The sequence below is a fragment of the Dendronalium sp. ChiSLP03b genome, from assembly GCF_034531165.2.
In the GTDB taxonomy this organism is placed as follows: domain Bacteria; phylum Cyanobacteriota; class Cyanobacteriia; order Cyanobacteriales; family Nostocaceae; genus Dendronalium; species Dendronalium minutum.
The window spans coordinates 1-57,671 of the sequence record NZ_JAVRBR020000092.1 but is presented as its reverse complement, the minus strand read 5'-3'; the positions used below and the strand labels follow the sequence as shown (position 1 = coordinate 57,671).

At 41.0% G+C, this 57,671-nt stretch carries 45 protein-coding genes (1 of these 45 running past the window's edge); 30 read left to right on the top strand and 15 right to left on the bottom strand.

The window, feature by feature from the left end; translation table 11 throughout:
• The 5 genes from RMY31_RS21620 to RMY31_RS21600 form a co-directional block, all read left to right on the top strand.
• On the top strand, nucleotides 1-1,091 hold the 3' end of the coding sequence (locus RMY31_RS21620) for an ATP-binding protein (RefSeq protein WP_322658718.1). The gene continues 1,192 nt to the left of window position 1, outside the view; 1,091 of the gene's 2,283 nt are visible here — the last part of the coding sequence; its start codon lies beyond the left edge, outside the window; its stop codon occupies nucleotides 1,089-1,091.
• Complete coding sequence (locus RMY31_RS21615; RefSeq protein WP_322658719.1) at nucleotides 1,088-2,923, top strand: EAL domain-containing protein; 1,836 nt, start codon at nucleotides 1,088-1,090, stop codon at nucleotides 2,921-2,923. The genes RMY31_RS21620 and RMY31_RS21615 overlap by 4 nt, the downstream gene beginning before the upstream one ends.
• Nucleotides 2,924-3,226: 303 nt before the next feature.
• On the top strand, nucleotides 3,227-4,675 hold the full coding sequence (locus RMY31_RS21610; RefSeq protein ID WP_322658720.1) for a response regulator: 1,449 nt from the start codon (nucleotides 3,227-3,229) through the stop codon (nucleotides 4,673-4,675).
• Nucleotides 4,676-4,969: 294 nt separating this feature from the next.
• Nucleotides 4,970-6,283 carry a circadian clock protein LdpA gene (gene ldpA, locus RMY31_RS21605; protein ID WP_322658721.1) on the top strand — a complete coding sequence of 438 codons (1,314 nt, stop codon included), beginning with the start codon at nucleotides 4,970-4,972 and terminating at the stop codon, nucleotides 6,281-6,283.
• A gap of 40 nt (nucleotides 6,284-6,323) precedes the next feature.
• Nucleotides 6,324-8,060, top strand: coding sequence for a R3H domain-containing nucleic acid-binding protein (locus RMY31_RS21600; protein ID WP_322658722.1), 1,737 nt, complete (start codon nucleotides 6,324-6,326; stop codon nucleotides 8,058-8,060).
• A gap of 58 nt (nucleotides 8,061-8,118) precedes the next feature.
• On the opposite strand, the gene RMY31_RS21595 is transcribed toward RMY31_RS21600, so the two are convergent.
• Complete coding sequence (locus tag RMY31_RS21595) at nucleotides 8,119-9,201, bottom strand: toll/interleukin-1 receptor domain-containing protein (protein ID WP_322658723.1); 1,083 nt, start codon at nucleotides 9,199-9,201, stop codon at nucleotides 8,119-8,121.
• 1,170 nt (nucleotides 9,202-10,371) lie between these two features.
• A complete protein-coding gene (locus RMY31_RS21590) occupies nucleotides 10,372-12,930 on the bottom strand; it encodes a type II CAAX prenyl endopeptidase Rce1 family protein (RefSeq protein WP_322658724.1) in 2,559 nt (852 codons plus the stop codon).
• Between the two features lie 309 nt (nucleotides 12,931-13,239).
• On the opposite strand from RMY31_RS21590, the gene RMY31_RS21585 reads away from it, so the two are divergent.
• A complete protein-coding gene (locus tag RMY31_RS21585) occupies nucleotides 13,240-14,583 on the top strand; it encodes a cytochrome P450 (RefSeq protein ID WP_322658725.1) in 1,344 nt (447 codons plus the stop codon).
• A 236-nt stretch (nucleotides 14,584-14,819) separates the two neighbouring features.
• Here RMY31_RS21585 and RMY31_RS21580 read toward each other — a convergent pair whose 3' ends face one another.
• Together RMY31_RS21580 and RMY31_RS21575 are read right to left on the bottom strand one after the other, a co-directional pair.
• Nucleotides 14,820-15,263, bottom strand: a complete 444-nt coding sequence (locus RMY31_RS21580; RefSeq protein WP_322658726.1) for a hypothetical protein — start codon at nucleotides 15,261-15,263, stop codon at nucleotides 14,820-14,822.
• 260 nt (nucleotides 15,264-15,523) lie between these two features.
• Nucleotides 15,524-15,700 (bottom strand): hypothetical protein, encoded by a 177-nt coding sequence (locus RMY31_RS21575; RefSeq protein WP_322658727.1) that lies wholly within the window; start codon nucleotides 15,698-15,700, stop codon nucleotides 15,524-15,526.
• Nucleotides 15,701-16,162: 462 nt separating this feature from the next.
• On the opposite strand from RMY31_RS21575, the gene RMY31_RS21570 reads away from it, so the two are divergent.
• Together RMY31_RS21570 and RMY31_RS21565 are read left to right on the top strand one after the other, a co-directional pair.
• Nucleotides 16,163-22,150 carry an AAA family ATPase gene (locus RMY31_RS21570; protein WP_322658728.1) on the top strand — a complete coding sequence of 1,996 codons (5,988 nt, stop codon included), beginning with the start codon at nucleotides 16,163-16,165 and terminating at the stop codon, nucleotides 22,148-22,150.
• A gap of 3 nt (nucleotides 22,151-22,153) precedes the next feature.
• Nucleotides 22,154-23,695, top strand: coding sequence for a response regulator (locus tag RMY31_RS21565; RefSeq protein WP_322658729.1), 1,542 nt, complete (start codon nucleotides 22,154-22,156; stop codon nucleotides 23,693-23,695).
• 125 nt (nucleotides 23,696-23,820) lie between these two features.
• On the opposite strand, the gene moeB is transcribed toward RMY31_RS21565, so the two are convergent.
• The 4 genes from moeB to RMY31_RS21545 form a co-directional block, all read right to left on the bottom strand.
• Entirely contained in the window at nucleotides 23,821-24,993 is a 1,173-nt protein-coding gene (gene moeB / locus RMY31_RS21560; protein ID WP_322658730.1) for a molybdopterin-synthase adenylyltransferase MoeB, read from the bottom strand.
• 77 nt (nucleotides 24,994-25,070) lie between these two features.
• Nucleotides 25,071-25,538: a M67 family metallopeptidase gene (locus tag RMY31_RS21555; RefSeq protein ID WP_322658731.1), complete on the bottom strand. Its 468-nt coding sequence runs from the start codon at nucleotides 25,536-25,538 to the stop codon at nucleotides 25,071-25,073.
• Nucleotides 25,539-25,561: 23 nt separating this feature from the next.
• Complete coding sequence (locus tag RMY31_RS21550; RefSeq protein ID WP_322658732.1) at nucleotides 25,562-26,068, bottom strand: PIN domain-containing protein; 507 nt, start codon at nucleotides 26,066-26,068, stop codon at nucleotides 25,562-25,564.
• Nucleotides 26,065-26,367, bottom strand: coding sequence for a hypothetical protein (locus RMY31_RS21545; RefSeq protein ID WP_322658733.1), 303 nt, complete (start codon nucleotides 26,365-26,367; stop codon nucleotides 26,065-26,067). The genes RMY31_RS21550 and RMY31_RS21545 overlap by 4 nt, the downstream gene beginning before the upstream one ends.
• Before the next feature lie 116 nt (nucleotides 26,368-26,483).
• Between RMY31_RS21545 and RMY31_RS21540 the strand changes: the two genes are divergently transcribed.
• The 6 genes from RMY31_RS21540 (at nucleotide 26,484) to RMY31_RS21515 (ending at nucleotide 33,779) form a co-directional block, all read left to right on the top strand.
• A complete protein-coding gene (locus RMY31_RS21540; protein WP_409878170.1) occupies nucleotides 26,484-26,609 on the top strand; it encodes a hypothetical protein in 126 nt (41 codons plus the stop codon).
• A 56-nt stretch (nucleotides 26,610-26,665) separates the two neighbouring features.
• Nucleotides 26,666-28,936, top strand: coding sequence for a GAF domain-containing protein (locus RMY31_RS21535; RefSeq protein WP_322658760.1), 2,271 nt, complete (start codon nucleotides 26,666-26,668; stop codon nucleotides 28,934-28,936).
• 155 nt (nucleotides 28,937-29,091) lie between these two features.
• Nucleotides 29,092-30,987, top strand: a complete 1,896-nt coding sequence (locus RMY31_RS21530; protein WP_322658761.1) for an ATP-binding protein — start codon at nucleotides 29,092-29,094, stop codon at nucleotides 30,985-30,987.
• 333 nt (nucleotides 30,988-31,320) lie between these two features.
• Nucleotides 31,321-32,259: a ferritin-like domain-containing protein gene (locus RMY31_RS21525; RefSeq protein ID WP_322658735.1), complete on the top strand. Its 939-nt coding sequence runs from the start codon at nucleotides 31,321-31,323 to the stop codon at nucleotides 32,257-32,259.
• A gap of 62 nt (nucleotides 32,260-32,321) precedes the next feature.
• Nucleotides 32,322-33,083: an isoprenyl transferase gene (locus RMY31_RS21520; protein WP_322658736.1), complete on the top strand. Its 762-nt coding sequence runs from the start codon at nucleotides 32,322-32,324 to the stop codon at nucleotides 33,081-33,083.
• Between the two features lie 54 nt (nucleotides 33,084-33,137).
• Nucleotides 33,138-33,779 (top strand): Uma2 family endonuclease, encoded by a 642-nt coding sequence (locus RMY31_RS21515; protein ID WP_322658737.1) that lies wholly within the window; start codon nucleotides 33,138-33,140, stop codon nucleotides 33,777-33,779.
• Here the strand turns inward: RMY31_RS21515 and RMY31_RS21510 are convergent, their stop codons facing one another.
• The gene (locus RMY31_RS21510; protein WP_409878169.1) at nucleotides 33,780-35,030 is read right to left on the bottom strand and encodes an ABC transporter substrate-binding protein; all 1,251 of its coding nucleotides are present in this window, start codon (nucleotides 35,028-35,030) and stop codon (nucleotides 33,780-33,782) included.
• 280 nt (nucleotides 35,031-35,310) lie between these two features.
• On the opposite strand from RMY31_RS21510, the gene RMY31_RS21505 reads away from it, so the two are divergent.
• From RMY31_RS21505 to RMY31_RS21485, 5 genes are all read left to right on the top strand, one after another.
• On the top strand, nucleotides 35,311-36,066 hold the full coding sequence (locus RMY31_RS21505) for a YebC/PmpR family DNA-binding transcriptional regulator (protein WP_322658738.1): 756 nt from the start codon (nucleotides 35,311-35,313) through the stop codon (nucleotides 36,064-36,066).
• Between the two features lie 176 nt (nucleotides 36,067-36,242).
• On the top strand, nucleotides 36,243-37,400 hold the full coding sequence (locus tag RMY31_RS21500; protein ID WP_322658739.1) for an FIST signal transduction protein: 1,158 nt from the start codon (nucleotides 36,243-36,245) through the stop codon (nucleotides 37,398-37,400).
• Nucleotides 37,401-37,627: 227 nt separating this feature from the next.
• Entirely contained in the window at nucleotides 37,628-37,774 is a 147-nt protein-coding gene (locus RMY31_RS21495) for a hypothetical protein (protein ID WP_409878168.1), read from the top strand.
• A gap of 12 nt (nucleotides 37,775-37,786) precedes the next feature.
• Nucleotides 37,787-38,863 (top strand): sensor histidine kinase, encoded by a 1,077-nt coding sequence (locus tag RMY31_RS21490; protein ID WP_322658741.1) that lies wholly within the window; start codon nucleotides 37,787-37,789, stop codon nucleotides 38,861-38,863.
• 150 nt (nucleotides 38,864-39,013) lie between these two features.
• On the top strand, nucleotides 39,014-40,270 hold the full coding sequence (locus tag RMY31_RS21485) for an FAD-dependent hydroxylase (protein ID WP_322658742.1): 1,257 nt from the start codon (nucleotides 39,014-39,016) through the stop codon (nucleotides 40,268-40,270).
• On the opposite strand, the gene RMY31_RS21480 is transcribed toward RMY31_RS21485, so the two are convergent.
• Entirely contained in the window at nucleotides 40,256-40,459 is a 204-nt protein-coding gene (locus RMY31_RS21480) for a hypothetical protein (protein ID WP_322658743.1), read from the bottom strand. The genes RMY31_RS21485 and RMY31_RS21480 overlap by 15 nt on opposite strands.
• Before the next feature lie 275 nt (nucleotides 40,460-40,734).
• Between RMY31_RS21480 and RMY31_RS21475 the strand changes: the two genes are divergently transcribed.
• Nucleotides 40,735-42,927 carry a transglycosylase SLT domain-containing protein gene (locus RMY31_RS21475; protein ID WP_322658744.1) on the top strand — a complete coding sequence of 731 codons (2,193 nt, stop codon included), beginning with the start codon at nucleotides 40,735-40,737 and terminating at the stop codon, nucleotides 42,925-42,927.
• A gap of 320 nt (nucleotides 42,928-43,247) precedes the next feature.
• Here the strand turns inward: RMY31_RS21475 and RMY31_RS21470 are convergent, their stop codons facing one another.
• Together RMY31_RS21470 and RMY31_RS21465 are read right to left on the bottom strand one after the other, a co-directional pair.
• Complete coding sequence (locus tag RMY31_RS21470; protein ID WP_322658745.1) at nucleotides 43,248-43,373, bottom strand: hypothetical protein; 126 nt, start codon at nucleotides 43,371-43,373, stop codon at nucleotides 43,248-43,250.
• Nucleotides 43,354-43,746, bottom strand: a complete 393-nt coding sequence (locus RMY31_RS21465; protein ID WP_322658746.1) for a hypothetical protein — start codon at nucleotides 43,744-43,746, stop codon at nucleotides 43,354-43,356. Before RMY31_RS21465 ends, RMY31_RS21470 begins: the two co-directional genes overlap by 20 nt.
• A 775-nt stretch (nucleotides 43,747-44,521) precedes the next feature.
• On the opposite strand from RMY31_RS21465, the gene RMY31_RS21460 reads away from it, so the two are divergent.
• Nucleotides 44,522-44,761 (top strand): hypothetical protein, encoded by a 240-nt coding sequence (locus tag RMY31_RS21460; RefSeq protein WP_322658747.1) that lies wholly within the window; start codon nucleotides 44,522-44,524, stop codon nucleotides 44,759-44,761.
• A 982-nt stretch (nucleotides 44,762-45,743) separates the two neighbouring features.
• Here the strand turns inward: RMY31_RS21460 and RMY31_RS21455 are convergent.
• A complete protein-coding gene (locus RMY31_RS21455; RefSeq protein ID WP_322658748.1) occupies nucleotides 45,744-46,295 on the bottom strand; it encodes a ferritin-like domain-containing protein in 552 nt (183 codons plus the stop codon).
• A 274-nt stretch (nucleotides 46,296-46,569) separates the two neighbouring features.
• Between RMY31_RS21455 and RMY31_RS21450 the strand changes: the two genes are divergently transcribed.
• Nucleotides 46,570-47,250: a HEAT repeat domain-containing protein gene (locus RMY31_RS21450; RefSeq protein WP_322658749.1), complete on the top strand. Its 681-nt coding sequence runs from the start codon at nucleotides 46,570-46,572 to the stop codon at nucleotides 47,248-47,250.
• A 75-nt stretch (nucleotides 47,251-47,325) separates the two neighbouring features.
• The gene (locus tag RMY31_RS21445; protein ID WP_322658750.1) at nucleotides 47,326-47,892 is read left to right on the top strand and encodes a phycobiliprotein lyase; all 567 of its coding nucleotides are present in this window, start codon (nucleotides 47,326-47,328) and stop codon (nucleotides 47,890-47,892) included.
• 97 nt (nucleotides 47,893-47,989) lie between these two features.
• Here RMY31_RS21445 and RMY31_RS21440 read toward each other — a convergent pair whose 3' ends face one another.
• On the bottom strand, nucleotides 47,990-49,468 hold the full coding sequence (locus RMY31_RS21440) for a site-2 protease family protein (protein WP_322658751.1): 1,479 nt from the start codon (nucleotides 49,466-49,468) through the stop codon (nucleotides 47,990-47,992).
• A 189-nt stretch (nucleotides 49,469-49,657) separates the two neighbouring features.
• Between RMY31_RS21440 and RMY31_RS21435 the strand changes: the two genes are divergently transcribed.
• Nucleotides 49,658-50,377 (top strand): MBL fold metallo-hydrolase, encoded by a 720-nt coding sequence (locus tag RMY31_RS21435; RefSeq protein ID WP_322658752.1) that lies wholly within the window; start codon nucleotides 49,658-49,660, stop codon nucleotides 50,375-50,377.
• A 180-nt stretch (nucleotides 50,378-50,557) separates the two neighbouring features.
• On the opposite strand, the gene ctpA is transcribed toward RMY31_RS21435, so the two are convergent.
• Entirely contained in the window at nucleotides 50,558-51,802 is a 1,245-nt protein-coding gene (gene ctpA, locus RMY31_RS21430) for a carboxyl-terminal processing protease CtpA (protein ID WP_322658753.1), read from the bottom strand.
• A 366-nt stretch (nucleotides 51,803-52,168) separates the two neighbouring features.
• On the opposite strand from ctpA, the gene petB reads away from it, so the two are divergent.
• From petB to RMY31_RS21400, 6 genes are all read left to right on the top strand, one after another.
• The gene (gene petB / locus RMY31_RS21425; RefSeq protein WP_322658754.1) at nucleotides 52,169-52,816 is read left to right on the top strand and encodes a cytochrome b6; all 648 of its coding nucleotides are present in this window, start codon (nucleotides 52,169-52,171) and stop codon (nucleotides 52,814-52,816) included.
• A 264-nt stretch (nucleotides 52,817-53,080) separates the two neighbouring features.
• Nucleotides 53,081-53,563, top strand: coding sequence for a cytochrome b6-f complex subunit IV (gene petD, locus RMY31_RS21420; protein WP_096551605.1), 483 nt, complete (start codon nucleotides 53,081-53,083; stop codon nucleotides 53,561-53,563).
• A 357-nt stretch (nucleotides 53,564-53,920) separates the two neighbouring features.
• Nucleotides 53,921-54,364, top strand: a complete 444-nt coding sequence (locus RMY31_RS21415; protein WP_322658755.1) for an ATP-binding protein — start codon at nucleotides 53,921-53,923, stop codon at nucleotides 54,362-54,364.
• 390 nt (nucleotides 54,365-54,754) lie between these two features.
• Nucleotides 54,755-55,756, top strand: a complete 1,002-nt coding sequence (locus tag RMY31_RS21410; protein ID WP_322658756.1) for a GDP-mannose 4,6-dehydratase — start codon at nucleotides 54,755-54,757, stop codon at nucleotides 55,754-55,756.
• Nucleotides 55,757-55,765: 9 nt separating this feature from the next.
• Complete coding sequence (locus RMY31_RS21405) at nucleotides 55,766-56,932, top strand: glycosyltransferase family 4 protein (RefSeq protein ID WP_322658757.1); 1,167 nt, start codon at nucleotides 55,766-55,768, stop codon at nucleotides 56,930-56,932.
• 94 nt (nucleotides 56,933-57,026) lie between these two features.
• Nucleotides 57,027-57,398 (top strand): hypothetical protein, encoded by a 372-nt coding sequence (locus RMY31_RS21400; RefSeq protein ID WP_322658758.1) that lies wholly within the window; start codon nucleotides 57,027-57,029, stop codon nucleotides 57,396-57,398.
• The last annotated feature ends 273 nt before the right edge of the window (nucleotides 57,399-57,671 follow it).

Genomic DNA, 57,671 nt, shown 5'->3' with positions numbered 1-57,671 from the left:
CATCGCCTCTGCCTCTTGTTTCCCAGTCCCTAATCTTCGAGGTACAAGATACTGGTGCTGGTATTTCTCCACAAGAAATTGATCTACTTTTTGAAGCTTTTGGGCAAACTGAAATTGGGAGGAAATCTCAGCAGGGAACCGGATTGGGTTTAGCAATTAGCCGTAAATACGTGCAACTGATGGGGGGAGATATTACCGTTAGCAGTGCTTTGGGTGTGGGCAGTAAATTTACCTTTAATATCGAGATCGATGTGGCTGAGTCTAGCGAAATTCCGTCAAAGCAAACTCAATGCCAAGTTATTTCTTTAGCACCAGAGCAAAAAGAATACCGAATCTTGGTAGTTGATGATGTCGCGGATAATCGTTTATTACTAGTGAAACTACTGACCCCCATTGGTTTTGTAGTGCGAGAAGCCGCAAATGGTCAAGAAGCGATCGCTCAATGGATGGAATGGCAACCACACCTAATTTTCATGGATATGCGGATGCCTGTGATGGATGGCTACGAAGCCACAAGGATAATTAAAGCCCGAGAAATTGAGCATGGGGTTTGGGGTGTGAGTTATCCGCAACAAGTGATAACCAATGACATCAATTATTGCCCTTTCTATGACTACAAGTCAGCACCGCCCAATGTACTGGCTCTCTCATGCCCAATACCCCATACCAATACCGTCATTATTGCTCTGACTGCCAGCGCCTTTGAAGAAGAACGCCAGCAAATCTTATCAACTGGTTGCGATGATTTTATTCGCAAGCCATTTACACAGGAAATATTACTGCAAACAGTCAGCCAATATCTCGGTGTAAAATATATCAGCAAAGTAGAAACTACTAATACAGTAACTGTCAATCAAGAAACACAGATAATAGCTAGCAAAACTGACATTCTGAGGGATTTATCGCAGATGTCGCCTGAGTGGCTGGGAAGAGTACGTCATGCAGCAGCAAGTTGCAGTGACGACTTAATTTTAGAACTAATCCAGCACATTCCGCCAGATAAAAGTCAAATTTTCCGAGTTCTCAAGGATTTAGCAAACAACTATCAGTTTGAGAAAATTATGGAATTGACGAGAACAGACGCAGAATGAATTACAAGCGGTTAGACCCTAATAAACAAGACATTTTAATAATTGACGATATGGCAGACAACTTGCGAGTTTTGTCCTCACTGCTTACTAGAGAAGGATATAACGTTCGCAAGGCTTTGAATTGGCAAATGGCTTTGAGTGCTTGTCAAACAGTATTACCCGATCTCATTTTACTCGACATTATGATGCCGGAAGTAGACGGTTACGAGGTTTGTCAGCGTTTTAAAGCGTGGGATCTCACGGCAGATATTCCGATAATTTTTATTAGTGCTTTAGACGATGTTTTCGACAAAGTAAAAGCCTTTAGAATCGGGGGCGTAGACTATATTACCAAACCATTTGAGTTTGAAGAAGTTTTAGTGCGCGTGCAAAACCAAATGGCCTTAAGGGCAGCACGATTAGAAATATTAACACTAAATGCTGAATTAGAACAAAGGGTAAGACAGCGTACTTGGGAGCTAGAAAAAGCTCTACAAAAACTTCAAGGAGAAATTACTTCCCGTCGGCAACTGCAAAGTAAGTTGCTCGATATAGCGCTGCATGATTCACTTACTGGTTTACCGAATAGAGTTTTATTTATTAGGCGACTAGCAAAAGCTCTACATTGTGCTAAGCAAGAATCCAATTATCAATTTGCTGTCCTATTTTTAGACTGCGATCGCTTCAAAGTTGTCAATGATTCTCTGGGGCATCTGGTAGGAGATGAATTACTCGTTGCCATTGCCCGCCGCCTCCAAACCTGCTTGACACCAGTTGATACTCTAGCACGATTAGGTGGCGATGAATTTGGTATTCTTTTAGAGAAAATCGTCGATATAAATTCGGCAATTCAAATTGCTGATAACATTTTGCAACAACTATCACTCGCTTTTAAATTATCCAGATATGAAGTATTTATGAATGCCAGTATTGGCATTAATTGGGGTCATAAAGACTATGAAAAACCAGAATTTCTACTGCGGGATGCTGATACTGCAATGTATCGTGCTAAAGCTCTAGGGAGAGCTAGATATCATGTTTTTGACCCGGCAATGTATCAAGAAGCTATCCAACTTTTAGAATTAGAAAATGACCTACGAAGAGCTGTCGACCGACAAGAATTTCTCGTTTATTATCAACCAATTATTTCTCTAGCTACAGGTAGAATTTCTGGATTTGAAGCCCTTGTGCGCTGGCAACATCCAATTCGCGGTCTGATTTCTCCTATAGAATTTATTCCTGTAGCAGAAGAAACAGGTTTAATTAATCCAATTAATATGTGGGTATTACAGTCAGCTTGCCATCAACTACACATTTGGCAAAATCATCCAGCAACACCGGAAAACCTAACTATCAGTGTTAATTTGAGTGCGCGATTATTTTCTCAAGCAAATTTAACAACACAAATTGACCAAATTATTGATGAAACTCAAGTAAATCCAGCTTGTTTAGAATTGGAAATTACTGAGAGTGTCATTATGGAAAATACTCATGCAGTTAAAACAATTCTTCAGAAATTAAAAGCCAGGAAAATTAAGTTAGTTATGGATGATTTTGGGACAGGATATTCATCTTTGAGTTATCTGCATAGTTTTCCTTTAAACGCACTGAAAATTGATAAATCATTCGTCAAACGTATGCAGCATAATCAAGAAGATATGGGATTAGTGCCAGCGATGATTGGTATCGCCGAATCAATGGGAATGGCTGTAATTGCGGAAGGAGTCGAAACAAAAGAACAGTTAAAACAACTGAGAAGTTTAAAATGTGATTTTGCTCAAGGATATTTGTTTTCCAAACCCCTAGAACAAAGACTTGTTTTAGACTTGATTGCCTCAGCGCCTCAATGGTGACAGTCAAGTAGCATTTAAGGCAAATAACATGAGTAAATACTTACTTAATAATTTTCAAAAGTAACACTATATTATTCAACTATTAATTAGATAATAGACGTGTTTTATCTATTATACTTACGTAAGAAGGTAACTGAGGTTCACAAAGCCCTCAAAGAGCAAATGCCAAAGATAAATTGTGCAACCCTAGCGCTATATCTAAGCTTTGCTTAATATTAATATGCAAGATTTAAATAGTTAGAGGGATATTTTCAAAAAACAGTTATTCTACTCAATAAGTATAAACGTAACTTTTTGTTTAAAATGCCTTTAAATAAAATTAACAATTGCAAAGGGAATATTTTAGTAGTTGATGATACACCAGACAACTTGCGACTTTTATCAGCAATGTTGACGGCACAGGGTTTTGAAGTTCGCAAAGCTTTAAACGGTAAAATGGCATTGACTGCGTGCCAAATGGTTTTACCTGACTTAATTTTGCTAGATATTAATATGCCAGGGATGAATGGCTATGAAGTGTGTCAAAAATTAAAAGCCGATGACAAAACTTGCGAAGTTCCAGTAATTTTTATTAGCGCCCTAGATGATGTTGTGGATAAGGTAAAAGCTTTTGACGTTGGTGGGGTAGATTATATTACTAAACCTTTTCATGGTGCAGAAGTTCTATTACGAATTGAAAATCAAATAAATTTACGTTCACTGCAAATTACACTTCAAGAAAAAAATTTTTTATTACAAGAAGCTTTGGACAATTTAAAAGCAGCTCAAGTCCAACAGATTCAGAACGAAAAGATGGTGGCGCTAGGACAATTGGTAGCAGGGATTGCCCATGAAGTTAATAACCCAATTAGTTTTATCTATGGAAATCTCCAATATGCCAGTCAATATGTACGGGAATTAATTAATATCATCGAACTTTATCAACAGGAATATTCACAACCAACTCCCAAAATTCAAAAAATAGTTAACGATGTAGACTTGAATTTTGTGATTAATGACCTACAAGATTTGATGGGTGCGATGTATAGAGGAGCCGATCGCATTCGAGAAATCGTATTAGCACTGCAAAACTTCTCAAGGCATGACGAAGCTGAAATGAAAGCGGTAGATATTCATGAAGGCATCGACAATACTCTAGTTATGCTACAACATCGACTTAGGGAAACAGCCAATCGTCCAGCTATTGACATAGTGAAAGAATATCATGATTTGCCTCTAGTTACCTGTTATGCCAGTGAATTGAATCAAGTATTTATGCATATATTAAACAATGCTATTGATTCTTTGGAGAAAAGAGGGAGAGAACAAGACAAATCAGAGGCTCAGATCTCGACCATCGGAACTTTGGGAGAAATAGAGACAAATCAAAGGATTGGCTCCCAACTTAGTCAGAAAGATACCCTACGAGCAAGTTCTCGTAGCTTAGCAGCTTCTTATCAGACATCAGAACATCAAAATAAATGGAAACAGCCAATCCAAAACCTACGGATTCGGATTCGCACAGAGCTGACAGAGTTTAATACTGTGAACATAGCGATCGCTGATAATGGCATTGGCATACATGAGTCATTGCAGTCGCGTCTATTCGATCCATTCTTTACCACAAAACCTGTGGGCAAAGGCAGCGGACTAGGATTGTCCATTAGTCACCAGATTGTGGTGCAAAAACATCGAGGACAAATAACCTACTCTTCATCTTTGGGGCAAGGAGCAGAGTTTGCGATCGCAATTCCGATAAAACCACCTGCGTAGAGATGAGGAAGCAGTGCGTTGCGGTGAGCAGTCCGTTGTAGCAACTGCTATGGGGACAAGGAGGACAAAGAAAATAATTCCTGCCTCCTGCTTTCTAAATAAAATTTACAATTCTTAATATATAAATAACGATACATACCTTTCATCGGCAATGACGGAATCTTTGGCAATATAAGGCTCATAGCCGATCGTACCAGTAGGAGTCCAACTACTTATACAAAAAGATGAAGAAATCAGGACTTTTTTATCTAGTAAAGACTACTATTTTCAGTCGCATAAAAGCATAATAGAGAAGTGACTGATCTGTTCGCCCCTTTACAATCCTTGAAAGAAGGTCACTGGTTCAAGCTAATCTGCGGAGCCAGCTTCCAACATCTAGCTGCGGTCAGAAGTTTAACATTAGCCTACACTTTGGCGGGCGCTGACTGTATAGATGTGGCAGCTGATCCAGCTGTGATAGCAGCAGCCCAAGAAGCGTTGCAAGTGGCCAAGCATCTGGCTAGGGATGCCCAGGAGCGAGGCTTTGGCTGCAAAGGAAACTTGCCCTTTTTGATGGTCAGCTTGAACGATGGAGAAGACCCCCATTTTCGCAAAGCAGAATTTAATTCTACTGAGTGCCCCCCAGACTGCTCTAAACCCTGTGAAAGGATTTGTCCGGCACAAGCAATTGTATTTAGCCGTATAAAAGATGACTTTTCGGGAGTTGAATCCCAAAAGTGCTACGGCTGCGGTCGTTGTATACCAGTTTGCCCATATGATATAATTTATACAAAATCATACATGTCACCGCCAAGAGCGATCGCGCCATTGGTAATGTCAACCGGAGTAGATGCCGTAGAAATACATACAAAGGTAGGGCGTTTGGCAGAATTTCAGCGATTGTGGCAAGTAATTTCACAATGGGCTGAACATCTTAAGGTAGTAGCTATCAGCTGTCCTGATGGCGAGGGAATGATTGACTACCTCCACGCTATTTACGATCTAATTTCTCCACGTCCTACTGCTTTAATTTGGCAAACCGATGGTCGCCCCATGAGCGGTGACATTGGAGATGGCACTACTTTAGCAGCCGTGAAATTAGGACAAAAAGTTTTGGCAGCAAAGTTACCAGGATATGTGCAGTTAGCAGGTGGCACTAATAACTACACCATTGCTAAGTTAAAGGCAATGGGACTACTGAAGAGAGCAGGAAAAGAGGACACCGAGATACGGGGATACGGGGACGCGGGGAATACTTCCTCAAACTCCCTCGCCGCGTCGCCCTACCCTTCGGGAACGCTAAGAGCGAACGGGTTCGGAAGTTTGGATTCGACGGGAAGCGGAGCCACTCCGGTCTTGGGGTCTCCCCAAGTGGAGGAAGTGGCATCCAAGACTCCAACTTCCTCACCGCGTCTCCCAGCCTCTGCGTCATCTATTGCCGGGGTTGCTTACGGTAGCTACGCCCGTGTACTGCTGTCACCAATTCTCGATCGGTTAGAGAACAAGGAGGTGAGTAACACTAGTGTCAAGGCGACAGTCCGCCTAGAAGAAAACGAAGTATTACTTTGGCAAGCTGTAGAGCTCGCCTATTCTCTCGTTTCCCAGCTCAAGTCACAGCAGGAGCGCTAATCGCTCGTTCGTTATCTCTAAAAACGTCACAATAGAAAGCATGACGATTACAGACGATCTCCAAAAATTGTTAGATATTTTGCCCCAAGACCTGCGACAAGTACTAGAGAATCATCCCAAACGAGATAGTTTAGTTGAAGTGGTCTTGGATTTGGGTCGTCGCCCAGAGGCTCGCTTTCCCAATCAAGCTGAGTATCTGAGCGAAATACCCGTGAGTCAAGAACAGATAGATGATTGTATTCAGCGAGTTGGAACCTTTGGTGGAGATAATCGGGCAGGAATTGAGCAAACTTTGCATCGGATCAGTGCCATCCGCAACCGTACTGGCAAGATTATTGGTTTGACTTGCCGCGTTGGTCGCGCAATATTCGGCACAATTGGCATGATCCGTGATTTAGTAGAAACTGGTAAATCGATTCTCATGCTAGGTCGTCCGGGCGTGGGTAAAACAACCGCATTAAGAGAAATTGCCCGTGTTTTAGCTGATGAATTGAATAAACGTGTGGTGATTATCGACACATCTAACGAAATCGCTGGAGATGGTGATGTTGCCCACCCTGCTATTGGTCGTGCTAGGCGGATGCAAGTGGCTCATCCAGAACTTCAGCATCAGGTGATGATTGAAGCAGTAGAAAACCACATGCCAGAAGTCATTGTCATTGATGAAATTGGCACCGAACTGGAAGCTTTAGCTGCTCGTACCATTGCCGAACGGGGTGTGCAATTGGTAGGTACTGCCCACGGGAACCAGATTGAAAACTTGATTAAAAACCCCACGCTTTCTGATTTAGTTGGGGGTATCCAAGCTGTGACTCTGGGAGATGATGAAGCGAGACGGCGTGGCAGTCAAAAGACTGTTTTAGAACGCAAAGCTCCTCCGACCTTCGAGATTGCTGTGGAAATGTTAGAACGGCAACGCTGGGTAGTACACGAAAGTGTTGCTGACACCGTAGATAATCTACTGAGGGGTCGTCAGCCTAGCCCACAAACAAGAATCGTTGATGACCAGGGCAAAGTCTCGATTTCACGGCAGTTATCTGTAGTCAATGGTCGCGGTGGACACCTAGCAGTTGCAGATGAATCTGTGCCACCAGCACGGCAACCCAACGGTTGGCGATCGTCTGGACAAATGGTCGCACTGCCGCCATTGCCTGTAGAGCGGGAAAGAGTGACTGGACGCAGTGAGTTTGACCGCTTACTAGATGAGTCCTTCAATTACTCGGAAAGCATTGATTTTAATGCCACCAGACAAGCAGGACCAAATGGCGAAGATTTGCCCTTGCATATTTACCCCTATGGCGTTAGCCGTCACCAACTGGAACAGGTAATTAATGTACTGACTTTGCCTGTGGTATTGACAAAAGATATTGATAGTGCTGATGCAATTTTGGCATTGCGATCGCACGTCAAAAACCACGCCAAATTAAGACAAATGGCGAAAGCGCGTCATGTGCCCATCCACATGATTAAGTCCAGCACAATTCCGCAGATTACCCGTGGTTTAAGGCGTTTGCTGAACATTGATGACCCAGAGATAGCCGATGACCGAGAACTACAACTGTTTTTGCACAGCGGTAGCGATGATGAGATTGATGCCCTAGAAGAAGCCAGACTTGCTGTAGAGCAAATTGTCATTCCTAAAGGACAGCCAGTTGAGTTATTGCCTCGTTCTCCCCAAGTACGCAAAATGCAACATGAGTTAGTAGAACACTATCGACTCAAGTCGCACAGTTTTGGAGAAGAACCAAATCGGCGTTTGCGGATTTATCCAGCGTAACTTTGCCTCTATCCCCTCTTCTACTGCAAGGAGAGGGGAGTTAACGAGAGACACCCTGCTACCCTTGCTTGATGCCACGGATTAGCTGTTCTAATGGTTCAGGGTTCTGCTTCTGACGAAAATCAACCCACGCTAGGCTTTGAAGAAAAAGCGGAATTTTTGGTTCAACTTTACATGTTCCCAAAATAACAGGAATGACTCTGTAATTTTGCTGTACACACTTTTGAAGAAAGACTTCCTTCTCTCTGCTTTGCCAGGGGCCTATTCCATTTTCACCAATAAACACTGCTGCCGATCTAATCCTGTCACTTTCAATCTCTTCTTCCAAAACTTTTTGCCAGCTATCGCCAGGAATTACCTGTTCTTCATCCAACCAGACGGATATTCCACGTTTTCTCAGCTTTGCCGCAATTTCTTTGACTTCAGGTTTATCTTGACTGTTATGGCACAAAAAAACATCCATTTGGAAGCAAATTTCTTTTTTCTTAAGCTTCTCTTGTAATTTATTTTTCTGATTATTAGTAAACTTGCTCTTAAACTTAGATAATAGTTCAGATAAATCTTTGTATGGTCTATTATTTAGTATTTCATCAATCATGGGTTCTCTAATACGTGTACCCTTAAATGCCTGCTGTATTAAATCTTTTTTAGCTGTATTTATATTGATAGCAGATACGTATCTAGTTGCATTATTATCAATGTTTTTATTTTCTTGAGATAAGTCTAGTAAGTGAGGTTCTTGTAGAGTATCTATAAAAATAATATTATTAATTTCTAACTTCTTACGAAGGATGTCTGAGCATTCTGGAGCAAGAACGAAAGCTAAATCAGGCGGATCACCAGTTGCTTTGCTTATACTAAATTCAACGCTCTTCAATGATTGACATAGGTATTCAAAATGTTTACTTAATACCTCGTAATTTCTAGAGCTAGCATATGCACTAGCAACAACACGATTATCATGTTTTAATTGAAAATAGCAACTAAAATCATGGTCTATACTATTAGCTACATCTTGAAATACCGAGATTCTATATTGTTTTACTGAACTATCTAAATATTCTTTCCATCTTTGCTCACATTTCGATTGTAGTAAATTTAAAAATTGGTCGATGCTACCTTCATAGCATTTTTCTTTCACATCCTTAAAGTACTTTTCATGAATTACAAGAACCTTATAAGCATAATCTTTACAAAAGCCTCTTAAGTAGTTACTATCAGGTTCAATTTTTATATTATGAATTTCTTGCCATGCATCTTCAAAATGAGAATCTCCTCTGTATGCGCCTTCTATGCGTCTTGTAATTTTTGCTTTTATCTTCTCAAATTCCTCAAGACGACCTGCAACTAAGGTAATAAGTCCTTTTGGATGTATATGACTTTTTAAGACAGGATCGCTATTGATAAAGCTTTCTACATCCTCTGATATTCCTAAGAAAGCTTAGTCATAAAATCCTCTCGTATAGTCCTATTGAACTCTCTTGCAAATTTAGTTGTAATTTCGGTTTATTTTTTACCCAAAATGAAAATTATTGGGAGTTATAAACAGCTAATTTTGTATCTTACGGTACTTTATGCCTACACAGCTAAGAGAGCCTCTCTTTTCAAATTAAGATGAACAGAGAACTTGTACTAACAAACAAGCCTGTATTTTATTATACTAACACATTAGCAGGGATTTTTCCTCTTAACGGTAACTAAACTACACTTTTACGAAAGCAACTACGATCTCTGCGTTTAATTATGCGATCGCACGAAGATAATAGGTATAAATAATATGAAACCCTTGTTAGGGAAGGGTGTAGGGGTAGAATGTTGGGTATGGAGAAAAATAAATATAAATAAGTACGAACATTAATAAATTTCTTCCTCACTATACCCGACACCGCGCATCCAGTTATGTCAATGATTTGCGCTTAACGAGAATGCTATTTTTCTATTACTTGAGTTCTTTTTCTCAATTTTTAAGTACTTTTAATCCACGTATTGCCCCTCCTTTCCGATTCTCAGGCGCTCCCACCTTAGGAGGTTTAAAATTGGCTAGTTTTCTAAATAATTCTTTTCGTTGAACCATTTTTACCAGTTTCCTTTTATTTTTTGTGCAGTACAAATTTAATCAATGCCTTCTGTAGAGTTATCACAAGTGTTTCAAGAATTTATGCAAGTTGGCAAATAATTATGGAAAAACAAACTGCGTAGACACGCTAGCGGTAAGACAGCGCAACGTTTTTGGTACGGCAGAAACTGCGTTGCACCGATTTTCAAAGCACTCCGTTCGGTCGCCAGACTTGAAATGCTGTTGGCTTTAATGCTATAGTTTAGTATTCGGAAATTTATGATTTTCAATATCTAATTTTGTTATTCCTCCCAAAACAATTAGCCAAACTACTACTACAACCCAGTGAATTAAAACTACTACCCAAAACGAACCTGTAAGCACATATGCAACTGTACATAAAATTCCCAATAGTGCAGTTAAACCAAGAAAAACAGGATTAAAAAATGTTGGGTATCCAGCTTTAAAAAATGTTTTAGCATTTAATGGATGATAAATCAAAAATAATAATAAACTCAAATTTACCCACAATGACCATTGTAACCAGTTAGTATTTTCGATCGGATGAGGAAGTAAAAAAACTCGAAACAACAACTCTTCAACAATCGCAGGCAAAAATAAACAACGCAATATTAACAAGCATTTATCAATCCAAGTAGCTGACCAAATCTGTATTTGTATAAAGTCAAATTTAAAGCCAAAAGGTAGAGCAATTATACAATAAATTCCCAGCATCAAAATAATAACTAACCAATCTTGTAAGGTGGGAACTGCTAGGGATGCTAAAAAGCGATTGAGAATAATTGTTAGCGGTGAAATATTGGTAAACGGAATCTTGATTTGTCCGAAAAATATTGTTGGTGCAATAGGTGTAATATCAGGCTCCCAACCACCCACTTGATTGGTTCGCAATACTTGCATAGTTGCACCATGTTTTAAAAATATTGCGGCGAGGTCGTCGTGTACTTGTCTTGGCATCATTGTCCGCCATGTCGTCAAACCAGCCCAAATGCTACCATCTTTAAATGGTTGAGTTGTTTTTCCCATTCCTGTACCTGCGAGTATATCTGCTTGACTCTGCCAATCAGCACGAACTATTCCCAAGGGTGCTAATTGTTTTTCCAAAGATTGGCCTAATTTGACTAGCTGCTGAAAGCGCAATGTTTGTAGATGATTTGGGTTTGCGTTTAACCAAGTTTGAATTTGAGGAGTTGTAGCGACTTGGTTTTTAATCGCCAATATCGCAGCATACAGTGCTTGGCTGGAGTCTTGTACGCATGAAGTTGCAGGTGATACCATTGCACCACCAGTACCATCGCCAACGCGATAACGAGCCATTGTCACTTGTAATTGTTGTTGGAATTGGTCTAAAGGCGAAAGTTTAATACCATCAAAATCATAATCCTGTGTCACGGGGTCGAATTTGATGAGAATATCCGATACCGGACGTGTTGCGAGCCAGCCACGTTGTAAACTACCCATATAATCAGCCCATGTATGCGTTCCGGCAATAATTCCATCGGAGTTATGGGCATAAATTTGGTGGTATTTAGTCTCGAAGCGTAATTCGTTAGTAAACTCGTCACGAACAACTTCTGCGATTCCAAAAGCAAAATGTCCGGTGATAGTGTAAGGTACTCCCAGTGGCTCGGCTTTACGTCCCCCAATTCCACCGAACAGGTGCAGTAAGATAGCTCGATCGCCTTCTTGCCATTTTGATATAGATTGATAGGGTGAATTTAGTGTATTTGAATTTTGCGTATCTCTAAGTGTTAACAATACAGTATTGAATTTACCTTTGTTTTTCTCCGTATTTTGCCAATTTTCAGCTTTGATATAATTTAGTCCTAATTCTTTACCTGTAATGATTTGATTGGCTTGAATTTGAAAGAGAGAACGAGGTGCGATCGCGTCAACTACAAATACACCATTTACATCTTTAGCACCGTAAATATACCAACCCTCCTTACCAGCAGGTGATTTCTCGATTTGCTGCAAAGTTGAAGGGGCAAAATTCCGCGTGTCTCTTACTTGTTGGGGGATGCGAATAGTTTCTACAACACCATCAAACTTATTAGAGGTAGGATTATAATGCTGTACCAAAAAATAATCGCTATACTGTTTATGCTTTGTAAATGAAAGACTTTTAGAATCAGATTGAATTGGTTTAACTATTTTTACTAAACCATAAAACCTACCAGCCACTAAAATAGGTTCGCGTTCAATTTGTAAAATAGATTTTTCGCCACTTTTCGCAATGATTGTATGTGAATCTAAAGCAACAATTGTATTATCATCGGGATTTGCACCAGCCAAAGAACGTAATATCCCTACGTGACGAACCCCATTTAGTCGAAAAGGATGAATAATTCCTTGCTTTTGACTTTTAATAACTTCGGAAGTGAAATTTACATCTCGCGTTACAGCTTGAACGTAAGCAAGTAAATCCTTATTCTTCTTCCACTCTACACGCACCATATTTCCTACCAAATTTTCTGCTGTAGGTGGTGCATGTTGCACTTCCATCCACACCCAATCTAAATTATCTTGCAATTGCTGTTTTGTTGGTAAAATTAATCTTCCTACCCAGTCAGCAACAGGTTTATAAAGGTTTACAGGTGGAATTTGTCCAACGGGATAAAAACTAGGTTGATTAAAATCCTGGCGGATATGTATCGCATAATTGCTTTCGTACTGTCCTCGTTGCGGTTGTCTTGGGGAAAGTTGTAACACCGCAACTACTGCTATAAATGCTAGCAGCACAAATATTGTAAATTTTAGTCTTGCTTTTCGACTTAATCCACGCCAAATCAAGGGAGTATACCTTCTATTAAATCTTAAGGTGTGTTGCAAAAACTTAGTTTTTAACAATTCGATGTATAAATTAGAACTTATAATATATCTATTCTGAAGATGCGAACAATGTATTTAAATACTTGACTTACCTTAATTTATACTACTGATGTGCGAACCTAAAGTAACATGACCGCGCAGGATTATGATAACAGTTACAGCATTGCGATCGCTTGACGCAAAATAGAGCATTCCAGCTTTTATTTATAAATGACTTTCCTGATGATGTCGGTAACATTGAATCATAGGAATAGCTAAGTGGGAAATTGTATGTTCAGTCAATTACACAATTCCATTACCAGCCCTTCTTGGTGGCAACTAATAAATTGGATTGCCGATCCAATCGGATTTCAGCACAAATATAGCCAAAAGTATGGAGATATTTTTACCATGCGGCTAAGTGGGTTGGGATCTTATGTAATCATTGGCAACCCGCAAGCAATTCAGGAAATTTTCAGTCAAGATTCTAAATTTGATGTGGGCCGCGCCAATCGGCTTGCAGAGCCTCTCATCGGACAAAATTCTTTGATGTTGATGGACGGAGATCGTCATCGGCGAGAACGAAAATTATTAATGCCTTCTTTTCATGGGGAAAGACTACAAGCTTATGCTAAACAAATCTGCTTAATTACTGAAAATCTCACCAGCCAATGGCAAATTGGTGAAAGTTTTGTGGCTCGATCTGCCATGCAGAAAATTAGCTTAGAAGTAATTTTGCAAATTGTTTTTGGTTTGAGCGAAGGGAAACGCTATCAACAAATTAAACCCCTATTAACGGCTTGGCTGGATATGACAGATTCTCCCCTACGCTCCAGTATATTATTTTTGCAATTCTTACAAAAAGATTGGGGAGCGTGGACTCCTTGGGGAAAGATGAAACGCAGACAAAGGCATATGCACGAGCTGCTGCAAGCAGAAATTGAAGATAAAAGAATAAAAGCAGATGAGAAGCTTGGCAATGTTCTGAGCTTGATGATGGCAGTGCGGGATGAAGATGGGCAAGCAATGAGCAACGAAGAATTAACAGATGAACTGCTAACAATTTTATTTGCTGGACATGAAACGACTGCAACAACACTCGCCTGGGCTTTTTATCAGATTCATCAATATCCAGATGTGCTAGAAAAATTGCAGCAAGAACTAGATAGCTTAGGGGAAAATCCCAACCCAATGGAAATTGCTCAACTTCCCTATTTAACGGCAGTTTGTCAAGAAACTTTGCGGATGTATCCAGTCCTTCCAGTAATATTCCCACGCATCACCAAATCATCCATGAAGATTGCAGGCTACCAGTTTGATGCTGAAACCACCTTAATGCCGAGTATTTACCTAGTACATTATCGGGAAGACTTGTATCCCGATGCTCAGCAATTTAAACCAGAACGTTTTTTTGAGCGGCAGTATTCACCTTCTGAATACCTTCCTTTTGGTGGTGGAAGTCGGCGGTGTTTGGGATATGCCTTAGCTCAGTTAGAAATGAAATTAGTCCTAGCAACGCTTTTATCCAAGTATCAGCTTGCCTTAGTAGAGGAGAAACCTATAAAATTACAACGTCGTGGGTTTACGCTTGCTCCCACGGGTGGGGTGCGGATGGTGGTAACTGGAAAACGGTAAAAAGCTATCTTAATAAATCGATTCACAATCAGCTAGGGGACAATGGACGAAAAGAAAAATACCCCCATCTATTTGTGGGGGTAAGCAAATCGTTAGTGAGTTTTAGATGTAGAATCCGATAATTCAGGTTCGATATAAATCTTTCCGTATATGTGGCTATCCTAGCACTTATAAATTTGAGTGTTAAGAGCGATCGCTAACTCTTGAAAATAGCTTCACAACAACTAAACAAGCTGCTATTTGATTGATTGTTCAACTAAACCTGAAACTGTGACAAAGTAATCTACAGTCCCTAACCAAGGCAGTCCTAGCATTTGGTATGGCTGAAAATGTAAACTTTCTAAACCTGCATATTTAACCAAGTGAGTCAAAAAATGTAAAGAACCAGTCAGCAAATCAGTGCCATTGGGTTTTGTAATGTTCTCCCAGTCTAATTTTGGTTGCAATCTCACTAGGTTCTTCACTGATTGAAATAAATCCGAGGCAGGAGTATATAACCTAATAAAGGTAGATACACGACGAATCTCAGCCTCTATCAAACCTGGATTCTGAAGTTTATTACCTTCAATAATTCCGCCAAAACGTTTTTTGATAAATGTCTTAATATGCTCGGAATACTCAGTAGTATGATATTCAGCGCTCGCAGTTGAAATAGCAGTTTGGGAACTAGAGTTAATCATATTGCCAACTCAGTAAGCAGCAATGTTTGCAGTATAATCAGAGTCACTGGCTAATTTATTCAGTATTTCTTGAAGATTAATTTCAGAAGTTTTCTCAAATTTAGAGCGATAAAAAATAATAGCTGAACCAATATCTCCAGCCTATGAGGTATGGTCACCTGTCCAACTGGTTAAATCAGACTTATTGAATCCTGATTGATTGATTTGGTCTGAAAGTGCAGCTATCAAATGAGCCAAGTCAGTCATTTTACCACTTAAAATTACTTCCCGATCGGCTTTCCCTGGAATTCACCTTCAATATATTTTTGGTTATACTCTGTTGCTAAACTCCATAACCTAGTTGTGTATTCTAACTTAGTAGAACCGCGCAGCTTGTTAGCAATTTCATAGGCAGATTGACCATAATTTTCACTTTCAATTTTTTCAATGAACCGCAATTCTCTTTTAACTCAGACATAAATTTAGCAATTTGAGTTATTCTTGTATACCTTTTACACAATTATTTAAGTATAAAAACGCAAATAAACATAATTATGTAAGTAGATCGGCGCAAATAAATATAATATGTTCTGTCATTGCAAACGAAGTGAAGCAATTGCAAAGACTGAGATTGCTACTCTGCGAGAAGGCTCTGCTACGTCGTTCCTCCTCTCTACGAGACGCTACGCGAACGCAATGACATCTTACATTTAATTATGTCTACCTACTTAAAGAAAAATGAACTAAGTTCAAATCCTCTTCCTTCCTGCTTTATGCCAATGATTGAGTTTTATTTAGCTTTCAAAAGTTTATCAATTTATTTGGGAACTATATAACATCTAAATCAAAACAATTTTAGAATTTAAGCAGTTCCATCTCACACACTTCAACTCGTACTCAGTTCACTTTCATTCAAAACAATGCTAATGCTTCCTGGCTATGTTTCTGCTGAAATTTTATATGAAGGTCTTTCTAGCCTGATTTACCGCGCTATTAAACAGAAAGATGGAACTTCAGTCATCGTTAAAGTTCTCAAAACTGAATATCCTACCTTAGAAGATTTAACTGCACTCAGACACGAATATAAAGTCCTTAGCAGCTTGATAGATGTTGCCGGAGTCATCAATCCTTTGACTTTAGAAAAGTATCAAAACGGATTAGCATTAGTTTTAGAAGATTTTGGATCTGTATCGCTGAAAAAATTTATTGATTCACAAAAGTTTTCATTAAAAGATTTTTTAGTAATTGCTAATCAATTAGCAGCAACCTTAGCAGATATTCATGATAAACAAATAACTCATAAAGATATTAAACCACAAAATATTGTTATTAATACAAACAATTTAACTATTAAAGTTATTGATTTTAGTATTGCTTCGCAGTTATCTAGAGAAAACGAAACTGTGAGGAATCCTAACTTGATAGAAGGCACTCTAGCCTATATGTCTCCCGAGCAGACTGGCAGAATGAATCGGTCACTTGATTATCGTACCGATTTTTATTCTTTAGGAGTTACCTTTTATCAAATGCTCACCGGTTTGCTGCCTTTTGATAGCAACGATCCTCTAGAAATAATTCACTCCCACATTGCGAAAACTCCCGCTTTACCTCACAAAATTAATTCAGAAATTCCACCAGCAATTTCTCAGATTGTGATGAAACTCTTAGCAAAAATGGCTGAAGATAGATATCAAAGCGCCTTGGGTTTGAAAGCAGATTTAGAATTATGTCTTCAACAGTTAGAAAACAATGGTCAAATTGGTGAATTTACTATTGGGCAATTAGATTTATCCAGCCAATTTATCATTCCGCAAAAACTGTATGGTAGAGAAGCAGAAGTCAATACATTATTAAATGCCTTTGAGCGTATCAGCAACGGTCAAACAGAAATAATGCTGGTGTCGGGATATTCGGGAATTGGCAAATCTTCTTTGGTGAATGAAATTCATAAGCCAATTGTCCGCCAAAGAGGATACTTTATTTCTGGTAAATTTGACCAGTTTAAACGTAATATTCCTTATGCTTCATTAATTCAAGCTTTTCAAGAATTAATGCAACAACTCTTAACAGAAAGTGTTGAATCTTTAAAAAATTGGGAATCTAAACTATTAGCAGTACTTGGTGACAACGGCCAAATCATCATAGATGTAATACCAGAAGTAGAACGGATTATTGGTTCTCAGCCTACGGTACCGCAATTAGCAGCAGCAGAATCACAAAATCGTTTTAATCGAGTATTTCAACAGTTTGTTCATGTCTTTACTAAACGAGAACATCCCCTAGTTTTATTTTTAGACGATTTACAGTGGGCAGATTCAGCTTCTTTAAAGTTAATCGAGCTAATTATTACAGATACGGACAGTGAATATTTATTATTAATTGGAGCTTACCGCGATAATGAAGTCAGTGCGACTCATCCTTTAGTTCATACTTTAGAGCAAATTCAGATAATTAGGGGTACTATCAATAATATTATTCTCAGAAATTTGAATATTGACTGTGTTAATCAGTTAGTCACTGATACTTTATGTAGCAGCAACTTAATAGTTAAATCACTAGCTAAGATAGTATTTCACAAAACCCAAGGCAATCCCTTTTTCTTAACTCAATTACTTAAATATCTGTATCAAGAAAATTTATTAGTTTTTAATTTTTCTGAGGGTATATGGCAATGGGATATTGAGCAGCTAAAAGATATTAACAATACAGATAATGTTGTCGAATTAATGGTCAGCCAAATTCAAAAGCTGTCACCAGAGACAATTAATATTTTAAAAATAGCGGCTTGTATCGGAGATAAGTTTACTTTAGAAATTTTGGCAACTGTTAATCAAACAACTCAGTCAGAAACATCAGTAGACTTATGGAAAGCTCTGCAAGCAGGTTTAATTTTGCCTTTAAACAATTCCTACAAAATAACCCTAGTATTCGATCGAGAGGAAATAGAAAATGGACTAGCTCAAGCAGGAAGACTAATTAATACATCTCAAACAATCACATATAAATTCTTGCATGACCGAGTGCAGCAAGCAGCGTATTCTCTGATTCCTAACGAGCAGAAGAAAGCAACGCACCTAAAAATTGGTCAATTACTGCTACAAAATACCACACCAGAGGAACGCAAAGACAATATTTTTTCGCTAGTTAATCAACTCAATTACGGCGCTAACTTACTTAATTCTGAGTCCGAAAAATACGAGCTAGCAGCATTAAACTTGATTGCAGGTCAAAAAGCAAAAGCAGCAACAGCCTATGATTCGGCTGTGAAATATTTAAACTTGGGTATAGAACTCTTAACAGCAGATAGCTGGAAGAGTCAATATGATTTAACACTAGCACTATATGTAGAAACAGTAGCGATTGAATATCTCAACACTAATTTTGAAAGGGCTTCACAGCTTAGTAGTGTTGTTATAAAAAACGCTAAAAATTTACTGGAAAAAATCCCAGTATATGAGACGCAAATTCAGTTTTATATTGCTCAAAATCAAATGCAAGCAGCAATAGATACTGCTTTTGATATCTTAAATATTTTGGGAGAACCCCTACCTGAAATGCCAGAAGATCCTAGTATTTTGGTACAGTTACTTGACCCAAAAACTACCTTATCTGGAAAGAGTATTGAGGAATTAGTAGATTTACCACAGATGACCGATAGCTATAAAATTGCTGCGTTGCAGATATTAGTAACGGTAATACCTTCTGTTTTTGTTGCTGCTCCCCGTTTATGTCCTTTGTTCATCATCAAAATTATTGATTTATGTGTCAAATATGGTAATTCACCTGCATCTGCTTATGGGTATGTCCTATATGGTCTAATCCTTTGTGGAGTATCTTCTAACCTTGAATCTGCATATCGACTTGGTAAATTAAGCTTAAAGCTATTGGATAAAATTAATGCTAAAGAATTCAAGGCGAAAATCTATGCAGTCTATAACTTTTTTGTTAGACAGTGGAACGAACATTCAAGAAATACAATAGAGCCTTTTCGGGAGGGTATTCAAAGTGCGCTAGAAACTGGAGATATAGAGTTAGCTTGTCGTGGCGCTACATTTTATTGCAACTCTATCTTTTTCATGGGTGAACCTTTAGAAAAAGTTGCTCGAGAACAAGATAAGTATTTCGCTCTGATTCGGAAATACAATCAAAAATTTGATATAGATTACACCAGAATTTGGATACAAGGAGTTGATAATTTAATAGGCAATTTTGTCCAACCAGAATTATTGGTAGGAGATTTATTTAACGAAGAAATAGACTTAAATCTATTGATTAATACTAAAAATCATATGGCTCTGTTTTCTTACTATCTTTTAAAGAGTCAGCTATATTATTTGTTTAAAGATTTTAAACTCTCACTTGAATATGCTAAGTTAGCATTTCAATATACTAACAGTTTAACGGGCATGATACATATTGCCCAAACTAACTTTTACTATTCTCTAAATTTATTGGCTTTGTATAACCAAGTTGAGCCAAAGCAACAAGAAGAGTATCTTAGCCAAGTATTAGCTAATCAGCAAGAAATGGAAAGATGGGTATATTATGCTCCAGTAAATTTCCAGCATAAATATGAATTAGTAGAAGCTGAGAAAGCACGAGTTTTAAAACAGTATGAGAAAGCAGTTGATTATTATGAACGAGCCATTCAAGGAGCAAATAAGCAGGAATATATACAAGAAGAAGCCTTAGCAAATGAATTAGCGGCTGAGTATCATTTGTCATCAGGCAGAGAGAAAATTGCTAAAACTTATATGACAGATGCCTATTATAGTTATATCCGTTGGGGGGCTGTTGCTAAAGTCAAAGATTTAGAAACACGCTATTGGCAATTAATTACGATATCGTCAAACGCACAAAAGCTAGAAACGAATTACCAAGAACTTACTCAGGCAAATTCCACAATCATCAAAGGCACTCATAGTCTCGATTTGATGACGGTGATGAAAGCTTCTCAAGCTCTGTCTGGCGAAATTGTTTTGAGTAAATTGCTAGCTAAATTAATGCAAATCGTGCTGGAGAACGCTGGCGCTCAAACTGGATACCTGATTTTAGAAATAGACGGAACTTTGCTAATAGAAGCACAAGCAACAGTGGAGCAAGAGGATGTGATTGTCATGCAATCAAAGCCAATAGCTTCTAGCCATGAATTGCCTATATCTGTGATTAATTATGTTGCTAGAACTCAAGAAAATGTCTTATGTAGTAATACAATTTGTGAAGGAATTTTTGCAAAAGATCCCTATCTTGTCGATCGCAAACCCAAATCATTATTATGCACGCCGCTACTCCATCAAGGAAAACTAAGCGGTATTCTCTACTTAGAAAATAATCTCACAACAGAAGCCTTTACACCAAATAGATTAGAAATATTAAAACTCCTATCTTCGCAAGCTGCAATTTCTATTGAAAACGCTCGTCTTTATAATGATTTAGCTACAGTTAACACCACTTTAGAAGCAAAAGTTCAAGAGAGAACGCAAGAGTTACAAGAAAAAAATGTGCATTTGCAAAAAGCAGAAGCAGCAGCTCAATCCGCTAATCGGGCGAAAAGTGAATTCTTAGCAAATATGAGCCATGAACTCCGGACTCCCCTGAATGGAATTTTAGGTTATGCCCAAATCTTGCAACGAGATAAAGATTTAACTAGTTTGCAAAAGAATGGTTTGAATATTATTTATCAGTGCGGCAATCACCTCTTAAACCTGATTAATGAAGTTCTAGATTTGTCCAAAATTGAAGCACGCAAAATGGAACTATATCCTACAGAGTTTCATTTTTCTCAATTTTTGGAAGGTATTGCAGAGATTTGTCAAATTCGCGCTCAACAAAAAGGTATTTCTTTAATTTATCAACCAACAAGTAATTTACCTCAGGGAGTAAAAGCTGATGAGAAACGATTGCGACAAGTTTTAATTAATTTACTTGGCAATGCAGTGAAGTTCACAGAAGTCGGTGAAGTTACTTTCACAGTTGGCTACCACAATCATAAAATTAGGTTTCAGGTAGAAGATACAGGAGTCGGCATGGCTCCAGAACAATTACAAGAAATATTTTTGCCTTTCCACCAAGTAGGTGAAAATAATCGCAAAATAGAAGGCACAGGATTAGGGCTATCTATTAGCCGTAAATTAGTACAAATGATGGGAGGAGAAATTCAAGTTGAAAGTACTTTAGGTAAAGGTAGTGTTTTCTTTTTTGATTTAGAGTTACAGGAAGTCAAACAATCTTCAGAGTTATTCAAAGCAGAAATGCGAAATATTATAGGCTACAAAGGAGATAAACGTACAATTATTATTGCTGATGATAGATTAGAAAATCGTTCAATTTTAGTGAATTTGCTATCTCCGCTAGGCTTTGAAGTTATGGAAGCTATTGATGGTCAAGATTGTTTAAATCTGGCTATAAAATTACAGCCAGATTGTATATTAATGGATTTGATGATGCCAACATTAAGTGGTTTGGAAGCAACTCGGAGACTAAGGCGATCGCTGGAAGTTAAAGATATTATAGTTATTGCAACTTCGGCTAGTGTTTTTGATTTTGACCGCCAAAAAAGTCAGGAAATAGGTTGTAATGACTTTCTACCTAAGCCAGTGCGAATATCAGAATTATTAGCTAAATTACAAATTCATTTAGGATTGGAATGGATATATGAGGAGCAATCAGAAAAAGTTGCTCATTCTCAACCTCATGCCGAACAAACTTTCATATTTCCGACCCATGAAGAAATAGCTACCTTGTTGGCTTTAGCTATGAAAGGAGACCTCAAAGGAATTATCGAGCAGGCTACTCGCTTGTCAGATTTAAATTCGGAATATATCCCTTTTTCTAAAGAGTTACATCAATTAGCAAAAGGATTTCAAGTTAAAAAGATTCGTGAATTACTTAAAAGTGCTGGGAACTAACCTATGAATCAGGAAAATACAGAAAATAATATAATTTTAATAGTTGATGATACTCCCACTAATTTAGGAGTACTGTTTGATTTTTTAGCAGATTCGGGATTCCAAGTTTTAGTTGCCCAAGATGGTGAAGATGCGATTGAACAGTTGGAATATGCCTTGCCTGATTTAATCTTGTTAGATGTGATTATGCCAGGCATGGATGGTTTTGAAACTTGTCGTCATTTAAAAGCTAAGGAAACAACAAAAGATATTCCTGTAATTTTTATGACTGCACTTTCTGAAACAGTAGATAAGGTCAAAGGATTGAATCTTGGGGCCGTAGACTATATCACTAAGCCATTACAGCATGAAGAAGTTTTAGCCCGTGTCAACATTCATTTGAGCCTGCGAAATTTGACTAAGAGACTACAACAGCATTCTCTACGTTTAGAACAGGAGGTACAAGAGCGGCTGAATGCGGAGGAAGCACTTTTACAGTTAACTGCTGAGTTAGAAAAACGAGTAGATGCAAGAACGGAAGAACTTCAACAAGCAAATCGGCAACTGAAACAGGAAGTGCAAGAGCGAATTTTAACACAACAAGCCTTACAGCTATCAGAAAATCGTTATCGAGAACAAGCTAATCAGTTAGAAATTGCTTTTCGGCAACTGCAAGAAACTCAAAGCCAGTTAGTTCAAAGTGAGAAAATGTCTAGCCTTGGACAACTAGTAGCAGGAGTTGCCCATGAAATTAATAATCCCGTTAACTTCATTTATGGGAACTTAACTCATGCGAATCAATACGCTCAAGATTTGCTTTACTTGTTGAACTTGTATGCCAAGCACATTCCTGCACCACCGTTAGAAATCCAGGAACAGGCAGAAGCGATAGATTTAGAATTTCTGATTAATGATTTACCTAAACTATTGTCTTCTATGAAGATTGGAGCCGAACGCATCCGCGAGATTATTCAGTCATTGCGGAACTTTGCACGTGTAGATGAAGCAGAAATGAAACCAGTGAATATTCATGATGGCTTAGATAGTACACTGCTGATTTTGCATAATCGACTTAAAGCCAGTACAAATCATTCAAGTATTAAAGTTATTAAAGAATATGGAAATTTACCATTAGTAGAATGTTATGCCGGACAACTCAACCAAGTGTTTATGAATTTAATTGCTAATGCAATTGATGCTTTGGAAGAGTACGATAAACAACAAATTCCGCAAAATACTCAACCTGAACCCCAGATTCTAATTCGGACTACAGCCATTGACAATCACTTTGTTTCTATTGCGATCGCAGATAATAGCGCTGGAATGACTGAATATGTGTGGCAAAATCTGTTCAATCCTTTTTTTACTACCAAACCTGTTGGTAAAGGAACGGGTTTGGGATTGAGTATTAGTTATCAGATTGTCTCTAAACATCAGGGACAGATGCAGTGTATTTCAGCACCTAACCAGGGAGCAGAGTTTATTATTACTATTCCTATACGACAGCGATCGCTAGAACTTGCCTGTTTAATACCAACTGGTCTAAATAGCACTTATTCTGCGTGAAAGATAACCCCAATTCGTAATTTGTGAGGCAGTCCAGTGAGTCCAGGACTGCCTCTTTCTTATTCCCCCATCAAAGGCGTATTGCACTCGACTAAGAACGGTTATATGTCATCCGTGCTGCTTTTTTAATATTCTGGAACTGACGGATCGACCTCTCGACTCCAAGCGGTAATTCCACCTTTGACATTCGTCCCGACAATACCAGCTTCCTTGAGGATGCCAAGGGCTTTGGCAGACCGCCCGCCCATCTTACAATGAGCAATCAAGCGGTGCCCATTAAGTATTTCCTTCACCTTAGCAACGCCATCCCCGTTTTCAATATCCGGTAAGGGCACTAATACGGAACCAGGAATCTTAGCAATGTCGTATTCATGAGGGTTGCGAACATCTAACAGCACAAAATCCTTTGCACCGCCATCTAGCAATTCCTTTAATTCCTTAACAGTCATTTCCGCAATTTCCATCTGCTGTTTCGCCTCCTCTGCCTTAGCTTGTGGGATACCGCAGAACTGTTCGTAGTCTATCAACTTTTCAATCACTGGGCGGATGGGGTTAGGACGCAGCTTCAACTCCCGGAATTTCATCTCTAGGGCATTATATAACAGCAGTCGCCCGCTTAGGGTGTTACCCTGTCTGGTAATGATTTTGACAGTTTCTGTTGCTTGGATGACTCCAATAATTCCTGGCAAAATTCCCAATACGCCACCTTCAGCACAAGAAGGCACCATTCCTGGTGGTGGTGGTTCTGGGTACAAATCGCGATAGTTAGGCCCGCCTTCGTAGTTAAATACCGTAGCTTGCCCTTCAAAGCGGAAAATGGAACCGTAGACGTTGGGCTTGTCTAGTAATACACAGGCATCGTTGACTAGATACCTTGTGGGGAAATTATCAGTACCATCAACGACGATATCATAAGGCTTGATGATATCCAGAGCATTCTCGGAACTCAGGCGAGTTTCGTGTAGATCGACTTGGCAATAGGGATTAATCTCGTGAATACGGTTTTTTGCTGATTCAATCTTGGGTTTGCCTACCCAGGATGTTCCGTGAATGACTTGGCGTTGGAGATTGGAAGTATCGACAACATCGAAATCAACAATACCGATGCGTCCGATACCTGCTGCCGCCAAATATAAAAGTAGTGGCGAACCTAGTCCACCTGTACCGATACAAAGCACGCTAGCAGCCTTGAGGCGTTTTTGTCCCTCCATTCCGACTTCTGGCAAAATCAAGTGGCGGGAGTAGCGTTCGTAATCGTCTTTTGTTAGCTGGATTTCATCCAGATTGGGATTGAGCATAGCAGTTTGATTGTGGAAGAGCGGAGTATTAATCCTATCGAAAAACGATATCTGTGTTAATAAGTTTTTGTCAGATGTTAATTTACGTTTTCAATTGACTCTGGTTGGAACTGATGACTATTATCAAGACTCCAGCTTTTGAGTTCACCAGCTTTACCGTTTTGAACGGAAACTATTATATACGAGTATCCTTGCCAGGCATACAGACGATCGCATTCTGAGGGAATAGCCGGACTATCGGTATGGGAGTGATAAATACCAATGATATTCAACGAGCGATCGCGTGCTTCCCTTTGTACTTGTAGCATGACTTGGGGTGCGATCGCATAGCGCTGTCTTTCGCTATGTATGGCATTCTCTTCCGAGAAATTAGCTGCCTCCGTACTCCAAGCATTTGCTGTCGGCATGATTTCTACCACAGTTTTGCCCTCACTAGCCAGAAAGCCTAGTATTATACCACAGCACTCATCGGGGTAAGTACTTTCAGCATGAGTGCAGATTGTTTGCAAGTGTTCTGGAAGAAGTTTAATAGTTGGATTGTTCATGAGAAGTTGAATCAAAGACTTGGCTACCAGTGAAAGATACGAATATTGTTAAAGTTAATCACATCAATATCTAAACTCTGAAGGTAATTTGTTAGCTTCAAATCGTCAGTTAGTACTAGATGCTTACCTCTCGCTAAAGTCAGTATTCCACAGTCAGTTAGTCCAAATTTTACAAATCTATCAACAGTCACAGCATCTAAACTCTTGATGTAGTGTTCGTTTAAACGAGTCACATTTTGAGCAAATCGAGCAAATATTGCAAAGCACTGCGATCGTTCAGGTTCACCCAGTTGATTAGCAAGGCTATTGACTTCCGTCAGAATATTTGGAGTTGTTACAAGTTTCTGAAATTTGGCAAGAAATTCTAGTAGAAGCTCATAGTCTTCTGGGATGAATTGCTGAGTTCGATTAAATTTAGTTATCCGTTCTGGATTGACACTTCCAACTAAAAAGAGAAGTAGGATGTTTGTATCAACTAAAATTCCTTTCTGAGGATAACGACAAATTAGGGAATGAATTACATCTTTCATACTTCTCTAATTTTCATTGCTTCGACTTCGCCAGTTTGTGAGTTAACTTTAAATAATCTGTACTCTCGTTGATAATTAATAGCAGTAAAAGAAGGAATTATGTCATCCATACGATTTTTATAATTTCTTTTAGCGACATCAAATCCTAAAGTAATTAACCAAAACTGTTTATCTTCAGAAAGTTCAACTTCTTCCAGCCTTAAATCTGGTAATGAAGAACCCATGATATCTTGTATAGACTTTATGTATTCATAGGCAGCATTCACTGCTGTTTTGACATCAATTATTGTCTTTTGCATAATTTGTAAACATAAATAGATATTATAAATAATGCTTTAGAATTATGTATCCGCTATTAACTATATTGGCAACAAGCTGATTGTTTGAGCATTTTACCTTCTGCCTCTACCAACAAGTGTCGTTAATCACTTTAATAACTCAACTGCGGTTTTCGTTATCAGCAGCTGGTTCACCCGATTGGGTGAATGCGATCGCAGCATCAAGAACTACGCTAAAAGGAGATTCAGTTTTGCTGTTGTGAGAACAATTGCGTACAGCAACAAAACTATGAAAATAGCTACGCTTGCTTTTAATCTTATGCCAGTTCCTTGTGTGCTAAAGGGTCTAAGAGTGGATGAAACTGTAAAATCACTGCATAAACTAGGTTTTCAACAAGAAACGATCGCTCTGTTGGAAAGGATTGCTGCCAATTTACCAGGAATGATTTTCCAATGCCTGCAACAACAGGATGGTTCTCTGGTTGTGCTGTATGTGAGTTCTGGCTGTCGAGAACTCTACGAATTAGAACCAGAAGTGATACAAGCAGACCCGAAGATATTGCATAAACTAATTCATCCACAGGATATGGCAGCTTTTGCAGAATCTATTGCTGTTGCTGCTGCTACTCTTACACCTTGGCGCTGGGAAGGTCGCATAATTACGCCTAGTGGCATCAAGTGGATTCAAGGCGCTTCCCAACTGGAACGGCAGGTTAACGGCGGTATTCTCTGGGATGGCTTGGTTGTAGATATTACAGACCGCAAAAAAACTGAAGTTTCTCTACAAAATCTGGCCCTAAAATATTCTAAAGCTTTTAGTTGCAGTCCCGATCCAATTACCATCAGCACCCTCGCAGAAGGACGCTTGATAGAATTTAACGACAGTTTTGTGCAACTCTCCGGTTACGAGCGAGATGAAGCAATTGGTCGTACTGCTTTAGAGCTAAATATCTGGATAAATGAGAGCGATCGCATCAAATTATTACAAGAGTTGCAGACAAATAAAGTTGTTTGCAACTTGGAATTTGAATATCGCCGCAAGTGTGGCAAGCTAATTACAGCACTGCTTTCAGCTGAAATAATTGATTTAGATGGCATTCCGTGCCTATTAGCAGTTCATCATGACATCACAGAACGCAAGCAAGTAGAAGCACAATTACGCCTCTCAGCACAGCGCGATCGCTTATTAGCAGAAACCTTAGTACGAATTCGATCTTCGCTCAATTTAAAAAAAATTCTTCAAACTACTGTGACAGAAGTCCGGCAATTTTTGCAAGTAGACCGAGTTTTTATTGGTCTAAAAGATCCCCAAGTAGGAGCCAAAACAGTTGTCGAATCAGTAGATCCCAATTATCCATCAGTCTTAAATTGGCAGAGTGATGATGAAAGTTGTCTCCAAGAATTGAAAACGCAACTAACGACTAATCGGGTACGCGTGTTTGAGGATATTTCTCAAATTGCGGTATCTCCCAAATTGCTGGCCCACCACGAACAACTTCAGACCAAAGCCGCCTTAGTTGTGCCAATTATGGTAGGTGACGAATTGTTTGGCGCTGTAATTGCCAATCAATGTTCTGGCCCTCGTCATTGGCAACCAATAGAAATTGATTTGCTACAGCAGATGTCTGAACAACTGGCCATAGCAATTAAGCAAGTGCAACTCTACCAAGAACTGGCGCAACTCAACAGCAATTTAGAACGCCAGGTAGAAGAACGTACCACCCAGTTACAGCAGAAAATGCAAGAACTGGAAGAAACACAAAGAGTCAAAGACGTAGTTTTGCATACAGTTGCCCACGATTTACGAACTTCCGTCATGGGTAACTTGATGGTACTGAAGAATTTGCTCAAAAGTCAGGGACTGGGGACAGAGGACACGGGGAAACGGAGACATGATGAGACAGCGCTGCGGGAGGGTCTCCCTCCACAGGCGACTGCGAACCCGAAGGGTGACACGGGGAATGTTTCAGTACAACTCTCCGCGTCTCCTTCATCTCCCCAATCCTTAATCCCGGTATCTTGCTCTATCATTGAGCGCATGATTCAAGGCAACGATCGCCAATTAGGAATGATTGATTCGTTGTTAGAAATTCATTCCTGTAAAGAGCAAGGAATTGTCCTCCACCGCGAGTTAGTCACATTCAGCACGCTGCTACAGACAATTATTAAAGACTTGCAGCCGATGCTGAGTCAAAACCAAGCAAATTTAACAAACTTGGTTGCGGAAAATTTACCGCTAGTAATGGCAGATAAAACTCGCTTGCAGAAAGTTTTGGTGAATTTGTTTACTTATAGCTTGCAAAACAATCCACCAGGATTAAATTTTACCTTGAAAGCCACAGTTGAAAGTGGAATGATTCGCACTCACATTCAAGATAATGGGGTAGCGGTGAGCAAGCTAGAGTGCGATCGCCTCTTTGATTTATATGTACGCCATCCCCAGGCCCCCTGTTCAACAGACATTGGTTTAAAAATGTATCTTTGTCGGCAAATTATTCAGGCTCATGGTGGTGAAATTGGTGTCACTAGTAATCGCAAGTGCGGGTTAACTTTCTGGTTCACTTTACCCTATGTTGGTGAATTGGTATAAGTCAGTTGTCAGTCGTAATTTTTCTCCCCCTGCTTCCCCTGCTCCCCCTGCTCTCTTGTTCCCCCCATCCCCCTACTTTATATTACTTGGGTGTTATGGCAGTCTGGAAACAGGAAACACCTTTGACGGTATGGCTAAAGTTGGGTAAGACGCTAATGGCTAGCTTATTGGAAACATTGCAAAAGTGGTGGACAGAAATCCTGTCTTCACCACCCATAGATGAAATTACTGCCATTTATCAAGCTTCGTTTGCAGATACACAGTGGCTAGTCAATAGGCATCGCTTTTTTTGGCAAAGGTTGCATCTATGGTTATGGCTGGCAACGATCTGCCTATCAACCTTTATTTTGCGAAACATTTATGACTTTTTTTTTCCTTTAAAGGAAACGGAGGCTCTGCCACAAGTACTTAAAATCCAAGGGCTAGCGATCAATATTACAATACTGCTGAGTCTACTTATCTGTTTTGCCTTGCATAAAACTAGGTTCGGTCATCGTCATCCTGGACTATTATTTTTGGGGTCATCTTGGTCTATTAGTTTCGCATCACAGTTATTTGCAATCCTTAGAGGTTTTGCATTACCCGATACCCTTGCTTGGTCGCTGCTATTCTTGAGTCAAGCTATATTCATACCTGTTCGCTGGACTCTCCACTTACTGTCTCAGGTGAGTATCCTGGTTTGCTATTTTAGTGTCAGTACAGCACTTGGGTTAAAAATACCCATGCCCGGATACGCAGAGTTATATAATGTAAAGTTTATTTTGTACGTTTTTTGGTTTTGTACTATATGTGACATGGGTGTTTACCTGTACGAAAACTTGCAACGCTCTGAGTTTAACGCCCGTCAAGAACTTGAGTCAGCCTACCAAAAACTAAAAGTTACAGAAGCTAAATATCGTAGTATCTTTGAAAACGCAGTTGAAGGAATTTTTCAAAGCAGTCCTGATGGACGTTATATTACAGCCAATCCTGCATTAGCGCATATTTATGGCTACTCATCTCCAGAAGAGTTGATGGCTAATTTTACTGATATTGAACATCAGTTGTATGTTGAACCAAACCGTCGTGCAGATTTTGTGCGCTTGATTGAACAGAATGGTATTGTCTCAGAATTTGAGTCCCAGATTTATCGCCGAGACGGGAGTATTGTCTGGATTTCAGAAAAAGCATATGCAGTCCGTGACGAAGAGAGAAAACTGCTTTATTACGAAGGGTTGATTGAAGACATTACACAGCGTAAGCAAGCCGAGGAATCGCTACGTGTATTTTTCCATGCGGTTTCCCACGACTTACGCAACCCGGTGTTAGGCACTTTAATGGTACTGAAGAATTTGCTCAATAGTCAGGGAGTGGGGACTGGGGACTGGGGAGGGGTGGTACGGGGACAAGGGGACAAGGGGACAAGGGGACTGGGGGACAAAGAGGAAAATGCTTCCTCATCTTCCTCATCCCTCTCATCTACCCCATCCCTAATTCCCGTGTCGCGCTCAATTTTAGAGCGGATGGTGCAAAGTAGCGATCGCCAGCTGAATTTGATTAATTCGTTGCTGGAAGCTCATATCAATGAAGTGCAAGGTGTTATTTTACAACTTGAAACCGTACAATTACTGAAGGTAGTAGAAGCAGCGATCGCAGATTTAGAGCCAATACTGGCAGAAAATAAAGCTAAATTGACAAATCTAATTACCACAGATTTACCATTAGTTAATGCCGATCCCACACAACTGTGGCGAGTATTTTCTAACTTAATTATCAACGCTGTCAAACATAATCCGCCTGGGTTGCTGTTGACGCTCAACGCTAGCTGTGAAGATGACAAGATTTATTGTACTGTCACTGATAATGGCATCGGAATTAGTCAAAAACAATCCGAACAGCTTTTTAACCTTTACTTCCGAGGCGATATTAACCGCAATGTGGGTATGGGATTGGGATTGTATCTATGTAAGCAAATCATCACTGCTCACGGCGGTGAAATTGGTGTGAAAAGTGAATTGGAAGCAGGAGCAATATTTTGGTTTACCTTACCAATCAGGAGATTCTCCTCCTAGTCTTTTTTGACGTTTTGAGTATATATCGTAGACCTTCATACTTGATAAACTTATATATCAATACATATATACTATACTAGTGCTAATTATGCTGTGTGTAGTCAAGTTTTACTTATTTAGATATGTGCAAATATTCCTGAAATATGGAGTTACAGCTTAGGATAGCGTACCAAGTAAAATTTTTTTAGTAAAAAGCTATACATTGCATTTCAGACTTTTTCCCCGACTTTTTCAACTGAATCATATAAAATAGCCGACTTTAGCCGACTGACAAACGATAGTGCGATCGCTTAGGCTATTGGGCACAGAGGTAAAAATCCCAGTATAAAAAATATGCTTAACACCCTCAGCCCACTTGCAGAAGACTTAGCAGGTCAAAGCTATCCCTATCCTGACTATTTTCAAACACAGCGCCGCCTTCGTTCCCTCATAGACGGTTATCTTGCAGTCGAAAAATTACAAGACCGCTTGGAAGATTTACCGTTACAGTTTGAAAATCCTCAACCACGCCCCTGGAAACCTATTGACTGGCAAGCGATTAACCGTAACCAAATTATCGGTATAGACGCAGAGATATTCTTGTCTATTTTGGTGGGTGCAATGGATACAGAAGCCCCAATTCGCGGCTATACCCAAACAAGTCGGCAGTATTTGGAAAAATTGCATCCTCAGATGGCTCGCTTTGTTGGTGGAATAGTTGGTCAAAATGACAATTTACTAGAACTGGGTTTGTGGGAAAAAGAAGAACGTCAGCACACACCTGCATTAATCAAGGTTTACACCCAACTCACAGGCGAGAAAATTACGCCCAAACATCGCACTGTTAGAGGTTATCTTCCTACTGATGACCCCTACGAAGACCTATATCGCCATGGCTTACACCGCATTGCGACTGAATACGGTGCAACTTGTCTCTATCTTTGGCTGATGGCTCACACTACTGGCCCGCTCCATGATGTTCTAGAAGAACTGGCACAGGATGAAATCAACCACATGACCAAATTTTGGGGGTTTGGGGTTTGGGCATTTCCTGATACTGGGCTGATGCGAATTGGACGCACGCTAATCAAAACTCGCTCTCAAAACTATCAGCGCAACAATCTCATGCGTACCTTACGCCGCATGATGGGTACACTCAACTGGAATTCTTGGACTTTAACTAACAAAGCAACTTTAATCTTTACCTTCAGTTATGCAATGCGTCGTCTGTGGATTTGGAACAATACCTTAACACCAGAGTATTTGCAAGATTTATTTGGAATTAGTGAATAAACTTTGTCCGCTCTGGTTTGCACGAGCTTTTCATACAATCATTCATCAACACCCAAAATCTCATGAATTCTCAACTTTACTCAAAATTACCCACTGATTTAGACCCCCAATGCTTACCGCAGCATGTAGCCGTCATTATGGATGGTAACGGTCGATGGGCAACCAGTCGAGGATTACCGCGCATTGCCGGACATCGCCAAGGAGCCAGGACACTCAAAGAGCTATTGCGATGCTGCAAAGATTGGGGAGTCAAAGCGCTGACAGCCTATGCTTTCTCTACTGAGAATTGGCAGCGTCCCATTGAAGAAGTGGATTTTCTCATGCTGTTATTTGAGCGACTGCTGCGCCGCGAGTTAGCACAAATGCATCGGGAAGAAGTGCGGATATCATTTATTGGCGATTTGTCAGCTCTGCCCAAATCCTTACAGACGGAAATGGAACGTTCAATGGCACAGACATCGAACAATCAAGGAATACACTTTACTGTTGCAGTCAATTATGGCAGCCGCAACGAAATTACAAGAGCCTGTCGTCAGGTGGCGGAACTGGTGCAGAAGGGAGAACTCAATGCTGAAGAAGTAAATGAAAACCTTGTAGAACAACACCTCTACACAGCAAGCACCCCAGAACCAGATTTGCTAATTCGTACCAGCGGTGAGATGCGGTTGAGTAATTTCCTGCTGTGGCAAATGGCGTATACAGAAATGTATTTTACCGATATTTTCTGGCCAAACTTTGACAGAGCAGCATTTCATCAAGCGTTGTTGAGTTATCAAGGACGCGATCGCCGTTTCGGTCAAGTGAAAGCTACGCTATCAGCTTAGTGCTGGAAAATGAAACTTGATACGATCGTTATGAAAGTTCTCTTCAGCAATATTATGAGCGAAATACAAACCCAACTACTAACTGATACCTGGGTGACAGCTACTTGGGATGAATATGTCCAAGTAATTGAAAATCCCGCCTACGAAAAAGCCAAAGGCTACTACCACAATCAACACATGAGGATTGAAATGCCACCAGTAGGAAATGACCATGCTAGCGACCACACGATTATTCTCTTTGCTGTTAACCTGTTTGCCAGCATTAAAGGTATTGCTCTGAATGGCAAGGATAACTGTACCTACCGGAAAGCAGGGCTTCGAGAAGCTCAACCTGATGTGTCTTACTACATTGGAGAAAACACTGATGTCATTCCCTACGGAACTTCCATAATTAATTTAGATATCTATCCACCGCCAAATTTAGCAATAGAAGTTGCTAACACTTCACTTGCTGATGATAAAGGCGAAAAGCGACTTTTGTATGAAGATTTAGGAGTGGCAGAATACTGGATTGTGGATGTTCAGAAGGTGCAAGTTATCGCTTTTGCTGTAGAAAATGGTGGTAGTCGCAGAATTACTGAATCTCTGGTATTGCCAGGATTAGCAATCTCTCTACTCAATGAAGCTTTAAGGCGAACTCGTCAAATAAATCAAAGTCAAGTTGGCGCTTGGTTATTAACTGAGTTTCAAAAATAATCACTTGAAAATCAAATCCAAACGCTGCTGCGTTGTTTTGAGTGCTTCTGCTGGCGAACTTTTGCCCAATAATACAGATTCAATTGCTCTACCTAAACTATCTGAAATGCGATTGTAACCCGGAAAAATCGGACGCGATCGCCCATACTTTGCCTGATCTAAAAACACCTTGACTTGTGGTACTTTCTGCACAAATGCCTGATATTTTGCACTTTGGCGAGATTTTAAATTGATAGGTAAATAGCCAGTCGAGAGTGCTAATTCAGTCTGAAATTCCTCACTCATCGCATATTCGGCAAACTTAAAAGCAGCTTTTTGCCGTTCTGGCCTGGTTTTAAACAAAAAGAGATTCTCCCCACCAATTACAGTAGCCGGACGTTGCCCAAAAGGAATCGGAAAAACATCAAAATCTACACCACTAGCTTGAAGTTCTCCTAAAGTCCAAGGCCCGTTTAGTTGCATCGCCACCCTACCAGACAGCAATGCCTCTGTCTCATAACCTCGTTCCGGACCAGATAACATAGCAGAACCGTCCTGAACTAATTTGTACCAATATTGCAAAGCCGCGATCGCTCCTTGATTATCTTTGAGGACAACTCCGGCTGCATTCTGCGAATCCCCACTGATTAACTCGCCGCTACTACTCCACATAAACGGCAACCAAGTAAACACCGTAAATTCTCCCTTACCCAAAGGCAGAAACATACCATATCGATCTATTTGTCCATCACCATTGGTATCGCGAGTTAATTTCTTCGCAACTTGCTGGAATTCTTGCCAAGTCCGAGGTAATTCAGTAATCCCGGCTGCTTTAAACAAACTAGGACGGTAAAAAATACCGACATTATTTGTCGCAAAAGGTACTGACCAAATCTTGCCGTTGTATTCCATTGATGCATACAAAGTCGGGTCAATTTCAGCTTTGACTGGAGAATTTTCCAGCATTTCATCCAAAGCAATTAAGGCATTTAGTTCTACCAATTGACCTGCGATCGTTGGGTTATACCACAATATATCCGGCGGTGCATCTCCTACTACCGCTGCCAAAATCTTGGGCAATTGCTGATCCTGTTGCCCAACATAAAGCGACTCTACCTGAATATCTCGGTGGGTTTGATTAAATTTGTCTACCAGCTTTTGTAATACATCCCGATTCGGCGGTGGATTTACCCCTTGCCATAGAGTTAGATGAATCACTTCACCTCGATCGACTCTAGACTGCATAACATGACATCCGCTGAAAGCCAGCATACCCACCAGCATTAACAGCAGCCAACGCCTAAGGTAGTATCGCGCTTTGTTTCTTGTTCTCCTGGAATTGTGGGGCGCAAAAAAAAGCCGCACAAAACTTCGATAAAGAAGATTGACCAATTTACCAAATTTGATAACCACCATAGGGACTGGGGATTGGGGACTGTAGAATAGTGAAGTTTTCCTAATACTTAGTACTTAATGCCCAATTTTGCCTTTGCATCTTAACAAAAGCTATGTATATCTTAATCTTGGAATAGAGCGTTAATAATTTTAGATTATGGCAGGACATAGTAAATGGGCAAATATTAAGCGCCAGAAAGCGGTAGTAGATGCAAAAAAAAGCAAAACCTTTACCCAGTTGTCGCGGGCAATTATCGTTGCTGCTAGAAGCGGCGTACCAGATCCAGCAGGTAATTTTCAGTTGCGTACTGCAATTGATAAGGCGAAGGCTGCGGGTATTCCCAATGATAATATTGAACGAGCGATCGCTAAAGGTGCTGGTACTTTTAGCGACAATGCTAGTTTTGAAGCGATTCGCTACGAAGGTTACGGCCCTGGTGGTGTGGCGATTTTGATTGAAGCTTTCACAGATAACCGCAATCGTACTGCTGCTGACTTGCGTGTAGCTTTTAGTAAAAATGGTGGCAATCTCGGTGAAACAGGTTGCGTTAGCTGGATATTTGAGCAAAAGGGTGTGTGTGTTGTACAGGAAGTGGTTGATGAAGACCAACTTTTAGAAGCATCTTTAGAAGGCAGCGCTGAGTCCTATGAGATGACTGAAGATGAGATAGCTGAAGTTTTTACCGAGGTAGCAAATTTAGAAAACCTCAACCAGACACTAAAAGACAAAGGCTTTCAGGTGACTGATGCGGAATTACGCTGGATTCCCAGTAATAGTGTAGAAGTTACAGATCCAGATCAAGCGCGATCGCTCCTCAAGTTAATTGATACTTTAGAAGGTTTAGATGATGTTCAAAATGTGACATCTAACTTTGAAATGGCAGAACATCTCATGGCTATGAGTATCGTTTGAAGTAAGAGGTAGAGGGGCAGAGGGGCAGAGGGGAGAATTGCTCACTCTTTACTCAGGACTCAGAACTCAGAACTGATTGAGATTTGGTTGAAGTGGGAAATCTAATTGTAGGTTGCAGAGTGCTGCTATCTGAATTGGATTAGCACACTGATATTCAAACTTACAATGAGGTAGTTGTGTTTCGAGTTGTCGTTGGTCATAGTGACGATCCTGATTCTCAAACCGCGATCGCTGAAATCCTCAAAGAATGTACCCATTCCCTGGCTGGGATAATTCCCCAAGCTGGACTCTTATTCGCTGCTATAGACTTTGACCATGTATTAATTTTGCAACGCATCCGGGATACTTTTCCCGGAATTGAGTTGATTGGTGGAACTACAAATGGAGAAATCTCTTCAGTTCTGGAGTTTCAGCAAGATTCACTGACCTTAATGCTGTTCGCTGCGGATGAAGTGGAGATTCGGGCAGGTATTGGACGAGGCGCATCCAAAAATCCAACCCTTGCAGCCCAAGTGGCGATCGCGCAAGCAAAGGCAAAAAGCATATACCAACCACAAATATGTCTCACCTTTCCCGATAGCTTAACGAGCAATGGGGTTTTGATTTTAGAAGGTTTAAAACAAAGCTTGGGAGAGCATATCCCCATTATTGGGGGAATGGCAGCCGATGACTATACCTTTGACAAAACCTATCAATTTTTTCAGGATGAAGTGTTAAGTGATTCAGTTCCAGTACTGCTATTTTCTGGACGACTACTATTTTCGCACGGAGTTGCTAGTGGTTGGACTCCCATCAGCCAACGCGGTCGTGTGACTAAAGTAGATGGTAACGTCGTATATGAAATTGATGGACAGCGGGCCTTAGATTTCTACCAGCATTATCTTGGGGTAGAGCAATTTGCAGCAAACTATGCGATCCATGCCTTGGCAGTTTTTGAGGATCGAGATCGTTTTTATATGCGGGCACCCAATGCCTACGACCGACAGTCTGGTAGCGTTACATTCTTCTCAGATATTCCAGAACAAGCAGTTGTGCAAATTACCGATGCGTCTCGTGACGATATTCTGTTAGCCTCAGAGGAATCCCTGAAGAATGCTCTTGCCGATTATTCCGGTGTGGAGCCAACAGCAGCGTTGCTCATTTCCTGTGCAGCCCGTCGGCGAATTTTGGGAACTCTCGCTAGAGAAGAGTATCAGCTGGTCAAAACTCGTTTACCTGAGACATTACCTTGTTGTGGTTTCTACGCTTACGGTGAAATCGCTCCTCTGGTGAGCGGAGGTCAAACGCAATTTCATAACAAAACGTTTGTTACACTGCTTTTAGGAACAACCTGATACAAAATTAGAATTCAACATATTGTTTAAGGCACTGGGTCAAGTTTTAGAAACAGTTTGTATTAAGCTTTTGGAAGTGTGCCCTAATTACGAATTAGCAATTACCCTACCCTGCGGGAACGCCTGACGGTGAACGGGTGACGCTCTCTACGAGACGCTGCGCGAACGCAAGCTCGCTAACGCTACGCTAACGGCAGTTACTCCACTTGGGGAACCACTCCGTTGCGGTGAGCAGTCCGTTGGGCGGCTTCGCCGACTTGAAGGAACTGCGAACCCGAAGGGGGGTTCCCCCCGTTGTAGGCGGAACGCCTTCCCGCACGGTAGGAAGTGGCGTGAAATCCCAAGACCGTACTGCTTCACAAATTACGAATTAGTATAAGTGGTGCATGGACAACCAAAACAATTCCATACAGAGCCAGGATTTAGAAAAGGCAAACCGCATCTTTCGGAAAAAGCTAGAACGCTGTGAAACCGAACGCCGCCAGCTAGAAACTGACATTGCAACAAAAGAATTTTTACTTAAGAAAGTCATTTGTGAGTTAGAAAACTCTCAGAAAGACTTGGAGCAGAGAAGTCAAGAGTTAGAAAATACGCTAAAGAGTTTGCATACCATGCAAGCTCAAATGATTCAAAGTGAAAAGATGTCTGCCCTAGGTCAAATGGTGGCTGGCATTGCTCACGAAATCAACAATCCCGTTAGCTTTATTTACGGAAACCTCAGCCACATAACGCAATATATCAATGACTTAATGCAACTGATCGAGCTTTATCACCGTTACTTTCCCAACCCACCTACCGAAATTCAAACCGAACGCAAAGCCATTGATTTAGAGTTTTTGGAAAAAGACGTGACTAAGGTATTGGACTCTATGAATAGTGGGACGGAGCGTATTCGGGATATTGTACTGTCACTGCGTAACTTCTCCCGCTTAGATGAAAGTGAGTTTAAAGCTGTAGATATTCATGAAGGCATCGACAATACCCTGATGATTTTGCAGCATCGCCTCAAAGCCACCGATAAAAGCCCAGAAATTCAAGTCATCAAAAACTACGGTAATTTGCCAAATGTAGAATGCTACGCCGGACAGATCAACCAGGTGTTTATGAACATTCTAGTGAATGCCATTGATGCTCTAGAAGAACTCATTGCTAAACGAATAGATCGAAAAATCAAGGATAATCCTCGCATCACAATTCGTACCTCTGTCGTTGATTCGCAGTGGGTGCAAATTGCGATCGCTGACAATGGCCCTGGGATTCCTGAATCGATTCAAAAACAGATTTTTAACCCGTTTTTTACAACCAAGCCTGTCGGTAAGGGTACAGGAATGGGAATGGCTATTAGCTATCAAATCATCACCGAAAAACATTGCGGTAAGTTAGAATTTTTGTCCACACTTGGAGAAGGAACAGAGTTTATAGTTCAAATTCCTGTCCAGCACGAAGTCTGTGAAGTAGTATAACGTAACCGTTATACTGCATAGTTTCTTAATAAATTCTATGATTTCTTGCTGAGTCAGTACATTAGTCAACTGCTGTTTAGCTGCTCAACTTGCTCAAGAGGGCACGATCGCGTAAAAATAAGAGTTAGGATGGCTTAACTTATCTTCACAATGACGCTAACGCAACTCACTCAAATTTCCCCTCTAAAAACCTCAACAGACAAACGGGGATATGACTATGATTTGGTAATTGTCGGCGGTGGAATTGTTGGGCTAACCCTAGCCTCTGCCCTGAAAAATTCTGGTTTGAATATCCTACTGATTGAAGCAAAAGTGGCATCGGCGGCGGTAGCCAAAGGGCAAGCTTATGCAATTCACATGCTTTCGGCACTGATTTACCAAGGAATTGGAATTTGGGACAAAATACTGCCGCAAATTGCTAAATACCGCCAAGTTCGGCTTTCAGATGCCGATTATCCTGATGTGGTGGAATTTCAAACAGGTGATTTAGGTACGCCAGAGTTGGGTTATGTAGCGGAACACCAAGCGCTGTTACAGCCCTTGCAAGAGTTTGTGCAAAATTGTCCCAATGTGACTTATTTCTGTCCGGCTGAGGTAGTAAAGACGCAGTATCAGCAAGACATTGTGGCTATAGATATTAAGATTGCCGAGCAGATATATACAGTCCGCAGTAAATTACTGGTAGCCGCAGATGGATCGCGATCGCCGATTCGTCAAGCAGCAGGTATCAAAACCCACGGCTGGAAATATTGGCAGTCATGTATTGTCGCCTTTGTGAAACCAGAAAAACCCCACAATGACACTGCTTACGAAAGATTTTGGACTAGCGGCCCGTTTGCGATTTTACCTTTGCCGGGGAACCGTTGCCGCATTGTGTGGACAGCTCCTCACGAAGAAGCAAAAGCCTTATGTGCCTTAGATGATGAGCAATTTTTAGCTGAACTAACTCGTCGTTATGGCAACCACATGGGTAAATTGGAATTATTAGGCGATCGCTTTATTTTTCCAGTACAACTCATGCAAAGCGATCGCTATGTTCTTTCTCGATTAGCATTAGTTGGTGATGCAGCGCACAATTGCCATCCCGTTGGTGGACAAGGTTTAAATCTGGGTATTCGAGATGCTGCTGCTTTGGCGCAAGTCCTACAAGCAGCGCACGAGGCGGGTGAAGATATTGGCAAAATTCAGATCCTCAAACGCTATGAACGCTGGCGCAAACGAGAGAACCTAACAATTTTAGGTTTCACCGATTTGTTAGATCGAATGTTTTCTAATAAGTTTTTACCATTAGTACTAGTTCGTCGCCTCGGTTTATGGTTTTTGCAGCGAGTACCTTTGCTAAAAGTGTTTATCCTCAAGTTAATGATCGGTTTGAAAGGGCGTACTCCAGAATTAGCGAAACACTGATAACTGATGGCTGTTTGATTTAATATCTCTGTGCTGAATTTTTCTGTAATGTTTTTGGTCTGTAGTTGCTGGTTCAGTAGAAATGCGATCTCTATTGGTTTTGACGTTCTCGTCAGCGTCTCTAGCAGGAAGAGCGAACGCTTTCACATTAATCTGTTTAGCCAGTTCTAGAATATTTTGCTGTAACATAACTGGTAGTTGAGAATGCTATAAAAATATGTAATTAACAGCACGCTCGCTACCACTAACGGTTGTTAACCACAAAAATTAAAGTACAACACCCACCTCCGGTAGATGTTAATGAAATCAAGGGTAGGCTACAAGCTTCAGTACTGGCAACAACGGAGTGGGCAAGTTGCTTTATTCTTCAAAAAATTAAAAATCTCAATGCAAAAACTGATTACACTTCCGGCCAGGAATGCTAAAGTTTCAAGAAATTCATCGGAACTTCTCAGCGGGTATCCATGCTGAAGAAACTACAAAAAAAGCAAATTCCTCTAATTGCTGGTGCGGCGCTGTTTGCCTTCTCAGCTGGGGCAATGGTGGCGGCACCGGAGATAGGAAAATCCCTAGGACAATGGCTTAAACTAAGTAGCAATCAGATTGAGCAATCTGATGCCAACAAAGCCAAATCAGCTGTGTTCCCACTCGTATCGCTATCGCCAGCGGAACGGGCGGACAAACTAGCAGACCTCGCCCAAAATGCCCCTTCGCCAGACCGGGAAAGGGCCAGATATCTATTGGCGAGTGATTACATTGAAAGAACGCAAGCGCAGAAGGCACTGGTTTTACTGGAAGGACTAGAAAAAGATTATCCTGCCTTAGCGCCTTATATTTTACTGAAACAAGCGCAGGCACAGGATCTGTTGGGCGAGGACGGCAAAGCTTCGGATCTCAGGCAAAAAGTGCTGAAACTGTATCCCAAAGAACCGGCCACAGTGAAAGCAATGTATCTCATCGCCCAACCAAAGCTACAGCAGCAGGCGATCGCGCAATTTCCTGCCAATCCCCTAACTTGGGAAATTATTCGCAAGTTGTTGCAAGAGGCTTCCAATCAGCCGCAATTGCAGTTAATCTTGGCAAAATATGCCTATACTCAACCAGGCATAGTAGGTGTGTTAGATGGGCTAGTGAAGCAGCCCTCCCTCAAACCCCAAGATTGGGAAATCATTGGTACAGCCTATTGGGAAAACAATCAGTTTGCTAAAGCTGCGGATGCCTATGCTAAAGCAACTCAAACACCCCGCAACCTCTACCGCATTGGCCGAGGATTGCAGATAGAAGGTAAAAACCGCTCAACAGCGATCGCCACCTACAACCAACTGGTACAGCAATTTCCAGATGCTAAAGAAACAGGAACTGCCCTGCTACGTCTGGGAGAAATGGCAAAAATACGCAAAGATGCCATACCATACGTTAACCTAGTAATCAATAAATTTCCTGACCAAGCGAGTCAGGCACTAGCAGCAAAAGCTAAAATTCTGGAAGGTCTCAAGGATCAAAAAGCGGCTCAAGAAACTTGGGAATTACTCATAGCCAAATACGGAACCTCTGATGAAGCGGCAGAGTATCGTTGGAAAATCGCCCAAGATAAAGCCAAAGCCAAAGATTACGCAGCAGCCTGGGAATGGGCACAACCAATTACTACCAACAACCCTAACAGCATATTGGCTCCTAGAGCAGGCTTTTGGGTTGGTAAATGGGCAAATGCTCTCGGCAAGCAACAGCAGGCTAAAGCAGCTTTCGAGTACACCCTCAGTCAGTTTCCCTATTCTTACTATGCATGGCGATCGGCAATCCTCCTCGGTCTGAATGTCGGCAACTTTAAAACCTTGCGTGACATGAATCCAGAGGTAGTTCCCAGGCAGCGTCCTGTGCCTACCGCTGGTTCAGAAACTTTCAAAGAATTGTACCTACTAGGTCAAGACCGTGATGCTTGGCTGCAATGGGAGACAGAATTTCTGAATAAACAACAGCCCACTGTTGCAGAGCAATTTACTGAAGGGTTGGTGCGGTTAGCCAAAGGAGAAAATCTATCGGGAATTGACATCATTTCTAAATTGGAAGACCGAGAAATCCCCCAGGAACAAGCCCAATATCAAGCTTTGAGCAAACAGATAACATACTGGCAAGCCCGCTATCCATTTCCTTATCTTCAGGAAATTGAAAAGTGGTCTCAAGAGCGTCAACTTAATCCTCTGTTAGTCACTGCTTTAATCCGTCAAGAGTCGCGGTTTGAACCGAAAATTAAATCCGTTGCCGGTGCTACTGGTTTGATGCAGGTAATGCCAGATACAGCTAAATGGATAGCCCCACAAATTAAATTAGATAGCAAAACAATTAACCTCGAAAATCCCAACCAAAACATCATGTTGGGTACGTGGTATTTGGATCATACCCATCAGCAGTATGGGAATAATTCACTGCTGGCGATCGCTAGTTACAATGCCGGTCCGGGTAACGTCTCCAAATGGTTGCAAACTCTCTCTACACAAGATCCAGATGAGTTTGTTGAAGAAATTCCCTTTGATGAAACCAAAAATTATGTGCGGCAAGTATTTGGTAACTATTGGAATTATCTCAGACTTTACAACCCTGAGATTTCTAGAATAGTGGCAAAGTACTCGGCTACACACCCAGAACTACCAACGCGGTAATGCTACTGAATCACATAGTGCAGGGGAAGAAGACACAGGGGGATCTTTCCCTTTAACCTTTACTCTTACCCCTGCCAAAAAGGCATTGACAGCTATTGCACTAAAATCGAACGTACCAGAATGCTTATTACTTCACCTGTGATTCCAGTTGGTAATAGGGGACTCCAATCACCAATCTCAGCATATCTGAGTTGGTGCAGAATGCGAATTGTGCTAGTAACGGCTTTGGGAGAACCAATCAGTGTATGTTTGATAGATTCTCTTTATGGGAATGCTTGAGAGTTAACTTCATCTACTTTGGTTTGTACTTGTGTAATCATTTATTTGTCTCCTATATGGGGGTTTACAAAGCGTTCGCTTTTCCGGTTGGCGCTAGGAGCGATCGCTTTTTGCTTTGTTGGCTCTTCCTCACTCGCTATTTTCAAGTTACCGACGCTTACCACCACGAACTTCTGCTCCCCGACAAACAATTTCCATAGAGTTAGCTTCAGGAGTACCAAGCTTGAGGGAAATTTCTCGCTTGGTTTTATCGTCACGGGTCAACTTCCCAGTCGAGTTGTAAATAGATAATCTTGTTGAAACTAACCTATGTTGACCACAAGAAGCACGAAGATTTGTTTGTGCCATGCCGTCATCATGCTTCTGTAAAATGATATACTCAGTTCCTTTTATTGATGCCAAATCAAGTATGATTGGTTCACCATTACTGTCAGAACCTACTTGAATATAAAGATTGTTATTAGTTGTTTGGGCGATTGCTGTGCTACCACATGAAAGGATAATTGTCGCTACTACACCACTGAATCTCTTTAAAAACATAAACTTTAAAACTGAAAAACTATATACTATTTTTATTCATATAAACTTAATTATTGGCGCGGTACAACTACTAAACATTGCTTCATATGAGATACAAGCATAATTACTAATATTAGTAATTATCTCTAGAAAAACCGTTTTTGAAGCTACAATGACCAGATACAGCAATACTACTTGAATTTTTCTAAGTATTCTGAAAAAGAAACCTTTGTATGGCAAGCTTATAGCCAATTTGATTTTTCAAAAATAAAATAAGAGTCCTATAGTAGTTTTTTATATACCTCAAGATAGTGCCAGTTAATAAAATTAACTCATTCTTGCAAAAAGAAACTCCAGAGCTTGTTTATCAAGTCTGGAGTAAAGATATCAATCATGATTTGTGGGTCTATTGTTCCCAAGATTGCAGCTTAAATTAATCAAGTAAGTAGATCGGTGTGAATATTTATCGTTGAGACAAGGCAGAAGGCAGAGGGCAGAAGGCAGAAGGGAAGAAGGTTTGAGCTAAGTTTACTTTTCGTTACATAGTTATGTTTATTTGCACCTTTCTACTTATACACTTACAAAAATCAGGCAGTCACCCTAGTACCACTGTGCGTGATTCGTAATTACCTTTTTGCAAGGGTTTCAGGCGTTTAAAATGGTGAACCAGCGCTGCGGAGAGAAGTTGCCATAGCGTAGCGAAGCGCGAGTCTTCTCCCAAGGGGAGCCACTGCGGTCTTGGGGTTTCCCCAAGTGGAGTAAGTGGCGTGAGACGCTACCTGTACAGCATCACACAATGCAAAAATTTGATAGCCCTGCTGCTGTACTTGGTTTCCCCAAGTGGAGTAAGTGGCGTGAGACGCTACGCGTCGGAGGGTTTCCTTCCAAAGCCACTTCTGTGCAGGATTCCCACGCCACTTGCTACCCTGCGGGAACGCGTTTGAGCGAACAAGTCGGCAAAGCCGACGGCAGTCGCTTTATGTCGGGGAACCCGTCCACTGCGCTACCTCCCCAACGCAGTGGCTCCCCGTTGTAGGCGAAAGCCTTCTCGCAGGGTAGAAAATGGCATCAGGCGACTGGTGAATCGGAAGGGGTTATTTATTTAGGCCAAGCTGCGTTTGTATCTCAAATTATCCAACCGACGCTGATTATATCGCTCACCTTTAGGATTGTCTCGCAACAAAAAAACCGTAGTTGGACTACTACGGTTAATTTGAGTGGAATACTGAACTCTAACCTTCTATGAAAAACTGGTGTCTTACAACTTCAGCTCTTTACCTGTCGGTAATCTCTTTGGACCTATAGTCTAACTGCTGGGGATAGGTTCGTCATCACTTATTTAAGGAATTTAGTTTAGTGAAATATTCATCAAAACTATCCGTGAGATGTTATTTGTTAGGTAGGTTCAACAAAGCTTCAGCAGGTAATTTAACCGTAAAAATACTTATAAGTTTAAATTTAAAAATACTTTACTACATAAAATAATCTCTTTTAGAGTCAAAATAAACACTACTATAGTGACGAAAAAGTTCAGTAAATTAGAGAAATAAAATATTTTTTTACTTCACAGTCTAGATATCGCTTCTTTAAAGCTATTCGTGTCCATGCTTATAGCCATTTTCAAAATAGAGTCAGGTCGTAGAGTTATAACCTTTGTTGCATCCAAATAAATACTACTAGTACTACAGAAAAATGGAGCGATCGCAGAGTATGCCACACCCCTAAAAGAAAACCCCGCTGAAAAATCGGGGTAATATTTGCGACAATATTGTGGTTATCCCACTGCATGAAATCCTAAAAACACAGCAATTATCAGGATTCAAGCAAATCTTACCTTGTTTATCGAAGTGTTCTTTCTCTCTTGCTATGTATATAGTTATCTATCAATAGTCTTAAGGTTTTAAGTGAGATGTCAAACCAGATGAAAATGAAAACTTTCAAAACAAAAGCCACAGATGTAACACTGTGGCTTACTTATTGGTTTGATCTCAAATGAACATTTGGTTTACAAACAGAGATTAGCGAGACTTACTAGTAGCTGAACCTCCAGCTGACTTTGCCTCTTGAAATAACTGTGACTTAAGCTGCTCAAGCTTTTGAGCCATCTGCTCTTCTTGTTGCAAGTTTTGCTGTAGCAGTTGCACTACTTGATTCTGTCCCATCTGCTCAGCATCCTTAATCAAGCAACGATAACAGGTAATCTCCGATTGTTCGACCTTGCCCTGCTCTCCTGCAATTATCAACTCCACGATTTTAGGATTATCAGCAGCTAATAGCATTAATTTTTGAGCGTCACTGACAAGGCCAGCGGCGGCATCGCAATTAACCCGCTGTGGTTGCTGTTTCAAGGTGCTGAACACTTGCTCTAGATTTCTAATTTGCTGCTCGGTTTCCCGGATATGGGTTTCAATCAAGGATTTCAACTGATTGTTTTGACAACACTGCCACATCATCTGCTGCGCTTCCAAGAAGCGATGTTCAGCATCGTACATCCCACCAACTTCGTAGATAAACTTATCTTGCAAATTTGTGATTTTTTTGGTGCCTGGACGTTCGCTGAGTTGAACCATTTTTATTCTCCTCAAGGTTTGAAGCTGTATTTGACAATTGCACCTTTAACCTACGTTCGCCACCTAAGTCTTCTCTTCATACCTGAGGAACAGTTGAGTGTTAATTCTGGCTGCTAAATCAAACACATAATCAGGTATGAAATAGCATTGGGTGATTTTTTACACATAATTGTGCTGTTCGGGAATGCCACCAAACTCTTACGCTATCACCGTGACAGCCTTATGAACGAATCAGGTAAAGTAAAGATAAGTAAAGAAGATGCTTTGAATCAAAATGGCTGCTCTACCCTTAGAGGAAATCTCTGCTCAGTTAGAAAGTCCGAATTTGCGCGATCGCATGGTAGCTCTTGCCAATCTGCGTGATGTATCCCCCGAAGATGCAGTACCTTTAATTAAAAAGGTGTTGGATGATGAATCTCTGCAACTGCGCTCCATGGCAATATTTGCCTTAGGAATTAAACCAACAGCAGAAAGTTATCCAATTTTAATGAGAATTCTAGAAACCGACCCAGACTATGGCATTCGCGCTGATGCTGCTGGTGCTTTAGGATATTTGGGTGATGCTAGAGCTTTTGAAGTGCTGGCGCGGGCATTTTATGAAGATACTGATTGGCTAGTACGCTTTAGTGCAGCTGTGTCCCTAGGTAACCTTAAAGATCCACGCGCTCGCGAAATTCTCATTCAGGCTTTGGATAGCCAGGAAATAGTATTGCAACAAGCTGCAATCTCCGCGCTAGGAGAAATTGAAGACATTGAGTCTGTCGATAGTATCCTGCGCTTTGCTCAATCAGATGATTGGTTAGTGCGGCAACGTCTTGCAGAAGCTTTGGGACATCTTCCCACCCCCAAAAGCGTATCAGCTTTGAAATACTTGGAAAAAGACGTTCATCCCAACGTCGCTGAAGCAGCAACGATTTCCCTCAAGAGGCTAGAGGAAAAAAGCGATCGAGCTTAGCTCAGTATCTCCTGCTATTTTTTAAGAAATAATTTAGTAGGATTTTTAGCATTTGAATGCAGGATAATTTCATTCATGAATATTAAAGAGTTTTTTGATTTGAGTGCTGGTAAATGGTTTTCCCATCGTACTAGTCACCATTTGGCTTTTAAGCAATTTGAAGATGGTAAGTCAGACATCGTTATTGAGATATTGGCAGCAGATCATCCAGAGGTAATCAAGCTGTGTCAGCGATACAAAATTGCTCATAGTTCCGCTGCTTGTAGTGCCAAAGTTACCTGGAACGGGATAATGGAAGGAAATCAACAAAAAGATAGCGGTTCTGCTGTCCTAGTTTCCATACCTGATGTGGATAATCCCGATGAAGGCAAATTACTCCGAGAAACAGGTTCTACGAAGGAAGCCTCTGTCATTGGACGTTATAAGGTAGGCAGTGATGGCGCATTGACCCTAACTACAGAGTACGAAAATATTTGTTCTGAAGAGCGCTTATGGTTTGCCAGCCCCAATTTACGTATGCGTGTACGTGTATTAAAACGCTCTGATGGCTTTAGTACTGCTTCCTTCACTTCTGAGATTCGCATGGGTGGCGTTCCATCAACCAAAAAAGTTTCAGAGACTGCTAATTCAGCTTCAAGTTAGTAGGAGAAGGTAGAGGAGGCTGGCGACTAAAGGATGAGGGACATGAGGGGACACGGAAAGTTCTTTCACTGCCTTACCGCGTCCCTGCCTCCTTCCCCTATATTTGCAATAAGCGGGCGATCGCTTGCGGTAATGGCAGTACAATCATTACTAACAAAGCCATTGCTATCAACCCTAAAATGTCACGTCCGTTATTCAGTTCAGTAACATCATTCAAAGCAGGTTCATCAATTAACGGGATGAACAATAAAATAATCGCCCACACAAAAAATTCTGGTTGAACTAAAGAAAGTAGTAGCAGCAACAAGCGTGAAATTTGCCCGATCGCGATTGCAGTTCGTTGTCCAAACATGGCATGGACAATATGACCGCCATCGAGTTGGCCTACAGGCATAAGGTTCAAAGCTGTTACGATTAGTCCTAGAAAACCAGCTACTGCTACTGGGTGCAGATCGATAGCGGATCTTGCGGTTAACTCACTGCCTAATGCTAACTTCGAGAGTAACGCTAGTAAGATTGAATATTTGGGATTGAGAGCATCAGGGTTCAACAGTCCGGTTTTTTCAGTCAGAGGCACCACATCAGAATTAGCCAGACCCCATATTAACAAGGGTAATGTAGTGATAAAACCAGCAATTGGTCCAGCAATGCTCACGTCAAATAAAGCTTTGCGGTTGGGAACGGGGCTACGCATTTGAATAAATGCACCAAAAGTTCCCAAGAAAAAAGGCATGGGGATAAAGTAAGGCAGCGTCGAGCGAATTTTATAGAACCTAGCTGTCAAATAATGACCAAGTTCGTGGATGCCTAAGATAGTCATTAGCCCTACAGCATAAGGCAGTCCTTGCAAAAGAACAGTTGGGTCAGATTGTAGTTGCGTTATTTCAATACCAGCGGTTCTTGCTCCCACTAGGGTAGTAGTTACTAAAGTAGCTAATACTAGTAATAATGCTAATCCTGGTCGCGTTAACTTTTCTGGTTTGCCTGCATTTGCTTCTCTAACCGCTTGAGTGTTAGGAACAAGTACAAAAAAGGGTTTGCCATTGAGGCCTTCTTGAAAAATCACCAAGAAGCGATCGCCAAATTCTTTTTCAACATTTGCTTTAATCTGTTGATAAGCTCTACTTGGTGTAGTTCTCAACTGACCCCGACAAATCACGGCTTGGGGTCTATATTCAATGTTTTGAATGTAGTAAACAGACCAAGGAAAACAATTTCGCAGCTGGGTTTCTTCCGTTGGTTCGATGGGACGCACTAGTACTGGTTCTGCGGTAGGATTGATAGCCGATTGTGATTCTGGAGCTTGGGGTTCAGTTTGTGTATCCCTTGGCGCTCTACGCCCCAATTGAAATAACAGCCAGTATAACAGAAGGCAGAAAATGGAGGGCCAAACGATCAGTGATGGCGGCGGAGGTTGTTTTGCCCCATACATTAGTGTCCACCCGCTCAATAGCAATGCTGGTGTCATCAACACCAACCACAACAACCAAACTGGAGTCCGGGTGATGTTAGCGACGCTCCGCTGCACCATTAAATAAGTAGCTAATCCCAGTAGGAGAAGAAACCAAAATGTCATGATCTTCAGTGATTTTGAAAAAATGTCCTACCATTAGTGACAGCACCACAGCTCTCACTACAAGGCAGACTTTAAACCCCACCTTTCCCCGAACGGTTAACAGCGCTTTTAAGTCTCAAGTATAAATTCTTAAGAAGTTCAACTCTGTAACCAAATTTTTCATAACTCCTCAGTTTCGGGTTTTTTCTCATGTGCCCCCTACCTCAACAGCCAAGTCAGACAGCTAAGCTACCAAGGGCTGTACTCTCTTACGAAGTTCCGAGCAAAGGTAACCTCCAATCGGACTCCATACTAAACAGCATCTTTGCCTTTCCACCCAATCGGGACACATTAGGAGGAACATCTTACTTCATTGTAAGAAATGAAGGCAATATCCTCATAGATTGCCCGGCTTTAAACCAAACCTATCAGGATTTTTTGCGATCGCATGGGGGCGTGCGTTGGTTATTTCTCACCCATCGAGGTGCTATTGGTAAAACAGCAGAAATTCAGCAAGCTATGGGATGCGAAGTTCTGATTCAGGAGCAAGAAGCCTATTTATTACCAGGATTAACCGTAACCACCTTTGCCCAAGAATTTACGCTCACTTCCACAGCCAAATTAATTTGGACACCCGGTCATTCTCCCGGTTCATCTTGCCTATACTACAGTGATTTTGGAGGTGTACTGTTTTCCGGACGACATTTAGTTCCTAATCAGCAGGGCGAACCAATGCCATTGCGGACAGCAAAAACATTCCATTGGCCAAGGCAGATTCAAAGTCTCCAGTCTCTGCTAAAAAGCTTTACACCAGAAACTCTCCACTATATTTGTCCTGGTGCTAACACTGGTTTTCTCAGGGGTGAACGTGTCATAGATAATGCTTACCAGCGCCTTGCCTCTCTGGATTTACCAGCTTTGCTGCTGTGAGAGTTGAGAGTTAATAGTTAAGAGTTAGAAATTAATAACTCATAACTCCAAGAGCATCCCATTTTAGAATATGTAGTGCGAGCGTCTCACTCGCGTAATAGATGGTAGCGAGCAAGAGGCTCGCACTACAAATAAATCTGCTAAATCGGGATGCACCCCAAACTCCTAACTCCTAACTTTTTACGCCTTTCCCGCCACTACAGAGTTAGTCTTCAACTGTTCTACTGCTGCTTGATACTGGAGATCCGCTTCTGTAGCAATCTGTTCGCGGGTAAGGGCTGCTTGGATAATCACTGTATCAGGCTTAATACCTAATTTATTAATATCTCGGTGTTTAGGAGTTTCATATTTAGCAATTGTTACTGCCAAGCCAGAACCATCAGACAATTCAAACAAGGACTGAATTAAGCCTTTACCAAAGGTGGTTTCACCTACCAACTGGGCACGACCATTATCTTGTAGTGCACCTGCGAGAATCTCGCTGGCACTGGCTGTTCCTTGATTAACCAAAATTACTAAAGGATCGTCTGTCAAAGCTGGACCGAACGATTCAAAACTGCCCTGAATGCCTTGCCGATTTACGGTGTAAACGATGGTGCCAGAATCTAACCACAGACGGGCAATTTCAATTCCTGATTGCAATAGTCCACCAGGATTATTTCGCAAATCCAGAATATAGGCAGCAGCACCTTTTTTTTCTAGACTAGAAATAGCGTGCGCCAATTCCATAGAGGCATTGGCATTAAACTGAGTTAGGCGCAGGTAACCAATGGGCGTACCTTGTGGAGAAACACGTAATTCTGCCACCACAGGATTAAGAGCGATGCGATCGCGCACTACTCTAACTTCTGTTTCTCCCTCTCCATCTCGTTCGATCGACAGCGTAATCAGACTACCAATAGGACCGCGCATCCTGGCCGCTGCTTCGTCGAGGGTGAGATTTTCTGTAGAGATCCCTTCAATTTTGAGAATGCGATCGCGCGGTCTAATTCCGGCTTTATCGGCTGGTGAACCTGCGATGGGAGATACGACTTCCAACCTTCCCGTTTGGGGATTTAGGGCAATTTGTAAACCTACCCCAGTCAATTCTCCAGAGGTATTCACCTGCAAACTGCGGTACTGTTCTGGGTCTAAAAAGCGGGTAAAAGGGTCATCCAGGCTTTTAAGCATCCTCTGAATTGCCCCGTAAGTTGCTTTTTGGTCGTTGAGCGGCTTTTCTAGAGCTTTTTGCCTGACCGTTGCCCAGTTTTGATGATTAAACGTCCCATCCAGATAAGTGCGATTAACAATTCGCCAAACCTCTGAAACTAGCTTTTGTTCCTGCGTTAATGCTGCTGCTGGTTGGCTCATCCCGCCCAGCGCCAAGCAACAAGCCATCAGTAGTGAAAATCCTAACCGGAAAATCTGTTTGTTCATGAACCGCATTTTCAAGTCCACCTCAACCCAAATTGCCTATAACTGCCCAATTACCTTGTTGTTGATGAAATCTATCTCTCGATTATGTTACTTTTTTTATAGAAGTGGTGCATTGTTCTCATCAACTTGTTAAGGCAATTGATGCTGATGCATCGCGCTCAACAAACGATAAGATCTACTTTGTGTCCACCATTTTTTGTATTGGGTTGCAAAGAGAACGCAATATATTCCATATTGGCAGAGTGTTAAGTTTTTTTAAACTTTTATCACTTTGAAAGCTTAAAAGCAAACGAACCAACTCTTGTTTGTGAAAATCCCAAAATGCTAATTGGGAGATTGATCGACCGCATCCGATTTTTAGGAATTTGAGATTGTATGGCCAACGTTTACGACTGGTTTGAGGAACGCTTGGAAATTCAGGCGCTCGCTGAAGACGTAACCAGCAAGTACGTCCCTCCCCACGTCAATATTTTTTACTGTCTGGGTGGAATTACCCTGACTTGCTTTCTCATCCAGTTCGCCACTGGATTTGCCATGACGTTCTACTACAAACCAACAGTTGCCGAAGCTTACTCTTCTGTACAGTACATCATGAATGATGTGAGCTTTGGTTGGTTAATTCGCTCCATCCACCGCTGGTCTGCCAGCATGATGGTGTTGATGATGATTCTGCACGTCTTCCGGGTGTACCTCACAGGTGGTTTCAAAAAGCCCCGTGAATTGACTTGGGTAAGTGGCGTTATCCTAGCTGTAATCACTGTTTCCTTTGGTGTAACAGGCTACTCCCTGCCTTGGGATCAAGTTGGCTATTGGGCGGTGAAAATTGTCAGCGGCGTACCAGAAGCAATTCCCGTAGTAGGCGTTTTGATTTCTGACCTCCTACGCGGTGGTTCTAGTGTTGGCCAAGCAACACTGACTCGCTACTACAGCGCCCACACATTCGTGCTACCTTGGCTGATTGCGGTCTTCATGCTATTCCACTTCTTGATGATCCGCAAGCAAGGAATTTCCGGTCCTTTGTAATCTAATCAGCTCAAATGCGAAAAGGCAACAGCAGTCAGTTCCAAGATTAAGTCGTTTGTTTTAAACTTAGGGAAAATTAGTCATAAATGACTTATTAAGTTACCAACAAAACAAACACTCGTATCTTAAGCTGAAAGCTGTAGATACCCTAGGGCGGCTGCCTAGCAGAAATAACAGCGGTGCTAGCTGCTCTTTAGGGTCACCTAATAGCTGGTAGCTTTACAAATGCTTTAACTGAACTTAAGCAGGAGAGCGCATTTAAAAATGGCAACACAGAAAAAACCCGATCTGAGCGATCCTCAACTTAGAGCCAAACTTGCTAAAGGCATGGGCCACAACTATTATGGCGAACCAGCTTGGCCTAATGACCTATTGTACGTATTTCCAGTGGTAATCATGGGTTCGTTCGCTTGTATAGTGGCTCTAGCAGTTCTAGATCCTGCTATGACAGGTGAACCAGCAAATCCTTTTGCCACACCGTTGGAAATTTTACCAGAATGGTACTTGTATCCTGTATTCCAGATTTTGCGATCGCTTCCTAACAAACTCTTAGGAGTGTTAGCAATGGCCTCTGTGCCTCTGGGATTGATCCTCGTTCCCTTCATTGAGAACGTTAATAAGTTCCAAAACCCCTTCCGCCGTCCAGTTGCGACTACAGTGTTTCTCTTTGGCACTCTCGTCACTCTGTGGCTGGGTATTGGTGCCGCATTGCCATTAGATAAATCCTTGACCTTGGGACTTTTCTAAACTAGTCACCACAAAGAGTTTTGACGCCTGTTTCAAGAGTATATGCAGATGTGCTTTTGAAAAAATCAACAGGCGTCAATTTTAATAGTCCAACTGGTATATGGGATTTGAAGTTTTGGATGAAAAAGTAACTCCAAAATCGAAAATTACCAAAAAAAACAAATATAAACATTTTTCACTTAGCTTAATATTAAGTTGCTAGTTATAATCCTAGGAATACCAAAATCGACTATGTTTTGTATTTTGGTACAAAAAATATGCCAAATTAAGTTTTTTTCAACTGTCAGAGAAATTTTGCTAAAAGCGCAGAATTCGATAACTAGCAACTTGGATTTACTTATATTCAAAACACGGTCAATGCTTAGCATAGTGCAGCAAGACCATCTAACGGTGAAGAGCGAACTGAAGCTTCTAAACCAAGTACAACAATGGTTTGAGCAGTTTTGTCTGAAATATTTGTCTCAATTTGGCTGGTCAGAAAGCCAACTTTACCGCCTCAACTTAGCATTAGCAGAAGGTTTTACTAATGCAGTTCGTCACGCTCATCGTGCTTTACCACCGGAAACAACTATAGAGATTGAAGTTAGCCTGTGGATAGACCGATTGGAGATCAAAATTTGGGATCATGGGAAACCTTTTAATCCCGATGCGATCGCAGAGCCAGAGCCAGGTACTCTGCAAGTAGGGGGTTACGGCTGGTTTCTCCTGCGGCGCTTAGCTGACAGTGTTGTTTACGAACGCAGTGATGATGGTAGGAATTGTCTGCTAATTGTCAAATATGCCCAAGAAGGTCAAAGGTAAAAACAAGGAGTCAGGAGATATGATTGTTCTGACTCCTTACTTATGACTAAATTGCTCAATCTCCTCAATCTGCTGAAACTTTATAAAATTAATTTTGCTTATTTACACGGAATTATAGTTAGTTAAACAGTAAAACCTACATCATTTTGTATAAAAAAACATATTCAATTCAGTAAAGTCAGCATACGAGTTGCAGTTAATCCTTTGCTAGGATTTGGCAGCATTGTTGGTAATCTTAACTTTTGTTGAGGCACGCCTAACTAGACGTAATGATGCTGTTGAGGAATAAAAACTAGCATTGCCATAAGCCTCAATTACTCAAAGCAATTTTGTGTTCTTCAATAAGAGTCGTTTTGTGCTGACGTAGATAGAGGAGATAGCAGACAAGATATGACTAAAACAGCTCTAATTACAGGAATTACTGGTCAAGATGGCTACTATCTCAGCCATCTACTCCTCAATCAAGGTTACCGAGTTGTAGGCTTAGTGTCGCCATATCGGCAACCTAATTTAGCAAAACTGGGAGATTTGGCAACCAAAGTAGAAATTTACACAGTTGATTTAAGAGACAGTGAGGCACTTTTGACTGCGGTTGAACAACTCCGCCCCCAAGAAATTTACAATTTGGCTGCTCCCAGTTTTGTACCTGATTCCTGGAAAGACCCCTTGGGAACTTTAGATTTAATCACCGGTACTGCTACTCGGTTATTGGAGGCAGTACGGCAGACTGGTTTGTCTACACGCTTTTATCAAGCCAGCAGTTCTGAAATGTTTGGGGATGTGTCCTGTTCGCCTCAAGATGAGGAAACCCCCTTTCGTCCCAAAAATCCTTACGCAGCAGCCAAGCTACATGCCCATTGGACAATGGTGCATCACCGACAGCGCTATGGCCTATTTGCCTGTAGTGGAATTCTATTTAATCATGAATCTCCTTTACGATCGCCTCAGTTTGTCACCCGCAAAGTTTCTTTAGCTGCCGCAGCCATTAAATTGGGTTTCACTGACACTTTAGAAATGGGCAATTTAGATGCTAAACGAGATTGGGGTTTTGCTGGTGATTATGTTGAAGCTATGTGGCGAATGCTGCAAGTTGATGAGCCAGAAGAATATGCAATTGGTACAGGTAAACTACGTAGTGTTAAGGAATTAGTTTCTACAGCTTTCGAGTGTGTGGGATTGGACTGGCAAAAATATATAGTAATTAATACTAAATTTCTCAGATCGGACGAACATTTTCAATTGGTCGCCAACCCAAGTAAAGCTAAAAAGAATCTGGGTTGGGAACCTCAAGTCAGCTTTGAGGAACTTTTAGAGAAAATGGTAAAAACAGATATGGAGCGGTTGCAAAATGGTATGGCCGCACCCGCCGATGCATCCTCTCTGGGAGTATAAAAAACATAAATGCTAATTGGTACAGTGGGAGAAACTCTAAATTCAAGTGCTAATCTGAATAAAAAAGCCAACCATGTGTTCGTATTCCTAGAGATTTTTGCACGTGAAGGTGGTATTCAATCCTATGTCAAGGATATTTTTCGCGCATATTTAGGGTTAAGCGGAGCCTATAAGGCTGAAGTCTTTTTGCTGAGAGATAGTTCTGAGTGTTCAAATCCTTTCAAGTCTGAGAGTTTAAAATTTCATTACTTTCAAAATCAGTCTCCTCAGTTGGGAAAGGTCAAAATGGCAGGATCTCTACTTAAGTATCTCTTGCAAAAACGCCCCCAACATGTTTTCTGCGGCCACATCAACTTAGCAGTATTAATACAAACCCTTTGCCAGCCTCTGGGAATACCGTACACTGTATTAACTTATGGTAAGGAAGTTTGGAAACCACTCAAACATCAAGAACGCCGCGCTTTAGCATCAGCAGCAGGAATTTGGACAATTAGTCGCTACAGCCGCGATCGCGCTTGTGCTGCCAATAATCTAGACCCCAACAAAGTTAAAATGCTTGCTTGTGCGATTGATGGAGATAAATTCACTCCAGGGTCTAAGCTGCCAGAGTTAGTCAAAAAGTATAATTTAACAGATGCTAAGGTGCTAATGACCGTAGCGCGACTCTGGTCGGGAGATATCTATAAAGGTGTGGATGTGACTATTCGGGCACTACCCCAAATAGCTCAAGTTTTCCCAGAGGTAAAATACTTGGTAATTGGCCGTGGCGATGACCAACCGCGATTAGCTCAGTTAGCAAAAGATTTAGGTGTGAGCGATCGCGTAGTTTTTGCTGGTTTCGTGCCTACAGAAGAATTGATGGCACACTACCAACTTGCTGATGCCTATATCATGCCTTCTCAAGAAGGTTTTGGCATTGTTTATTTAGAGGCAATGGCTTGTGGTGTGCCAGTACTGTCTGGTGACGACGATGGCTCGGCCGATCCTTTGCAGGATGGTAAGCTGGGATGGCGAGTGCCGCACCGCAATCCTGAAGTTGTAGCAGCAGCTTGTATAAAAATTCTTAAAGGTGATGACCAACGTTGTGATGGTCAGTGGTTGCGAGAGCAAGCGATCGCCAATTTTGGGATGGATGCCTTCCAACAGCAGCTTTTGTCTTTAGTCAAGAGTTTATAGTCCAAAAATTTTTCACTGTTAACTATTGACCATAGACTATTGACTACTCCCTAAACTCGCTATCCTAGAGGGAGAGCAAGACTATATTTAAAAAATGAGCCTTAAATCTTTGCAATTAAACCTTGAGAATCTTCGCCCTTGGCTCACTCTGTTAGCAGTTTTTTGGTTGCTAGCATCACTAGGCTTGGGCTGGTTGGTAAATTCACTGTTAATTATTTTTGCATTGCTGCTGTTAGCACCTGCGATCGCATTTTTCGGGTTCCGCTGGTGGCTGCAACGTAACTTGGTTAGCGATCAATGTCCTGTCTGCCGATATGAATTTACAGGTTTAAATAACAGTCAGTTGCAATGTCCTAATTGCGGAGAGCGCATTTTAGTACAAAAAGGTCATTTTCAGCGCTTCACACCAGATGGCACAATTGATATAACAGCAATTGAAGTACCAGCTAAATCACTGGAAGATTAGCTTTTGGTGCAAGAAGGCAGTCCAGATGAATTTCGTACACTACCAAGCATGAAAATGCCAACTGAGATTTATCTATTATAGATACTCATCGAAGGAGCATTTTCAAGTCCGAACGGAAGAAAGCTTGTAAACTCTCCTAAGAAACACATTCCGTAGCGTTGGAAATAGGGATGAGTTCTAAGCCAAAAGCCTGGGCTTTTTTCTTCAAGTTGTTCAACGTGCGCTCTCGGTACTTTTGCTCGTAGGCATCAAGACCAGGGTCAGTATAGACAT

Excerpts from the sequence above, each read along its gene's own strand:
- RMY31_RS21570 (WP_322658728.1), top strand. The coding sequence starts at position 16,163 with ATGCTAATGCTTCCTGGCTATGTTTCTGCTGAAATTTTATATGAAGGT.
- ctpA (WP_322658753.1), bottom strand. The coding sequence starts at position 51,802 with ATGCGGTTCATGAACAAACAGATTTTCCGGTTAGGATTTTCACTACTG.
- RMY31_RS21525 (WP_322658735.1), top strand. The coding sequence starts at position 31,321 with ATGCTTAACACCCTCAGCCCACTTGCAGAAGACTTAGCAGGTCAAAGC.
- RMY31_RS21405 (WP_322658757.1), top strand. The coding sequence starts at position 55,766 with ATGCTAATTGGTACAGTGGGAGAAACTCTAAATTCAAGTGCTAATCTG.
- RMY31_RS21465 (WP_322658746.1), bottom strand. The coding sequence starts at position 43,746 with ATGTTTTTAAAGAGATTCAGTGGTGTAGTAGCGACAATTATCCTTTCA.
- RMY31_RS21545 (WP_322658733.1), bottom strand. The coding sequence starts at position 26,367 with ATGCAAAAGACAATAATTGATGTCAAAACAGCAGTGAATGCTGCCTAT.
- RMY31_RS21505 (WP_322658738.1), top strand. The coding sequence starts at position 35,311 with ATGGCAGGACATAGTAAATGGGCAAATATTAAGCGCCAGAAAGCGGTA.
- RMY31_RS21460 (WP_322658747.1), top strand. The coding sequence starts at position 44,522 with ATGCAAAAATTTGATAGCCCTGCTGCTGTACTTGGTTTCCCCAAGTGG.
- RMY31_RS21400 (WP_322658758.1), top strand. The coding sequence starts at position 57,027 with ATGAGCCTTAAATCTTTGCAATTAAACCTTGAGAATCTTCGCCCTTGG.
- RMY31_RS21565 (WP_322658729.1), top strand. The coding sequence starts at position 22,154 with ATGAATCAGGAAAATACAGAAAATAATATAATTTTAATAGTTGATGAT.
- RMY31_RS21600 (WP_322658722.1), top strand. The coding sequence starts at position 6,324 with ATGACGATTACAGACGATCTCCAAAAATTGTTAGATATTTTGCCCCAA.
- RMY31_RS21480 (WP_322658743.1), bottom strand. The coding sequence starts at position 40,459 with ATGTTACAGCAAAATATTCTAGAACTGGCTAAACAGATTAATGTGAAA.
- petD (WP_096551605.1), top strand. The coding sequence starts at position 53,081 with ATGGCAACACAGAAAAAACCCGATCTGAGCGATCCTCAACTTAGAGCC.
- RMY31_RS21550 (WP_322658732.1), bottom strand. The coding sequence starts at position 26,068 with ATGAAAGATGTAATTCATTCCCTAATTTGTCGTTATCCTCAGAAAGGA.
- RMY31_RS21450 (WP_322658749.1), top strand. The coding sequence starts at position 46,570 with ATGGCTGCTCTACCCTTAGAGGAAATCTCTGCTCAGTTAGAAAGTCCG.
- RMY31_RS21485 (WP_322658742.1), top strand. The coding sequence starts at position 39,014 with ATGACGCTAACGCAACTCACTCAAATTTCCCCTCTAAAAACCTCAACA.
- RMY31_RS21580 (WP_322658726.1), bottom strand. The coding sequence starts at position 15,263 with ATGATTAACTCTAGTTCCCAAACTGCTATTTCAACTGCGAGCGCTGAA.
- RMY31_RS21455 (WP_322658748.1), bottom strand. The coding sequence starts at position 46,295 with ATGGTTCAACTCAGCGAACGTCCAGGCACCAAAAAAATCACAAATTTG.
- moeB (WP_322658730.1), bottom strand. The coding sequence starts at position 24,993 with ATGCTCAATCCCAATCTGGATGAAATCCAGCTAACAAAAGACGATTAC.
- RMY31_RS21530 (WP_322658761.1), top strand. The coding sequence starts at position 29,092 with ATGGCTAGCTTATTGGAAACATTGCAAAAGTGGTGGACAGAAATCCTG.
- RMY31_RS21475 (WP_322658744.1), top strand. The coding sequence starts at position 40,735 with ATGCTGAAGAAACTACAAAAAAAGCAAATTCCTCTAATTGCTGGTGCG.
- RMY31_RS21610 (WP_322658720.1), top strand. The coding sequence starts at position 3,227 with ATGCCTTTAAATAAAATTAACAATTGCAAAGGGAATATTTTAGTAGTT.
- RMY31_RS21615 (WP_322658719.1), top strand. The coding sequence starts at position 1,088 with ATGAATTACAAGCGGTTAGACCCTAATAAACAAGACATTTTAATAATT.
- RMY31_RS21510 (WP_409878169.1), bottom strand. The coding sequence starts at position 35,030 with ATGCTGGCTTTCAGCGGATGTCATGTTATGCAGTCTAGAGTCGATCGA.
- RMY31_RS21585 (WP_322658725.1), top strand. The coding sequence starts at position 13,240 with ATGTTCAGTCAATTACACAATTCCATTACCAGCCCTTCTTGGTGGCAA.
- RMY31_RS21410 (WP_322658756.1), top strand. The coding sequence starts at position 54,755 with ATGACTAAAACAGCTCTAATTACAGGAATTACTGGTCAAGATGGCTAC.
- RMY31_RS21555 (WP_322658731.1), bottom strand. The coding sequence starts at position 25,538 with ATGAACAATCCAACTATTAAACTTCTTCCAGAACACTTGCAAACAATC.
- RMY31_RS21415 (WP_322658755.1), top strand. The coding sequence starts at position 53,921 with ATGCTTAGCATAGTGCAGCAAGACCATCTAACGGTGAAGAGCGAACTG.
- petB (WP_322658754.1), top strand. The coding sequence starts at position 52,169 with ATGGCCAACGTTTACGACTGGTTTGAGGAACGCTTGGAAATTCAGGCG.
- RMY31_RS21520 (WP_322658736.1), top strand. The coding sequence starts at position 32,322 with ATGAATTCTCAACTTTACTCAAAATTACCCACTGATTTAGACCCCCAA.
- RMY31_RS21535 (WP_322658760.1), top strand. The coding sequence starts at position 26,666 with ATGCCAGTTCCTTGTGTGCTAAAGGGTCTAAGAGTGGATGAAACTGTA.
- RMY31_RS21440 (WP_322658751.1), bottom strand. The coding sequence starts at position 49,468 with ATGACATTTTGGTTTCTTCTCCTACTGGGATTAGCTACTTATTTAATG.
- RMY31_RS21445 (WP_322658750.1), top strand. The coding sequence starts at position 47,326 with ATGAATATTAAAGAGTTTTTTGATTTGAGTGCTGGTAAATGGTTTTCC.
- RMY31_RS21435 (WP_322658752.1), top strand. The coding sequence starts at position 49,658 with ATGTGCCCCCTACCTCAACAGCCAAGTCAGACAGCTAAGCTACCAAGG.
- RMY31_RS21490 (WP_322658741.1), top strand. The coding sequence starts at position 37,787 with ATGGACAACCAAAACAATTCCATACAGAGCCAGGATTTAGAAAAGGCA.
- RMY31_RS21515 (WP_322658737.1), top strand. The coding sequence starts at position 33,138 with ATGAGCGAAATACAAACCCAACTACTAACTGATACCTGGGTGACAGCT.